A 56780-nucleotide genomic window follows, 5' to 3' on the forward strand; every position below is an offset into this window, starting at 1 on the left:
CGACGTGCAGACCTACTGCATCGGGCAGGCCGCCTCCGCCGCCGCGGTCATCCTCGGCGCCGGCGCCCCGGGCAAGCGGTTCGCGCTGCCGAACGCCCGGGTGCTCATCCACCAGCCCGCCATCGAGGGCACCGGCGGCATGGCCTCCGACCTCGAGATCCACGCCAACGAGATCATCCGGATGCGGGAGTGGCTGGAGGAGACGATCGCCAAGCACTCCGGCCGCGACGTCGAGACCGTCCGCAAGGACATCGACCGCGACAAGATCCTCTCGGCCGAGGCCGCGAAGGAGTACGGCCTCGTCGACGAGGTGCTCGCCTCGCGCAAGGCCAACACCTGAGCCCAGCCGTCCGCCGCACGACGCCGCCCGGTCCCCCCGAGGGACCGGGCGGCGTCGTCGCACCGGAGAACGACCAGCCGGACCGTCGACCCGCCGACGTCAGGCGTCCTCCGCGCCCCGAACCCTCTCCGGCGTGCGAGACCTCTCCGACCCACGCGGTTCTCGCTGAGCACCGCAGATCTCGCCGCCCCATGGGGCTCCCGCCCCGACGTCTCGGCGAGATCGACATGGCTCGACGAGATCCGCCGGAGTCGGAGACTTCTCGCAGCGGGAGTCCGGGGCCGGGGCTGTGGATGACGTCGGCACCGATCCGCCGCGCGCTGCCAGGCTGGCCGGCATGCTCGGACCACCCGCTCCCGTTCCCTTCGACCCCGGCGTGCTGCGCACGGGGTCGGACCTGCGTCGTGCCGGGACCGAACCGAGTCGGGAGCCGGGGTGGCACCACGTGGGGCACGGGGCGTGGCTTCCGGACGCGACCTGGGGCCGTCTGACCGCCGTGCAACGTCACGCCGCCGTCGTCCACGCAGCCGACCTGCGTGGGTCCCGGCGCGCACAGCGGACCTACGCCCTCACCTCGGCGGCTGCCGTGTGGGGCCTGCCGCGCATCGGGCCCTGGCCGGGGACCGTGACGATCCTCGTCGCGGACCCCGCGGTGCGTGGGACCAGGGTGGTCCGCCCTCATCTCGGCCCACCCGCCGAGACCGTGTCGCTCCAGGGGCTGCGGGTGACCTCCGCCGCTCGGACCGTCGTGGACCTCGCGCGCACCGGGTCCCTCGACTCCGCGCTGGCCGCCGCCGACCACGCCCTCCGCCACGGGCTCTGCACACCCCAGCAGCTGGCCGAGGAAGTGGCCGCGGTCCCGCGCTCCTCGCGTGGACGTCGCGTCGCCGCACTCGTGCGAGACCTCGCCGATCCCCTCAGCATGTCGGCGGGCGAGAGCCTGTCGCGCCTCCAGATGTACCGGCTCAACGTGCCGAGGCCCGTGCTGCAGGGGAAGCGGGAGGACTCCGCAGGGCTGATCGGGTACGTCGACTTCGACTGGGAGAACGCGGTCGGGGAGTTCGACGGCAAGGTGAAGTACCGGGTCCCCGACGGTGCCGATCCCGCGACGGCGGGCGAGATCGTGTGGCGCGAGAAGAAGCGAGAGGACCGGATCCGACGGCAGGCGCCGGTCGGGCGCTGGGTCTGGGCGGACGCACTCGACGCCGAGCGACTCCGTCCGATCCTCGCGGCGATCGGTGTCCGGTCGGCGCCACGGAACACCTGGTTCGACCTCGGGGCGCACCACGCCGGCTGACACCCGAGCCTCAGCTGGCTCGCCCTGGTGCGAGACGTCTCCGACAGGCGTCGGTGTCGCCGACCCGTGCTGATCTCGCCGAGCCATGGCGCGAGAGCCCCGACGTCCCGGCGGGTCCGACGTGGCCGGGCGAGAACCACACGGGTGGGAGACATCTCGCACTGGGGGGCGTCCGGAGGGGGCGGGTTGCGCTGACAGCGAACCGAGGCGACGCGCCGACCGGCGCGGCGGTTCAATGGGTGCGACAGGACACCTCGGCGGGTAGCGTCGGGGCCGTTGTCGCCGCCGAGGGAAGGACCGCATCCGTGGCACGCGTCGGAGAGACCAGTGACCTGCTGAAGTGCTCCTTCTGCGGCAAGTCGCAGAAGCAGGTCAAGAAGCTCATCGCCGGTCCCGGCGTGTACATCTGCGACGAGTGCATCGACCTGTGCAACGAGATCATCGAGGAGGAGCTCGCGGAGTCCAGCGAGCTCGGGCTCGACGAGCTGCCCAAGCCGCGCGAGATCTTCGACTTCCTCCAGAACTACGTCGTCGGCCAGGACGTCGCGAAGAAGGCGCTCGCCGTCGCGGTCTACAACCACTACAAGCGGATCCAGGCGGGGGAGGCCGGCCCGAGCAAGAAGGATGTCGAGCACGTCGACATCGCGAAGTCGAACATCCTCCTCATCGGTCCCACGGGCTGCGGCAAGACCTACCTCGCGCAGACGCTCGCGAAGATGCTCAACGTGCCCTTCGCCATCGCCGACGCCACCGCGCTCACCGAGGCCGGCTACGTCGGCGAGGACGTGGAGAACATCCTCCTCAAGCTCATCCAGGCCGCCGACTACGACGTCAAGAAGGCCGAGACCGGGATCATCTACATCGACGAGGTCGACAAGATCGCCCGCAAGTCCGAGAACCCCTCGATCACGCGCGACGTCTCCGGCGAGGGCGTGCAGCAGGCGCTGCTGAAGATCCTCGAGGGGACGACGGCCTCGGTGCCGCCGCAGGGCGGGCGCAAGCACCCGCACCAGGAGTTCATCCAGATCGACACCACGAACGTCCTCTTCATCGTCGGCGGGGCGTTCGCCGGGCTCGAGAAGCTCATCGAGTCGCGCAACGGCAAGAAGGGCCTCGGCTTCGGCTCCGAGCTGCACACCCCGAAGGACCTGGCCGAGAGCATCGGCGAGGTCATGCCCGAGGACCTCATGAAGTTCGGGCTCATCCCCGAGTTCATCGGCCGCCTGCCGGTCATCACGACGGTCTCGCCGCTCGACGTGTCGGCGCTCGTGCGCATCCTCACCGAGCCCCGCAACGCGCTCGTCAAGCAGTACCAGAAGATGTTCGAGATCGACGGCGTCGTCCTCGAGTTCAGCGAGGACGCGATCGAGGCCGTGGCCGAGCAGGCCCTGGCCCGCGGCACCGGCGCCCGCGGCCTGCGGGCGATCATGGAGGAGGTCCTCCTCCCCGTGATGTTCGACGTGCCGAGCGACGAGGAGATCGCCAAGGTCGTCGTCACCCGCGACGTCGTCCTGAAGAACGTCAACCCGACGATCGTGCGGCACGACGCCGAGGGCGGCCGCAAGCGCACCCAGCGCAAGCGCTCGGCCTGACCCGGCCGCCGGCCGCGCCGGTGCTCACCGGGCGCTGACCGACCGCCCGACGAGGGCGGTCGTCGTGGCCAGCAGGGCCAGCGCCGCGGCCGCAGTCCAGGCCCACCAGCCCTGCGGCGTCGCCGTGGCCAGGGCGCCGACCGCCGCCACCGCCCCACCGAGGGCCGCGAGCACCCCGGCCTGCCCCGACCAGCGCCGCAGCGTCGCGCGCGGCAGCCCCGCCCCCGGGGCCCACGCCGCGAGCAGCGACAGGCAGGTGTGCGCCAGGAGCACCGCCGTGCCGCTGAGGGCCGCCAGCGCCCAGTCGGTGACCGTGACCGGCGCCGAGCGGGCGACGACGAGGGTGAGGGCCTGCAGGGCGAGCAGCGCGAGACCGGCCGAGCCGCCCGGGCGACGCAGCGCCCAGAAGGTCGCGGCGGCGAGCAGGGGGGCGGAGAAGGGGAGCAGGCCGGGCAGCTCGGCCGCGGCGACGAGCAGCACGAGCACGTCCGCGAGGACGACGAGGCCGCCGGCGGCGCGTCGCCAGGTGCGGGCGGGCGTCATCGCAGGGCCACCCGGGGGGTGCGGCGCCGCCGGCCGACACCGCGCAGCACCGCGTCCAGCGAGCCCGGTCCGGCCCAGGCGAGCACCGGCACCCCGGCCGCGGCGCAGCGGCGCACCTCGCGCTCGCGGTCGAGCAGCCGCAGCCGCCAGACGAGCCGCGCCAGGCGGGGGTCGTCGATGCCCGTCGCCGCGACGGCGTCCGCCGCCGGGAGGTCGGGGGCGGTGAGCCCCGGCGGCAGGGTGTCGACGACGAGGACGACGTGCCCGCTGCGCGAGAGCCGGACGGCGTGGGCCAGGGCCTCGCCGGAGACCAGCGCCGACAGCAGCACGACGACCGCGCCCGGCGCCACCGGTCGGCGTAGCTGGGCCCGCAGCCGCCGGTCCTCGCCGACCGTGCCGCGCGCGGGCTCGGCCCGGCCGAGGCCGAGCAGGATCCGGGCCAGCTGGTGATGGCCGCCGACCGCCGGCACCTCGACGAGGCCGGCGCCGCCGAGCACGCTGAGCCCCACCCGGTCGCCGGTCGTCAGGTAGTGCGCCGCGACGGCCCCGGCGGCCTCGACGGCGACGTCGAGGCTGCTGCGCCGGCCCGCGTCGGGCTCGTGGCTGCCGAGGTCGCGCAGGGCGTCGACGACGACACGCACCTCGGCGTCCTCGTCGCCGTGGGTCGTCGTCACGTGGAGGCTGCCGGTGCGCAGCGACACCGGCCAGTGCACGCGCCGGAGCCGGTCGCCGGTGCGGAAGGGACGGACGTCGGCGAGCTCGGTGCCGCTGCCGGGCCGGGAGGAGCGGTGCTGGCCCACGAGGCCCACGGGGTGCGGCAGCCCGGCCCGGGAGGTGAACGCGCCGGGGGAGGGCAGGACGGCGATGCCGGCCGTCTCCTGCTCCGGCCGGACCCAGGCGAAGCCGCCGAGGTCGCCGAAGGCCGCCAGCTGCGCCGGCCCGAGACGGCGCACGCCCCAGCGCTGCACGGTCACCTCGACGCCCACGGGCACGGCGAGCGCGGGGTCGGCCACCGCGGCGGCGACGTGGCCGTGGGTGGGGGTCGTGCGGGCCCAGCGGTCGCCCGGCAGGTGGGCGACGACGTCGCGCAGCCCCGGCACCGGGTCGACGTCCATCCGCCAGGTGGTCGCCTCGCCCTCGCGGAGCAACGGCTCGGCGAGGGCGCCGCGGACGGCGGGTGCGCGCCGGGGCCTGGTGACCACCGACCACAGCGCCGCGCCGACGAGCGGCGCGCCGAGGACGACGAGGTCCCCGCGGCCCAGCACCGCCCCGAAGGCGAGGAGCAGCAGCCCGACGAGCAGCGCCCGGCCGAGGGCGCGGGTGGGGCGCCAGCGCCCGCTCACGCGGTGCGGACCGGGACCCGCGGGGTCGCGGTGGTGCGCAGGACGTCGGCGACGACGCTGCGCGGGCCGATCTCGCTCATCCACAGCTCGGGCCGGACGACGACCCGGTGCTCGAGGACGGCCGGCGCGACCGCCTTGACGTCGTCCGGGGTCACGTAGTCGCGTCCGCGGATGACGGCGTAGGCGCGCCCGACGAGCAGGAGCGCGAGCGACCCGCGCGGCGAGGAGCCCATGAGGGTGTGCTCGTGCTCGCGGGTGGCGCGGGCCAGGGCGACGCAGTACCGGCCCACCTCCGGCGAGACGGTGACGTCCTCGAGCGCCTCCTGCAGCCCGAGCAGCTCGGCGGCGTCGACGACCTGGCGCGCCTGCTGGTCCTCCTGGCGGCGCTCGACCCGGCGCGCCAGCACCTGCCACTCCTCGTCGGCGTCGGGGTAGCCGAACGCCACCCGGACGAGGAAGCGGTCGAGCTGGGCCTCGGGCAGCGGGTAGGTGCCCTCGTACTCGACCGGGTTCGCGGTGGCGAGGACGTGGAAGGGCCGGGGCAGCGGGAAGGTCTGGCCCTCGACCGTCACCTGACGCTCCTGCATGGCCTCGAGCAGCGCGGCCTGCGTCTTCGGCGGGGTGCGGTTGATCTCGTCGGCGAGCAGCAGCCCGGTGAAGACCGGCCCCTGGCGGAACTCGAAGGCGCCGCGGCCCTGGTCGTAGACGTAGGCGCCGGTGAGGTCCGAGGGCAGCAGGTCCGGGGTGAACTGGGCGCGGGTGAAGTCCAGCCCGAGCGCCGCCGCGAAGGTACGGGCCGCGAGGGTCTTGCCGAGCCCCGGGAAGTCCTCCATGAGCACGTGGCCGCCGGCGAGGACCGCGGCGAGCACGATCTCGGTGGCCTCGCGCTTGCCGACGACGACGGTGTCGACCTCGTCGAGGACGTCGCGGGCGCGGCGGTGCGCGGTGGGGATGTCGGTCACTCAGGTCTCCTCGGTCGGTGCGGGCAGGGCCTCGAGGTCGGCGACGACGCGCTCGACCTCCGGCAGGCCGAGCGGGCGCGGCGGGGCCGCGAGGTAGGTGGCGAGGGGCCCGTCGCCGCCGACCCCGTGCGGCGAGCGGTCGGCGGCCAGGACCGTGACGAGCGCGTGCAGCCGGGCCGGCGCGCCGGTGTCCCGCGGGGTCGGGGCCAGGGTGCGGTGCAGCTCGGCGATGCCGGGCTCGGGGGGCAGGTCGTGCTCGAGGTCGGGGCGCCAGTCCCAGTCGACCGGGTCGGCGCGCAGCAGGGGGAGCAGGACGAGCACCGCGCCGACGACGATCCCGACCGTGCCGGCGGCGAGGAGGATGACCGGGCCGCGCAGGACGGTGAGCACGACGACGAGCGCGACCGCCCCGGCCAGGGCGAGCGTGCGGCGCGGGCGCAGGTCAGCCACGCCCGGACCCGGCCGTCGCCGCGAGCTGGGCGTCGAGGGACCGCAGCGCGGCCTCGGCCCGGCCACGGTGCTCCTCGGTCATCGGGTGCCGGGACCACAGCGCCTCCCGGTAGAGACCCGCGAGCTCGTGGAGGGCGCCGGCGTCGAGCACGAACCGCCCGAGCGTCGCCACCGTCGTCTCGCTCGAGGTCCGCGACACCGGGAGCGCGACGCCGGCCCCCCGCAGCGTCTCCTCCAGCCGGGTCCAGGCGGCGACGATGCCCTCGGCCGGGGTACCGCCGGAGAGCGCGGTGAGGCGCTCGTCGGCGTCCGTGCCGACGGCGGCGGCCACCCGCTCCAGGTCGGGGCCGCGCGCGTCGTCCGGCGGCAGCCGCCGGTCGCGCAGGACCCGCAGCAGCGCCCGGACGGCGAGGGCCACGAGGACGAGCAGCGCGAGGCTCACGAGCACGAGGGCGGTCCAGCCGAGCAGTCGTTCGAGCAGCGACGAGGGGTCACGGGGGCCGACGTACCGTCCCGCGTCGATCTCGGACTGCGGGGCGAGCGGGGGGTCGTTGTACCCGCGGACGACCACACTGCGCTCCGGGTCCGGCCGGCCGAAGTCCTGCGCCGGGCGCGGCGCGGCCGCGGCCCAGACGGCGACGAGGGAGGCGAGGACCCCGGTGGCGGCGAGGACCGGGCCGGTGCGGAGGGCGCCGGGGAGGTCGCGTCGGGGTGACACGGCTCCCACTGAAGCACACCGGTGCTGGCGCCCGGGGCGTCGGGCGGTAACGATTGGTCCGTGGCGATGACCTACCGGCTGCGGGCCGGGGACACCGGACCGGTGCAGCAGTCCCCGGTGACGTGCGGATCGGCGTGCCTCACGGTCGCGCGGATGCTCGTCGACCCCGTCTTCGCCTCGTGGGTGCACACGGGCGAGCCGCACCCGCCGGGCGCCCCGGAGGGCGCCACCGAGGCGGAGCGCTTCGCCGCCTACGAGCGGGTCGTCATGCGCCGCACCAACGGCGTCGTCGCCGCCGGGGGCGGGCCGTCGCTGCCGTGGCCGCGGGCGCTCGGCACCCCGCCGTGGGGCGCCAAACACGAGCTCGAGTACGGCGCGGCCAAGCTGGGGACGCGCTACACCGTCGACGCGCTGCGCGGTCAGGACGAGTACGCCCTCGTCGCCGCCTTCGACCGGCTCGTCGACGTCGTCGCGGACGGCGAGCCGGGCCTGCTCTACATCGGCAACCGGCTGCTGCCGCGGCACGTCGTCCTCGTCCTGCCCGGCGACGGCGACCGGATGCTCGACGTCTACGACCCCGCAACCGGACGCGTAGACCACCTGCGCCGCGACACCGTCGTGCACCACCGGCTGCGCCTCGCCGGCTGGGACGTGCCCTGGCTCGCGGTGCGCCCGACCGGCCTGCGCACGGTCGAGAGCCGCCAGCCCGCCACCGCCCCCCGTCCGATGCCCGCCTGAGGGGTCACCGTGAGAGGGCGTGCCGATCGGCGGATCAGGAGGTCCGGGGACGGCGCATGACCAGGAGGAACGAATGACCGAACCTGCCGGGTTGTCGACGGTGTGGCGTTGTGTGGCCGGGGCAGCGGCCCTGGCTGTGGCCGGCGCGATGCTCGTGGCCTTCTGGTCCGTGAAGATCTGTGACGGGGAGCTGGCGAACACCGGCGACGTCGTCAGCGTCTGCCGTCACCTCTCGGTCACCGACCCACCGGTCGTGATCGGTGGAGTGGCGGTCGTCCTCCTCCTGGCCGTCGCGCTGCCCGTGTCCGAGCTCTCCGCGTTCGGGGTCTCGCTCAAACGCGAGGTCCTGGCAGCCAAGCAGACAGCGGACGAGGCCCGCGAGCTGGCACACGGTGCGGAGACCGTGTCCGTCGAGGGGCGACGCGTCGCCGACCGAGCAGCGGACACTGCGATCGAGGCGCGGGCGGCTGCGAACAGTGCCGACCGGAGCGCGGGGTTGGCCGAGCGGCTCGCCCTGAGCAGGGCTCGGGAGGGTGTCGACGAGGCCGCGGAGCACGTCGACGACCTCGTCGACGAGTACCGGCGCATCCGGAGCAGCGAGCCCAGCAGCTCGGAACGAACGGCCAAGCTCGAAGCCCTCGTCGGTCAGATGATTGGTCGCTTCACGAACGCGCATGTCGACGACTTCGACCCGAGGCGCGCCCTGTCGAGCCCGAACGAGGGAAGCCGAGTCGCGGCGTACGCCTGGGCGTACGCGCACCCCGACGTCTCCGACGTCGACGCCATCATCCGGGCCGCGGTCGCGGAGCCGCAGAACCACCGTTTCGGCCAGTACTGGGGCTTCCGGGCGGTACGCCGCGCGTTGGCCGAACGACCGGGCACGTTGAGTGTCGAGGGCCGACGGCTGCTCGAAGCGTGGAAGCGCGAGCACCTGGCGGCAGGGTCCGATCGTGAGGTCACGAGCGGACGGTCGTTCGAGGTGTCACGCGCACTGGCTTTCGGCTGACCGGCGACCGCGCGCGGTCCGGTCCTCTCCAGTCTGACAGGGCGACCTTTCTGGTCGGCGCGGTCAGCGGGCGGGCTTGGCCACCGGCACGAGCTCGACGTCGCGGGTGGCGACGGTCTCGCCCTCGGCGTAGTCGAGGGTCCCGGTGAGCCGGCCGGCGGCCCGCAGGTCCGCCTCGCCGGTGTGCAGGTGGGCGATGAGGTCGGCCGGGGCGACGATGGTCGCCGTGGGCACCTCGGCCCGCATGCCGACCTTGGCCTCGGACTTGGCCTTGCGGACGACCGCGAGGGCGGCGCCGACCGCCTGGAGGACGGCGGGGTCGCCGCCCGCGGGGAGCTCGTCGACCGTCGGCCAGGAGGCCAGATGAACCGAGTCCTCGCGGGTCCAGCGCCAGACCTCCTCGGTGACGTAGGGCAGCACCGGGGCGAAGAGCCGCAGGACGACGTCGAGGGCGAGCCGCAGCGTCGCCCGGGCCGAGGCCGCGCCGGCGTCGCCGCGCCCGCCGTAGGCGCGGTCCTTGACGAGCTCGAGGTAGTCGTCGCAGAAGGTCCAGAAGAAGGACTCCGTGGCCTCGAGGCTGCGGGTGTAGTCCCAGGACTCGAACCCGGCCGTGGCGCGCTCGACGACGTCGCGGAGCATCGCGAGCACCGAGAGGTCCAGCGGGTCGGTGACGAGGTCCGGCAGGACGTCGCCGTCGTGGCCCTCGGGCAGGCGCGCCCCGTCGCCCGCCACCTCCAGCGGGTCGCCGAAGGACAGCGCGAACTTCGAGGCGTTGAGGATCTTGATGGCCAGGCGCCGGCCGACCTTCATCTGCCCGACGTCGTACGCGGCGTCGGTGCCGAGCCGGCCGCTGGCCGCCCAGTAGCGCACGGCGTCGGCGCTGTGCTCCTTGACGACGTCCTCGGGCGTCACGACGTTGCCCTTGGACTTGCTCATCTTCTTGCGGTCCGGGTCGAGGATCCAGCCCGAGATCGCGGCGTCGGTCCACGGCACGGTCCCGTGCTCGTAGAACGAGCGGACGACGGTCGCGAAGAGCCAGGTGCGGATGATGTCGTGGGCCTGGGGGCGGACGTCCATCGGGAAGACCGCGGCGAAGAGGGGGTCCGGGTCGGCCGAGCCGGGCACCCGCCAGCCCCCCGCGATCTGCGGGGTCAGGGAGGAGGTGGCCCAGGTGTCGAGGACGTCGGGGTCGCCGACGAAGCCGCCGGGCGTCCCGCGCCGGTCCTCGGTGTACCCGGGCGGGGCCTGGGCCGCGGGGTCGACGGGCAGGTCGGCCTCGGCGGGCAGGATCGGGTGGTCGTGGTCGGGCTCGCCGTCGGCGTCCAGCGGGTACCAGACGGGGATGGGGACGCCGAAGAACCGCTGCCGCGACACGAGCCAGTCGCCGTTCAGCCCCTCGACCCAGTTGGCGTAGCGCGAGCGCATGAACGCCGGGTGGAACTCGATGGCCCGACCCTGCGCCACGAGCCTGTCGTTGAGCTCGCGCTCGCGGCCGCCGTTGCGGATGTACCACTGGCGGGTCGTGACGATCTCCAGGGGCTTCTCGCCGCGCTCGTAGAAGTTCGCCTTGCGCTGGGTCGGCACGGGCTCGCCGTCGAGGTCGCCGGACTCGCGCAGCGCACCGACGATGGCCTCCCGGGCGGAGAACGCGGTCTTCCCGCCGACCTGCTCGGTGTAGAGGTCCGCGCCGGGGGACCCGGCGAGCCACTCGGGCAGCTCGGTCTGGAGGCGGCCGGTGCGGGTGACCACCGAGCGGGTGGGCAGGCGCAGCTCGCGCCACCACAGGACGTCGGTGAGGTCGCCGAAGGTGCAGCACATGGCGATGCCGGCGCCCTTGTCCATCTCGGCCGCGGGGTGGGCCACGACGGGGACCTCGACGTCGAACAGCGGCGTGCGGACGGTGCTGCCGAACAGCGGCCGGTACCGCTCGTCGTCGGGGTGCGCGACGAGCGCCACGCACGAGGGGATGAGCTCGGGGCGGGTCGTCTCGATGTGCACCGGGCCGTCGGCGCCGTGGAAGGCGACCCGGTGGTAGGCACCGGGGTAGTCGCGGGCCTCGAGCTCGGCCTGGGCCACGGCGGTCTGGAAGGTGACGTCCCACAGGCCCGGGGCCTCGGCCTGGTAGGCCTCCCCGCGCTGCACGTTGCGCAGGAACGCCTGCTGCGAGGTGGCCCGCGAGTGGTCGTCGATCGTCCGGTAGGAGATCGACCAGTCCAGGCTGAAACCGAGCCGCCGGAAGAGGGACTCGAACGCCTTCTCGTCCTCGACGGTGAGCTCGTCGCACAGCTCGATGAAGTTCTGCCGCGAGATGGGCAACTCGTCGGCGGCCCGGGAGCTCTTGGCGTCGCCGCGGAAGGGCGGCTGGAAGTCGGGGTCGTAGGGCAGGCTCGCGTCACCGCGCACGCCGTAGTAGTTCTGCACCCGCTTCTCGGTGGGCAGGCCGTTGTCGTCCCACCCGATGGGGTAGAAGACGTGCAGGCCGGCCATCCGCTTGTAGCGCGCCATGCAGTCGGTGTGGGTGTAGCTGAAGACGTGCCCCATGTGCAGCGACCCGCTGGCCGTCGGCGGCGGGGTGTCGATGGAGAACACGCTGTCCCGGCCGGCGGCCAGCGCGGCGTCGCGCGGGAAGGCGAAGGTCCCGTCCTGCTCCCATACCTGCCCCCACGCGTCCTCGAGACCGTCCAGGGACGGCCGGTCCGGGATGCGGGCAGCGCGAGGCGAGGAGGGGTGCTCGGTCATGGCCGTCATTGTCCCAGACCACGGGCCGGCGGCTCACCTCGGTTCCGCTCGGTAGGGTTCCGGCATGGAGCCCGTGTACCGCCCGGTCATCGCCGCCGCGAAGTCGATGTTCTTCCTCCAGGGCACCCGGTTCCGCATCACCGGCGAGGAGCACGTGCCGCGCTCCGGCGGGGCGGTCATGGCGATCAACCACACCTCGTACTTCGACTTCATGTACGCCGGGCTCGCGGCCTGGCCGCACCGCCGCTACGTGCGGTTCATGGCCAAGCAGTCGATCTTCGCCCACCGGGTCTCCGGCCCGCTCATGCGTGCGATGTCGCACATCCCCGTCGACCGCTCCAGCGGCGGCAAGGCCTTCCGCGACGCCGTCCGCGCCCTCATGGACGGCGAGATCGTCGGGGTGTTCCCCGAGGCGACGATGTCCCGCTCCTTCGAGCTCAAGGACTTCAAGCCGGGCGCGGTGAAGATGGCGCAGGTCGCGGGGGTGCCGGTGCTGCCGGTGACGATCTGGGGCGGGCACCGGCTGTGGACCAAGGAGCTGCCGAAGAACCGCGGGTTCGGGCGCATCCCGGTCTTCATCGCCGTCGGCGAGCCCATCGCCGTCGAGCGGCGCGAGGACGTCGTGGCCGCCACGGCCCGGCTCAAGGAGGCCATGCAGGCGTTGCTCGACGAGCAGCAGGCGGTCTACCCGCCGCTCAGCGGCGACGACCTGCGCTGGGTGCCCGCACGGCTCGGGGGCACCGCGCCCACACCGGCGGAGGCGCACGAGCGGGACGAGGCCGACATGCGCCGCACCCGCGACAAGTTCACCGGCTGACGGCCTCCCCGGCGCGCGCCCGGTCCCGGTCCGGGCGGGTCAGACGGGGTGGCCGAGGTGGGCCAGGGCCTGCCGGAGCAGGACGCCGTGGCCGCGGTCCATCTCGGCCTGCACCCCCGGGTCGAGGGCCTGGTCGGGGGTGAGCCAGGTGAGGTCGAGGGCGTCGTTCTGCGGGGCGCAGTCCCCGGCGACGGGCACGACGAACGCCAGCGACACCGCGTGCTGGCGCGGGTCGTGGAACGGGGTGACGCCGGGGGTGGGGAAGTACTCGGCGACGGTGAAGGGCTGCGGGGCGACGGGCACGCGGGGGAGCGCCACCGGCCCGAGGTCCTTCTCGATGTGCCGCAGCAGCGCGTCGCGCACCCGCTCGTGGTGCAGCACCCGCCCGGAGACGAGCTCGCGGCACACCTGGCCCTCGCCGTCGAGGCGGAGCAGGACGCCGAGGGCGAGGACCTCGCCGCGGTCGTCGACCCGCACCGGGACGGCGTCGACGTAGAGGATCGGGAGCTTCTCGCGGGCCGAGTCCAGCTCCTCGCGGCTCAGCCAGGCGGGGTCGCGGTCGAGGTCCAAGGGGCTCATGGGGGCGATGGTGCCATGCCCCGTCCGGCTATCGTGCGGGGCGTGCCGCAGCGCCCCGCCCGACCCCGTGTCCTCGTCGTCGGGGGGACCGCGGAGGCCCGTGACCTGGCCGCACGGCTCGTCGCCCTCGGCCTCGACGTCACCTCCTCGCTCGCCGGCCGGGTGTCCCGGCCGCGGCTGCCGGCGGGGCGGGTCCGGGTCGGCGGGTTCGGCGGGGTCGACGGGCTGCGCGCCGCCCTGCGGGACGAGGGCTGGACCCACGTCGTCGACGCCACGCACCCGTTCGCGGCGACGATGACGGCGCACGCCCTGGCCGCCGCCGGGGCCGAGGGCGTCCCGCTGCTGCGCCTGGCCCGCCCCGGCTGGTCGGACCACCCCGACGCCGGGTCGTGGACCTGGGTCGACGGGCACGACGCGGCCCGGGACGCCGCCACGGGCCTGGGCGAGCGGCCGGCGCTGACGACCGGCCGGCAGACCCTGCCGCACTACCGGGGGCCCTGGGCCGACCGCGCGGTGCTCGTCCGCCTCGTCGAGCCCGACCCCGAGCCGCTGCCGACCGCGTGGACCGTCGTCCTGGACCGCGGCCCCTACGACGTCGCCGGCGAGACCGGCCTGCTGCGCCGGCACCGCGCCGACGTGCTGCTGACCAAGGACTCGGGCGGGGCCTACACGGCGGCGAAGCTCGACGCCTGCCGGGCGCTGGGCGTCCCGGTCGTCGTCGTCCGGCGGCCCGCCGTCCCGGACGGGGTGGCGACGGTCGACGACGTCGACGGCGCGGTGCGCTGGGTCACCGGCGGGGCCTGACCGCCAGCCGCAGCGCGACCCCGAGGGCGAGCGCGCCCCAGGTCACCCGCCTCAGGACGCCCGCCGCCCGGGGGACGTCGCGCGTCGTCGGCGGCGGCCCGTGACCGAGCACGCCGCGGTCCTCGACGACCTCGCCGTAGGTGTTCGTGCCGCCGAGCCGGACGCCGAGCGCCGCCGCCCACGAGGCCTCGACCGGGCCGGCGTTGGGGCTGGGGTGGCGCGGGCCGTCGGCGCGGGCGGTCCGCAGCACCTCGGCCCCGCGGCCGTCCCGGACCTGCGCGTCGAGCGCGGTGAGCGCGACGGTGACCCGGGCGGGCACCCAGGCCGCGACGTCGTCGAGCCGGGCTGCGGCCCAGCCGTAGTGGAGGTAGCGCGGCGAGCGGTGGCCGACCATGGCGTCGAGGGTGTTGACCGCCCGGTGCCCGAGCAGCCCGGGCAGCCCGAGGAGCCCGCCCCACAGCAGCGGCGCGACGACGGCGTCGACGGTGTTCTCGGCGAGGCTCTCGACGCAGGCCCGGGCCAGGCCGTCGGCGTCGAGGGTGCTGGGGTCGCGCCCGACGAGGGAGCGGACGCGCCGCCGGGCGGCGGGGAGGTCGCCGGCGTCGGCGTGGGCGGCGACGGCCAGCGCCTCGCGCTCCAGGGACCGGCCGCCGAGGACGGTCCAGGTGGCCGCGGTGACGAGCATCGTCCGCGGGCCCCGGGGCAGTCGCGACCCGGCGAGGCCGGCGAGGACCGGCCCGCCGACGAGCACCGCCTCGGCCAGCACGCCCCGGGCCCGGGTCGGCCCGTAGAGGGCCCGTTCGACGCGGGTGGCGAGGGTGCCGAAGCCCGCGACGGGGTGGAACCGGCGCGGGTCGCCGAGCAGCCGGTCGAGGACGACCCCGGCGACGAGGCCGGTGGCGACCGGGTCGGGGAGGCGGCGGGTCACGACGGGGGGAGGGGCAGGACGCGGCCGGCGACGACGAGGAGGACGGCGTCGGCCGCCGCGGCGAGGTCCTGGTTGAGCCGGCCGAGCTCGTCGGCGAACACCCGGCCGGAGCGGTGCGCCGGCACGACCCCCCAGCCGACCTCGTTCGTCACGAGGACGACGTCGTGCGGGCAGGCCGCCCAGGCGTCGACGACGTCCGCCGTCCGGGTCCGCACGGCGTCCAGCCACTGCTCCTGCGGGGCCTCCCAGGCGCCGGCGTCGTCGAGGACGGCGGTGACCCAGGTCCCGGCGCAGTCGACGAGGGCCGGCCCGGCCAGCCCGCGCAGCGCCCCGGCGAGGTCGGTCGTCTCGAGGGTCGACCAGCCCGCCGGACGGCGCTCGCGGTGCAGCGCGACGCGGCGGGCCCAGTCGGGGTCGTCGGACGTCGGGCCGGTGGCGACGTAGGTGACGTCGGGGCGGCCGGCGAGCAGGCGCTCGGCGACCCCGGACTTGCCCGAGCGCACGCCGCCGGTGACGAGGGTCCTCACGACGTCGCCCCGGTGGCCAGGGCGACGAGCAGCACGGTGGTGGCGACCTCGACGGCGGCGCCCATCGTGTCGCCGGTGACCCCGCCGACGACGCGCAGTACGCGGCGCAGCAGCCAGCCGACGGCGAGCACCCCCAGCAGCACCCCGGCCGGACCGGCCAGGGGACCCGGGCCGCCGGGCAGGTCGCCGACGAGCGCGAGCAGCAGCGCGGCGCCCACGACCCATCCCGCCACGACCGCGGGCGGGACGGAGGACGCGACGAGGGCGCCGAGGCCGTCGGGGCGGGCCGCGGGCAGGCCGCGCACGCTCGCGCCCGCGCAGGCGGCCCGGCCGAGGACTACGGCCAGCCCCGCGAGCAGGCACCCGCCGACCGACGTCGACAGCGCGCCGACCGACACGGCCTGGGCCAGGAGCACGACGACGAGGGCGGTGACGCCCATCGGCCCGACGTCGCCGGTCCGCATGACGGCCAGCGCGCGCTCGCGGTCCCAGCCGGCCCCGAGGCCGTCGACGGTGTCGGCGAGGCCGTCGAGGTGCATGGCCCGGGTGGCGAGGGCGGCGGCGCCGACGGCGAGCGTCCCGGTGACGAGCGCGGGGGCGATGAACAGGTGGCCGGCCACCGCCACGGCCCCGACGACGAGACCGACCGGCAGCGCGGCCACCGGCGCCAGGGCCATGGCCCAGCCGGCGCGGGCGCGGGTGACCGGCGTGACGTCGCCGGAGGGGACGACGGTGAGGGTGCCGACGGCGAGCCGCAGCCCGCCCGCGGCGTCGGCGAGGGTCACGCCGGGTCCTCCAGGGCGTCGACGACCCGGCCGACGACGGTCACCGCCGGCGGCCCGATCCCGGCGTCGCGGGCGGCGTCGGCGATGGCGGTCACCGGCGCCCGGACGGTCCGCTGCCCGGGCAGGGAGCCCTCGGCGACGACGGCGGCCGGGGTGTCGGGATCGAGCCCGTGCGCGACGAGCTCGTCGGCGATCTCGCCGAGGGTGGCCTGCCCCATGAGGACGACGAGGGTGAGCCCGCAGCGGGCCAGCGCGCCCCAGTCGACGTCGCTGCGGGGGTCGTGCGGCCCGACGTGGCCGGAGACGACGACGAAGCCCTGGGTCAGCGAGCGGTGCGTCACCGGGATGCCCGCGAGGGCCGGCGCGGACACCGCCGACGTCACGCCCGGGACGACCGTGACGGGGATGCCGGCGGCGACGCAGGCGTTCCACTCCTCGCCGCCGCGGCCGAAGACGAACCCGTCGCCGCCCTTGAGGCGTACGACGTCCAGGCCCTGCGCCGCGCGGTCGACGAGCAGCGCGTCGATGGCCTCCTGCGGGGTGAAGGCGCCGCGCGGGATCTTGCCGACGTGGACGATCTCGGCGTCCGGACGGGCCCGGGAGAGGACGGACAGGGGGGCCAGCCGGTCGCAGACGACGACGTCGGCGGCCTCGACCGCGGCGAGCCCGGCGGTGGTGAGGAGGCCGGGGTCGCCCGGGCCGCCCCCGACGAGGATGACCCGGCCGGTCCGGGCGGGCGCGCCGGAGGGGGCCGGCGCGTCCGCCGGGCGGCCGTGCGGGTCGCGGACGACGAGGTCGGCGGCGTCGGGGTCGGCCTCGGGGTCGACGGTGAGCAGTCCGCGTCCGGCGAGGTCGTGGAGCTGGGCGAGGACGTCGTCGGGGGTGAGCGCGTCGGGCCGCACGACGGGGTGGACGCCCTGGGCGGCGAGGCCGTGGACGGTCTCGGCGACGCGGGGCCCGGGCCGGGTGACGAGCACCGTCGCGCCGGCCGCCGCGGGGACGGACAGGCTCACGCCGAGCGCTCCCGTCGCGAGGCGAGGACGCGGCCGAGCTCGCGGAGCAGGCCGTCGCTGGTCAGCGGGTCGCGCACGGCGATGCGCACCCACTGCGGACCGAGCCCGGGGAAGGTGTCGCCCCGGCGGACGGCGTAGCCGCGCTCGCGCAGGGCCTCGCGGACGCCGTCGCCGACCTCGACGAGGACGAAGCTCGTGGCCGACGGGACGGGCCGCAGGCCGAGGTCGCGCAGCCCGCGGAGCAGGTGGTGGCGCCAGCCGGCGGTCTCCTCGGCGGCGCGGGCGGCCTCGGCCCGGGCCAGGGGGCTCGCCGTCTCGACCATGACCCGGGCGGCGAGGGTGCCGACCGACCAGGGCGGCTGCTGCTCGGCGAGCCGGGCGAGCAGGACCGGGTCGCCGACGACGTACCCCGCCCGCAGCCCGGCCAGGGCCCACGTCTTGGTCAGTGAGCGCAGGACGAGCAGCCCGGCGAGGTCGGGGCCGACGACGGAGGCGGACTCCCGGGCGTCGGTGTCGGCGAAGGCCTCGTCGACGACGAGGACCCGGCCGGGGGCGCGCAGGGCCTCGACCGCCTCGCGCGGGTGCAGCACGCCGGTGGGGTTCGTCGGGTTGCCGAGGACGACGAGGTCGGCGTCGGCCGGGACGGCGGCGGGGTCGAGAGCGAAGTCGTCCTCGGCCCGCAGGACGACGTGCTCCGGAACCGTCCCCGCGAGGCGCAGCGCGGCCTCGGGCTCGGTGAACTGGGGGTGGACGACGACGGCGCGCCGTGGGTGCAGGGCCCGGGCGAGGAGGGTGAACGCCTCGGCGGCCCCGGCGGTGGGGAGGACGGCGGCCTCGGGCACCCCGTGGCGCCGGGCCAGGGCGGCGCGGGCGGCGTCGGCGCTGGGGTAGGCGGCCAGGTCGCCGACGGCACGGCGCAGGTGCTCGGCCAGCCAGGGCGGGGGAGCGCTGCCGCGGACGTTGACGGCGAGGTCGACGAGCCCGGGGGTCGCCTCGGCGTCGCCGTGGTGGCGCAGCGGGTCGGCGACGGCGTCCTGGCCGGCCGGGACGCCGGTGCCCAGCCGGACGGGGGTCTCCGGGACCGGCAGCGGCACCCGGCTCGGGGCGGCGTGGACGGCGTCGGCGAAGCGCGCCGCGAGGTCCGGGTGCCCGGCCCAGTGCACGTGCAGGTAGGAGGCGTGCAGCGTCGGCGACCCGGTGCCGGCGGGGTCCAGCGACCAGCCCTCGGCCTCGCCGTCGAGCAGCCACCCGGGCGCGTCCCCGGCCCCGGGCGTGGTCCGGGTGCGGTGGAACTCGTGGCCGTGGACGGTGGCGCCGGCGGCGCCGAGCAGGGTGTCGGCGGCGGCCGTCGCCGTGCGGTAGCGCAGGGTGAGCCGCGGGTGCATCGCGGCGGTCGTGGGGACGGCGCCGACGAGGGCGTGCCCCTCGACGGCCTCGGCGAGGTAGAGCAGCCCGGCGCACTCGGCGACGGTGGGGATGCCCGCGCGCACCGCGTCGCCGATGTCGGCCAGCAGCGAGGTGTTGCCGGCCAGGGTCGCGGCGTGGACCTCGGGGAAGCCGCCGCCGAGGTAGATGCCGCTCGTGCCGTCGGGCAGGGCCGGGTCGAGCGCGGGGTCGAAGACGACGGGCTCGCAGCCCTGGGCCCGCAGCAGCTCGTCGATCTCGGCGTACCGGAACGTGAACGCGCGACCGCCGGCGACCGCCACCCGGCGGGGGGCGCGGACCGGGCCCGCGGGCGGCGCCCAGGGCTCGGCGTCGAGACCGGGCGCGCTGCGGGCCAGCGCGAGGACGGCGTCGAGGTCGACGAGGCGCGCGGTCTGCTCGGCCAGCCGGTCCAGGGCGGTGACGGCGTCGTCGCGCTCGGCGACGGGGACCAGGCCCAGGTGCCGCGAGGGCGCGGACACCCCGGCGTCCCGGGGCAGCACACCGAGGACGGGCACGCCGAGCGCCTCGACCGCGCGCCGGACCTCGGCGGCGTGCCGGTCCGACCCGGCCTTGTTGAGGACGACCCCGCCGACGTGGACGTCGGGGTCGAAGGTCCGCAGCCCGTGGACCGTGGCGGCGACCGTGCGGGCGGCCGAGGAGATGTCGAGGACGAGGAGCACCGGCGAGGCCGTCAGCGCGGCGACGTGGGCGGTGGAGGACCAGCCGTCGGTGCCGAGCCGCCCGTCGAAGAGGCCCATGACGCCCTCGACGACGGTGACGTCGGCGGGCGCCGGGGTCATCGCGGCGTGCGCGAGCAGCGGCAGCACCCGCTCCTCGCCCTGGAGCCAGGGGTCGAGGTTGCGGCCGGGCCGGCCGGTCGCGAGCGCGTGGTAGCCGGGGTCGATGTAGTCGGGCCCGACCTTGGCGGCGGCGACGTCGTGCCCGGCCCGGCTCAGGGCGGCCATGAGCCCGACGGCGACCGTCGTCTTGCCCTGCCCGGACGCGGCCGCCGCGACGACGACGCGCGGGACGGTCACCACTCGATGCCCTTCTGGCCCTTCTGCCCCTGGTCGAAGGGGTGGCGGACCTTGGTCATCTCGGTGTGGACGTCGGCGATCTCGAGCAGCCGCGGGTCGGGGTCGCGGCCGGTGATGACGACGTGCTGGTAGCCGGGCCGCTCGGAGAGGACGCGGACGACCTCCTCGGCGTCGACCCAGCCCCACTTCATGACGTAGGTGAACTCGTCGAGGACGTAGAGGGTGTGGGTCTCGTCGGCGAGCCGGCGGACGATCTCGGCCCAGCCCTCGCGGGCGTCGGCGGCGTGGTCCTCCTCGGACCCGGCCTTGCGCGACCAGGACCAGCCCGAGCCCATCTTGTGCCACTCGACCGGGCCGCCCTCGCCGGTCTGCTCGTGCAGCCGGCCCAGCGCCTCGAGCGCCGCCTGCTCGCCGATGCGCCACTTGGCGCTCTTGACGAACTGGAACACCCCGATCGACCAGCCCTGGTTCCAGCCGCGCAGCGCGAGCCCGAAGGCCGCGGTCGACTTGCCCTTGCCGGCGCCGCCGTGGACGACGACGAGGGGGCGGTTGCGGCGCTGGCGGGTGGTGAGCCCGTCCTTGGCGGTCTGCGGGACCTGTCCCTGCGGCATCAGGCGATCCTCTCGTGGGGGGCGGAGCGGGGGTCGGCGGCGGCCCGCGCGGAGGAGACGGTGGCGACGAGCGCGTCGGCCGCGACCTCGCCGAGGGGCACGTGGGTGGCGCCCATCCGGCCGGCGAGGTCGGCGGCGAGGCCGAGCCGGAAGCGGCCGGTCTCGCAGTCGACGACGACGGTCTGGACACCGGTGGCGGGCCAGGCGTCGGCGATCCGGGTGGCCCGGTCCAGGGCGTCGGAGCCGGCGGTGGCGCGCCCGTCGGTGACGAGGACGAGCAGCGGGCGGCGGCGGGGGTCGCGGATGCGCTCGAGGTCGAGGGTGCGGGCGGCGAGGACGAGGCCCTCGGCCAGCGGCGTCCGGCCGCCGTGCCGGACGGTCTCGAGGCAGCGGGCGGCGGCCTCGACCGACGACGTCGGCGGCAGGTCCAGGGTCGCGCCGGTCCCGCGGAAGGTGACGAGGCCGACCCGGTCGCGGCGCTGGTAGGCGTCAAGCAGTAGCGACAGGACGGCGGTCTTCACCTCGGACATCCGGCGCCGTGCGCCCATCGAGCCGGAGGCGTCGACGGCGAGCAGCACGAGGTTGGACTCCTGGCCCTGGAGGACGGCCGAGCGCAGGTGACCGGCGCCGACCCGCAGGCGCCCGGTGTCACCGGCCGCCCGGTCTCGGGCCGCGGCGGCGACGGTGGCGGGCAGGTGCAGGCGGCCGCTCGCGCCGGGGCGCCAGCCGACGGCGCGGCCGTTGGTCGTCAGGGCGCGGCTGCGCCTGCCGGGGTCGCCGAGGCCGACGCCGGTGAGGCGCAGGACCTTCGGGCGGAAGGCCGGGCCGCTGCCGGCCAGGCCGGCGGGGGCGACACCGGGAGCGTCGGGGGCCGGCGGGCGCTCGTCGGCGTCGGCGTCCGCGGGGTCGCCGTCCGGGCCGGCGGGGTCGGGCGGGGTGCGGGCGTCCTGGGGCGCCTGCCCGTCGCCGGTGCCGTCCGGCGGGGGAGGGGTGCCGTCCTGCGGTGCGGCGTCCTCGGGCCCGTCGTCGGGGGCCGGGCCGCCGCCGTCGGGTCCCTCGCCGGGGTCCTCGGAGCCGTCGGTGCCATCCGGGGGCGGGTCGTCGTCGAGGTCGTCGAGCAGCCGGTCGAGGAGGTCCTCGTCGAGGCCGGGGGCGTCGAACGGGTTGCGGCGGCGGCGGTGCGGCAGCGAGAGCCGGGCCGCGGCGCGGACGTCGGCCCGGGTGACCCGGGTCCGCCCGTGCCAGGCGGCGTGGGCCTTGGCGGCCCGGGCGGTGACGATGTCGGCGCGCAGGCCGTCGACGTCGAAGCCGGCGCAGACGCGGGCGACGGCGGCGAGGGCCGCGTCGGTGAGCTCGACGTCGTCGACGCCGGCGCGGGCGGTGGCGATGCGCTGTGCCAGCGCCTCCTGGTCCGCCGCGAACCGGGCGGCGAAGCCCTCGGGGTCGGCGTCGAAGGCCAGCCGGCGGCGGACGACCTCGGCCCGCTCGGCGGGCTCGCGGCTCGCGGCGACCTCGACGGTGAGCCCGAACCGGTCGAGCAGCTGCGGGCGCAGCTCGCCCTCCTCGGGGTTCATCGTCCCGACGAGGACGAGCTCGGCGGCGTGGCTCACCGAGACACCGTCGCGCTCGACGCTGGCGCGGCCCATCGCCGCGGCGTCGAGGAGGAGGTCGACGAGGTGGTCGTGGAGCAGGTTGACCTCGTCGACGTAGAGGATCCCGCGGTGGGCGGCGGCGAGCAGGCCGGGCTGGAAGGTCGCCCGGCCCTCGCCGAGCGCGCGGCCGAGGTCGAGGGAGCCGATGACGCGGTCCTCGGTGGCGCCGACCGGCAGCTCGACGAGGCGGGCCGGGCGGACGTCGGCGGCGGGGTCGGCCGGGTGCGGGCCGTCGGGGCAGGTGGGGTCCGGGTGCTCGGGGTCGCACGAGAAGCGGCAGCCGCGCACGACGCGCTCGTCGGGCATGAGGTCGACGAGGGCCCGGACGATCGTCGACTTGGCCGTGCCCTTCTCCCCGCGGACGAGGACGCCGCCCACCGACGGCGAGACCGTGGTGAGGACGAGGGCGAGGGCGAGGTCGTCGGACCCCACGACGGCCGAGAACGGGAAGTGGACCACGGGTTGGGGCTGCTCCTCCTGCGGCGAGTGACCACGCTCGCCCGAGTGACCGGCACCGCCGGTGGCGGACCGGCGGCGGGCCTCCGGGACGTCCTGGCTCTCCCGTGACGGGATGACAGTGGCGGGACCGCTCCGGACTCTCACCGGATTCCTCGCGAAGGCCGGGGCCATCATGGCACGTCGTCCCGCCGGGTGCTCCGGCCGTCACGCGATCGGGGCCCCGGGTGACGGGTGACCGCCCGGGTGGTCCGGGCGACGACACCTGCGCCGTACGCCGCGCGAGAGGGTCCCGCCTACGCTGAGCGCCGTGATCGACGTCATCGGGGTGCCCGCCGAGGGGCCGCAGGCCCTGCCCCCGGCGACCCGGGCGGTGCTGCGGGGGGCGCGGACGGTCCTCGGCTCGCCGCGGCTGCTCGGGCTGCTCGGCCCGGAGGACCCCGCCGACCGACGCCCCTGGCCGGCGCCGCTGTCGGCCGGTCTCCCCGGCCTGCTCGAGGACCTCCCCACCATCGCCGGGGGTGCGGACGGCCCGGGGGGCGTCGTCGCCCTGGCCAGTGGCGACCCGCTCGTCTCCGGCATCGGGACGACGCTGGTGCGAGTGCTCGGGGCGGACGCCGTGCGGGTGCACCCGGCCGTGTCGTCGGTGGCGCTGGCCCGGGCCCGGATGCGCTGGTCGGCCGAGGAGTCGCAGGTCGTCGGGCTCGTGTCCGCCGCGGCCGGGGCGATCCGGCCGTGGCTCGCCCCCGGCGCCCGCCTGCTCGTCCTCTCCGCCACCGAGGCGACGCCCCGCGAGGTCGCCGCGGTCCTCGTCGCCGACGGCTGCGGGGCCGCCCGGCTCACCGTGCTCGGCGACCTCGGCGCCGCCGGCGAGAGCCGGGTCGGGACGACCGCCGACGCGCTGCTCGCCGACCCCACGGCCCCGCTGCCGCGCCTGCACGTCCTCGCCGTCGAGGTACCGTCCGACGCCGTCCTGCCGGGGCGCGCACCCGGCCTCCCCGACGACGCCTTCGCCCACGACGGCCAGCTGACCAAGGCCGAGCTGCGGGCCCTCGCCGTCGCCGCCCTGCGCCCCCTGCCCGGGCAGGTGCTGTGGGACCTCGGCGCCGGCGCCGGGTCGGTGTCGGTCGAGTGGTGCCGCCTGGCCCCCGGGGCCCGCGCCGTCGCCGTCGAGCGCGACCCGACGCGCGCCGAGCGGGTCGCCGCCAACGCCGCCGCCCACGGCGTCCCGGTGCGGGTGGTGCGGGCCGACGTCGCCGACGCCGTGGCCGACGCCGGCGCCCTGCCGGCGCCCGACGCCGTGTTCGTCGGCGGGGGCGCCACCGACGCCGTGGTCGAGGCCGCCTGGGCCGCGCTGCCGCCCGGCGGACGTCTCGTCGTCCCGGCGGTGACGCTCGGGACCGAGGCGCTGGTCGTCGCCGCGCACGCCCGGCACGGGGGGACGCTGCGTCGGTTCACCGTCGAGCGGGCCGAGCCGCTCGGCCGCCACCTGTCCTGGACCCCGGCGCGACCCGTCGTCCAGTGGGCGGCGACCAGGCCCGCGGACGTCCCGCCCACCCCCGCCGCGGAGGAGACCCCATGACCGTCCACTTCGTCGGCGCCGGCCCCGGGGCCGCGGACCTGCTCACGGTGCGGGCGGTGCGGCTGCTGGAGCGGGCGCAGGTCTGCCTCTACGCCGGGACCTACCTCGACGCCGCCGTCCTCGAGCACTGCCCCGAGGGCGCGGAGCTCGTCGACACCCAGCACCTCGACCTCGACACCATCACCCGGCACCTCGTCGGGGCCCACGCGCGCGGCCTCGACGTCGTCCGGCTGTGCTCCGGCGACCCGTCGGTCTACTCCGCCGTCGCCGAGCAGGCCCGCCGCCTCGACGCCGCCGGTGTCCCCTGGGACGTGACGCCCGGGGTGCCCGCCTACGCCGCCACCGCCGCCCTCGCCGGGCGCGAGCTCACCGTGCCCGAGGTCGCCCAGACCGTCGTCCTCACCCGGGCCCAGCAGGACTCGACGGCGATGCCGCCCGGGGAGGACCTCGCGACGTACGCGGCCACCGGCGCGACGCTCGTCCTGCACCTCGCGATCCGCCACACCCGACGGCTCGCCGACCTCCTGGCCGGGCACTACGGGGCGGACTGCCCGGTCGTCGTCGGCGCCGCCGTGAGCACCCCGCGCGAGCTCGTCATCCGCTCGACGCTGGCCCACGTCGCCGACCGCGTCGAGGAGGCGGGGCTGCGGCAGTCGTCGGTCATCCTCGTGGGGCGGGCGCTGGCCGCCGAGGGGTTCGTCGAGAGCCACCTGTACGGGTCGCGGGAGCGCCCGGGAGCGGGTCCCGCGGCCCCGACGGTGTTGTAGCCTCCCCTCACGTCGTCTGCGTCGAGGAACCCGGTGCGACTCCGGGGCGGTCGCGCCACTGTGAGCGGGTCTTCCGCGAGCCAGGAACTCGGGACGGCGGACCGTCCGGGACGCGTCATCCCGGGGAAGGACGTGCCAGTGCACATCGCCGAGGGCTTCCTGCCCCCACTCCACGCGGCCGGCTGGACCGTCGTCGCCGCGCCCTTCGTCGTCCACGGCGCCCGCGAGGTGCGCCGGGTCGTCACGGAGCGGCCCGACGCGCGGCTCCTGCTCGGCGCCGCCGGGGCCTTCACCTTCGTGCTCTCCGCGCTCAAGCTGCCGTCGGTGACCGGCTCGTCCTCGCACCCGACCGGCACCGGCGTCGGGGCCATCGTCTTCCGGCCGCCGGTCATGGCGCTCCTCGGCACCGTCGTCCTGCTCTTCCAGGCGCTGCTGCTCGCGCACGGCGGCCTCACCACTCTCGGCGCCAACGTCTTCTCGATGGCCGTCGTCGGGCCCTGGGCGGGCTACGGCTGCTACCGGCTGCTGGCCCGGGCGCCGCTCGGGGTCGCCGTCTTCGTCGGGGTCGCCGTCGCCGACCTCGCCACCTACGTCACCACCTCCCTCCAGCTGGCGCTCGCCTTCCCGGACCCCACCTCCGGCCTGCTCGGCGCCCTGCTGCGCTTCCTCGGCATCTTCGCCGTGACTCAGGTGCCGCTGGCGGTCGTCGAGGGCATCCTCGGCGTCCTCCTCGTCCGCGCGCTGCGCTCCTGGGCCGGTCCCGAGCTCGCCGGCTTCGGCCGGGTGGGCGAGCCCGGCCCGCGGGAGGAGACCGTCGATGCGTGAGCGCCGCAGCACCGTGCTGCTCGTCCTCGTCGCGCTGTTCGTCGTCGTCGGCTGCTTCCTCGTCGCCGGCAACGTCGACTACGGCGGCACCGACTCGGCCGCGACCGACGCCATCGCCGCGTCCGACCCGGGCTACGAGCCGTGGTTCACCCACCTGTGGGCGCCGCGGTCCAAGGAGGTCGAGTCGGGGCTGTTCGCGCTCCAGGCCGCCCTCGGCGGCGGGGTCGTCGGGTTCGCGCTCGGCACGCTGCGCGAGCGGCGTCGCGCGCGCACGACCCCGCCGGCCGACGTCCCGGCGGAGCGCTGACGTGGCCCGGCTGGCCATCGACGACGCCGCCTGGGGCAACCGCTGGCGGCAGCGGAGCACCGCCGAGAAGGCGCTTCTCGCCCTCGGGCTGCTGGTCCTCGCCGTCACCTCGCGCGAGGTCGTCACCGGCGCCGCCGTCCTCGTGCTCGCCGTCGGCTGCGCGCTGGTCGGGGCACGGGTGCCGTGGCGCACCTACCTCAGGGTCGTCCTCGCCCCGCTGTCCTTCGTCGTCCTCGGCGCCGCCAGCGTGGCGGTCACCGTCGGCGCCCGGCCCGACGGCGCGCTGCTGGCGCTCGGCCCGGTCGCCGTCACCGACGGGACGCTGACCACGGCGGGCCAGGTGCTGGCCCGGGCGCTGGCCGCGACGAGCGCCATGGCCCTGCTCGCGACGACGACGCCGGTCAGCGACCTGCTCACGGGGATGCGCCGGCTGCGGGTGCCCGAGGTCGTCGTCGACGTCGCCGAGGTCATGTACCGCTTCGTCTTCCTCCTCCTCGACACCGTGGCGACCGTCCGCGAGGCGCAGACCGCCCGGCTCGGCTACGCCACCGGCCCCGCCGCCCGGCGCTCGCTGGGGATGCTCGGCTCGGCCGTCCTGCGGCAGGCCTGGACCCGTGCGCAGCGCCTCGACGCCGGGCTGGCCGGGCGCGGCGGCAGCGGTCCGCTGCGGACCCTTCCGGCGCTGCGCCCGGTGTCGGTACCGTTCGTCGCCGTGACGTGCACCGGTCTGGTCGCCCTGACGGCGGCGTCGGTGGTGCTGGCGTGACCCACCGCCTCAGCCGCCGCGAGCCGTCGGCGTCGGTCCCGCTCCTGGCCGCCGAGGGCGTGCACGCCGGCTATCCCGGGGGGCCGGACGTCCTGGACTGCGTCTCCGTCGAGCTCCGGCGCGGCACGAGGGTCGCCCTGCTCGGCGCCAACGGCTCCGGCAAGACGACGCTGCTGCGCTGCCTGTCCGGGGCGCACCGGCCGCGCACCGGCGACGTGCTCGTCGACGGCGTCGCCCTCACCCACCGGTCCGGCCCGCTGCGCGCGCACCGCCAGCGCGTCCAGCTCGTGCTCCAGGACCCCGACGACCAGCTGTTCTCGGCCGACGTCCGCCAGGACGTCTCCTTCGGGCCGGTGAACCTCGGCCTGCCCGACGACGAGGTCCGCGAGCGCGTGGCGTCGGCGCTGTCGGCGCTCGGGCTGGCCCACGTCGCGGACCGCGCCGTGCACCAGCTCTCCTACGGCCAGCGCAAGCGGGTCGCCGTCGCCGGCGCCGTCGCCATGCAGCCGGAGGTGCTGCTGCTCGACGAGCCGACCGCCGGGCTGGACCCGCGTGGCGTCGCCGCCATGCTGGCCGCGCTGGAGCGGCTCGAGCGGTCCGGCACGACGGTCGTCATGGCCACCCACGACGTCGACCTCGCCTGGTCCTGGGCCGACGAGGTCGCCGTCGTGCTCGACCGGGTCGTCCACCAGGACGTCCTCGTCAAGGTGCTCACCGACGAGGCGCTGCTCGAGGCCGCCGGGCTCGCCGTCCCCTGGCCCGTCGCGCTGCTGCGCCGGCTCGGCCGCGAGGTCGACGTCGCCTTCCCGCCGCGCACCGCCACCGACGTCGCCGCCCTCCTCGGGTAAGTAGTGGTCCGCTACGGAGTTTGTTGAGCAGGTCAGCGACGCCGCCTCGTCGTGCGCGTTGACGGCGCAAATCCGACGTTGTGACGTCCTGTGGATGTCATAGGAAGTGGGGTAAGGCAAGGATGGACGCGACGGTCCTCTCCGCTCTCGTGGCCGGTAGCAGTGCAGTTCTAGGCGCAATGGTTGGTGGTGCCACGCTCCTGCTCGGGCAGCGGTTGCAAGAAGAGCGAGAATCGAGGATGGAACAGCAGCGAGAGCTGCGTCGTGTCTGTTCCAACCTGACCACAGGCGTAGCGCGGATCAGGTCACTGAGCTTTAGGATCAACGAGGCGGGGGCCCGAGAAGGCGCGCAAGCTGCTCTCGATGTCGCACGGGAGAGTTGTGAGCAGCTACGACTTATCGCCTCTACAGTCGCGACACAGGAGCATGCGCGCCTTGTGCTGCGGCACTCGTGGGCCGTCCTGCAACTGGCGGAGACCGGGGTCGATCCACGTGACGGTCAGTTCGCAGAACCGCCCGACGCCCGCTTGCGAGCCGAACTGACTAACCTCTACAGGAGCGTTCGCCGAGAGCTCGCGGTGGAGAACCCCGACGCTGTCTTCGAAGAGCTCCCCGACTAGCGACGTTGGCCACCGAGCTGACGCCGCCCAGGCCCGGGTCGGGGACATCGCTCGCGGTCGCGGACGTCTCCGCGACTCCGGACGACAACCGCGACCCGTCCCGGGATCGGCCCGGACCGTCAGTCGACGGAGCGGGGCGTCCAGACCCGGCCGGACGCCGTCACGCGGGTGCGCGAGGCGCCGACGACGACGAGGCAGCGCATGTCGACCGACTCGGGGTCGAGCTCGCCGAGGGTCGTGACGCGCAGCTCCTCACCCGGGCGGCCGACGTCCCGGGCGACGACGACGACGCGCTCGGGCCCGGCGACCTCGCACACGGCCCGCAGGGCCTCGCCGAGCTGTTCGGGACGCGAGCGGGACCGGGGGTTGTAGAGGGCGACCGCCAGGTCGGCCCGGACGGCGGCGAGCAGCCGCTCCAGCAGCACCGGCCAGGGCTTCAGCCGGTCCGACAGGGAGATGAGGGCGTGGTCGGCGCCGAGCAGCGCCCCGGCCAGCGCGGCTGCGGCGTGGGCGGCCGTCACGCCGGGCACGACGTGCACGGGCACCGCCGCGTACCGCTCGTCCTCGGCGGCCTCGAACACGGCGGCGGCCATCCCGAAGACGCCGGCGTCGCCGCCCGATACGACGGCGACCGGCTCCCCGGCCAGCGCGAGGTCGAGGGCGTCCCGGGCCCGGTCGACCTCGACGGTGTTGCCGCTCGCGTGCCGGGTGAGGCCCTCGCGCTGCGGCACCCGGTCGACGTACGGCGCGTAGCCGACGACGTGGCGGACCGAGGCCAGGACCTCCGACGCCTCCGGGGTGAGCCAGCGCTCGGGGCCGGGTCCGAGCCCGACGACGTGGACAGGTGCCGGGGCGGCGTCGGACGCACCGGGGGCCGGGGCGTCCGGCCGAGGACGTGGGGCCTCGCCCGTCCGGGCCCGTCCCGCCGCGTCCGCGCGCACGTCCGCTCCGGGTACGACGACGACCGACATGTACGGCACGGTGTCGGCGTCGACCTCGCTCACGGGCAGCACCCGCTGCCCGCCGCGGCTCGCCTCCTGGACGTAGAGCGCCCGGTCGAGCAGACCGGCCTGCCGCAGCGCCTCGCGGACGTCGGCGAAGGTGCGGCCGAGCTTCATGACGACCGCCGCGTCGGTGTCGGCCAGCCGCCGCGCGAGCTCGGGCACCGGCAGTGTCCCCGGCAGCACCGTGAGCACGTCCTCGTGCCGCGAGAGCCCCGCCCCGACGGCCGCGCTCGCTGCCGACACCGACGTCACACCGGCCACGACCTCGGTCGGGAACTCCTCGCGCAGCACGTCGTGGACGTACATGAACGAGCCGTAGAAGAGCGGGTCCCCCTCGGCGAGGACGACGACCGAGCGCCCGGCGGCCAGGTGGGCCCGCAGCCGCTCGACGCACTCCGCGTAGAAGTCGGCGAGCGCGCCGTAGTAGCCGCCCGGGTGCTCCGTCGCCCCCGTCGTCACGGGGTAGACCAGGGCCTCCTCGACGACGCCCTCCGGCAGGACCGCCGACGCGATGGCGCGGGCCGTCGACTCCCGGTGCGCCGCGCGGTGGTAGGCGACGACGTCCGCGGACCCGATGAGGGCGACGGCCCGCACGGTCATGAGGTCGGGGTCGCCGGGCCCCACCCCGACCCCGTACAGGTGGCCGGGCTCCGCGGGACGGCTCATGCCAGCTCGTCCTCGTCGGCGATGGCGTTGAGGGCCGCCGCGGCCATCGCCGAGCCGCCGCGCCGCCCGTGCACGACGACCCAGGGCACCTGTCCGCCGCCCGGCAGCTCGTGCTCGGCGAGGGCGACCTTGGACTCGGCCGACCCGATGAAGCCGACCGGCATCCCGACGACGGCCGCGGGCCGCGGGCCGCCGTCGAGCAGCAGCTCGAGCAGGTGGAACAGGGCGGTCGGGGCGTTGCCGACGGCGACGACGGCGCCCTCCAGGCGGTCGGCCCACAGCGACACGGCGGCCGCGGCCCGGGTCGTGCCCCAGGCGAGAGCGAGCCCCGGCACCTCCGGCTCGCGCAGGGTGCAGACGACCTCGTTGTCGGCGGGCAGCCGGCGCCGGGTCACCCCGGAGGCGAGCATCTGCGAGTCGGTGAGGATCGGCGCGCCGGACAGCAGCGCGGTCCGGGCGTCGCGGACGACGTCCGGGTGCGCCGCGAGGTCCTCGACGACGCCGACGTCCCCGGCGGCGTGGACGACCCGGGTCGCGACGCCGTGCAGGTCCGCCGGGAGGCCGGAGAGGTCGGTCTCCTCCCGGATGGTCGCGAAGGAGCGCCGGTAGATCTCGAGGCCGTCGGTGACGTACTCGAACCGGCGGCTCGGCGGGGCGAGGGTCATGCGCGGTCTCCGGGGAGCAGGGACAGGACGGCGTCGGCGTCGGGCGCGCCGACGGCCACGAGGTCGCCGTCGCGGGCGCCGCAGCGCCGCTCGCAGCCGACGACGTGCAGCGGGGGCGTCGCGGTGCCCCGGGCGTCGAGCGCCGCGACGACGTCCGCCGCCACGGGCAGGGTGGCGCTGCGGGCCTTCGCGCAGTGCGGGGCGCCGACGCAGGCGCTGACCCGGGAGGCGGCCGACGCCGGGTCGACGACGAGCCCGGCCCGCTCCAGCGCGGTGGCGGCCGCGGCGCCGCCGCGCACGACGAGCGAGCGCCACGGGGTGACGACGACGCGCCCGGCGACCTCGGCCAGGGCGGCCACGTGCCCGGGCCGCAGCATGGCCAGCGGGACGCCGGCGACGAGGTCCTCGCCCACGGGTCCGGGCTCGAGGGGAGGGGCGACCGCGGGCGGGACCGGGTCCAGGCCGCCCAGCACCGGCGAGCCGGCGGGCAGGTCCCGGACGTTCCAGACGCCATGCGGGGCGTGGGCGAGGAAGGCGCGGGCCACGTCGAGCACGGCCGCGACGGCGTCCGTGCTGGAGACCGGCCGGCCACGGCCCCCGGCCAGGAGCAGGCCCTCGGTCAAGGACCGGGCCCGGTAGGCGACGTCGTACGGCTCCGAGAGCGGCGACCCGGAGGCGTCGGCGACGGCGAACAGGAAGCGTCCCGGTAGGTCGGCCAGCGCCGGGTCGGCGCACAGCGCGGCGTCGAGGTCGCGCACGAGCGGCTGCAGCCCCGGGGCCAGCGGCGCGGCGAGGACGTTGCGGACCCGCTCGTGCGTCGCGGACGGCAGGAGCCCGGTGGCCTCGACCCCGCGCACGAAGGCGTCCGGCAGCGGGTCGGGCAGGCCGCGCAGCTGGAGGTTGCCCCGGCTCGTCAGCTGCAGCACGGGGGCGCCGTGCCGGCCGGCCAGGGCGAGCAGGTCCATGAGGACGTCGACCCCGACCTCCCCGCCCGGCAGCCGCAGCCGCACGAGCGCCCCGTCCTGCGCGACGTGGGGCCGCAGCAGCCCCGGGCAGCGGTCGGCGACCGGCCGCTGCGGGGGGTGGGTGGGGGTGACGGACATCGCGGGCCAGCGTACGCGGGGGCGCAGGTAGGCTGCGCACGTCCGACGACGACGGAACCCGGTGCGAGTCCGGGACGGTCCCGCCACTGTGAGCCCTCCGGGCGAGTCAGGAACGTCGCGCCGGACGCCCGCGGCGGCGTCGCGGGCCCCGCACCGAGCGCGGGGGCGCGGACCCCCGGAGGAGAACCAGTGCCCCGCATCGCGTTGCTCTCGACGTCCGACACCGACCTGCTGTCCGCCCGGGCCAGCGGTGCCGACTACGTCGTCGCGAACCCGGCCCGCCCGGGCCACACCGACCTCGCCGCCGCCTTCGAGCAGGCCGACGTCGTCGTCGCCCGCATCCTCGGCACCCCCGACGACCTGTGCTCCGGCTTCGCCCGCATCCGCGACACCGGCGTACCCATGGTCGTCGTCGGCGGCGAACAGGCCCCGAGCGCCCAGCTCATGGAGACCTCGACCGCCCCGCAGGGCGTCGTCCGCGAGGCCCACGAGTACCTGCGCCACGGCGGCTCCTCGAACCTCGCCCAGCTGCACGCGTTCCTCTCCGACACCCTGCTCCTCACCGGCGAGGGCTTCGAGCCGCCGGAGGAGCTGCCCGCCTGGGGCCTGCTCGAGCGCGCGCCCCTCGAGGCGGCGGCCGACGGCGCCCCCCGCCCGCGCGTCGGCATCCTCTTCTACCGGGCGCAGTACGCCGCGGGGAACACCGACTACGTCCACGCCCTGGCCGACGCGGTCGACGCCGCGGGGGGCGTCGGCGAGCCGATCTACGCCACCTCCCTGCGCGACGCCACCCCGAGCCTGCTCGAGCAGCTCGGCACCTACGACGCGATCGTCACGACCGTGCTCGCCGCCGGCGGCGCCGGGACCAGGGCGGCCGACGCCTCGGCCGGCGGTGACGACGAGTCGTGGGACGTCGCGCAGCTGGCCGCCCTCGACGTGCCGCTGCTCCAGGGCCTGTGCCTCACCTGGAGCCGCGCCGACTGGGAGGAGGCCGACGACGGCATGTCGCCGCTCGACGTCGCCACCCAGGTCGCCATCCCCGAGTTCGACGGCCGCCTGGTCACCGTCCCGTTCTCCTTCAAGGAGACCGACGAGGACGGCCTGGCCCACTACGTCGCCGACCCCGAGCGCTGCGCCCGCGTCGCCGGCATCGCCGTCGGCCACGCCCGGCTCCGGCACGTCCCGCCGGCCGAGCGCAAGGTCGCCCTCGTCCTCTCGGCGTACCCCACCAAGCACAGCCGGATCGGCAACGCCGTCGGCCTCGACACCCCGGTCTCGACCGTCCGCCTGCTGCGGATGATGCGCGAGGCCGGCTACGACGTCGGCGGGCCCGGCGAGATCCCCGGCATCGACCCGCTGCCGGAGGTCGAGGGCGAGGCCGCGGACACGACGGCCGGGAACGCCCTGGTCCACGCCCTCATCGCCGCCGGCGGCCAGGACCCGGAGTGGCTCAGCGAGACGCAGCTGACCGAGCACCACGTCCGCATCCCCGCGAGCCGCTACCGCACGTGGTTCGACCGCTTCCCGCCGGACCTGCGCTCGGCCGTCACCGACGCCTGGGGCGAGGCGCCGGGCGAGCTGTTCGTCGACCGCGCCACCGGCGGCGAGCCCGAGATCGTCACCGCCGCCCTGCGCGCCGGCAACGTCGTCCTCCTCGTCCAGCCGCCGCGCGGCTTCGGGGAGAACCCCATCGCGATCTACCACGACCCCGACCTCGCGCCGAGCCACCACTACCTCGCGACCTACCGGTGGGTCGAGGAGGAGTTCGGGGCGCACGCCGTCGTCCACATGGGCAAGCACGGCAACCTCGAGTGGCTGCCCGGCAAGAACCTCGGGATGTCCGCGTCCTGCGGCACCGACGCCGCGCTCGGCAGCGTGCCGCTCGTCTACCCCTTCCTCGTCAACGACCCGGGCGAGGGCACCCAGGCCAAGCGCCGCGCCCACGCCACCGTCGTCGACCACCTCGTCCCGCCGATGGCCCGCGCCGAGTCCTACGGCGACATCGCCCGCCTCGAGCAGCTGCTCGACGAGTACGGCAACGTCTCGGTCATGGACCCGGCCAAGGCGCCGGCCCTGCGCGGGGAGATCTGGACCCTCATCCGCTCCGCCGAGCTGCACCGCGACCTCGGCATCGACGAGCGGCCCGACGACGACACCTTCGACGACTTCGTCATGCACGTCGACGGCTGGCTCTGCGAAGTCAAGGACGTGCAGATCCGCGACGGCCTGCACGTCCTCGGCCAGGCCCCGGAGGGCCCGCAGCTCGTGGACCTCACCCTCGCCGTCCTGCGCGCCACCCAGGTCTTCGGCGGGCAGCGCGGCGCCGTCCCCGGCCTGCGCGCCGCCCTCGGCCTCAGCGAGGGCCAGGAGGGCACCGCCCGCACCGACGAGGTCGAGGCGCAGGCCCGCCGCCTCGTCGAGGCGGTCGCGGCCGCCGGGTGGGACGCCGGCGCCGTGCCCGGCGTCGTCGCCGCCGAGCTCGGCGAGCCGAACGCCGGCGTCGAGACCTCGCTGCGGTTCGCCTGCGACGAGGTCGTGCCGCGGCTGCGGGCGACGACGGACGAGCTGTCCATGGTGCTGCACGCCCTGGACGGCGGGTACGTCCCGGCCGGGCCGTCGGGCTCGCCGCTGCGCGGGCTCGTCAACGTCCTGCCGACCGGCCGCAACTTCTACTCCGTCGACCCCAAGGCCATCCCCTCCCGCCTGGCCTACGAGACCGGCGCAGCCATGGCGACCTCGCTGCTCGAGCGCTACCGGGCCGACAGCGGCGTCCTGCCCACCTCGGTCGGCCTGTCGGCCTGGGGGACCTCCGCGATGCGCACCTCGGGCGACGACATCGGCGAGGTCCTCGCGCTGCTCGGCGTGACGCCGGTGTGGGACGAGCAGTCCCGCCGCGTCGTGGGGCTGGAGGCGATCCCGCTGGCCGAGCTCGGCCGGCCGCGCATCGACGTCACCGTCCGCATCTCCGGCTTCTTCCGCGACGCCTTCCCGCACGTCATCGACCTGCTCGACGACGCCGTCGCCCTCGTCGTCGGGCTGGACGAGCCGCTGGAGGAGAACTTCCCCAAGGCGCACGCCGCCGCGGACCTCGACGCCCACGGCGACGAGCGCCGGGCGAGGACGCGGATCTTCGGGTCCAAGCCCGGCTCGTACGGCGCCGGCATCCTCGAGGTCGTCGAGCAGGGCTCGTGGCGCGACGACGCCGACCTCGCCGAGGTCTACACGGCCTGGGGCGGCTTCGCCTACGGCCGCGACCTCGACGGCGCCCCGGCCCGCGAGGACATGGAGCGCAGCTACCGGCGCATCCAGGTCGCGGCGAAGAACGTCGACAACCGCGAGTCCGACATCCTCGACTCCGACGACTACTTCCAGTACCACGGCGGCATGGTGGCGACGGTGCGCGCGCTCACCGGCGAGGCGCCCAAGGCGTACGTCGGCGACTCCACCAGCCCGGACCTCGTGCGCACCCGGTCCCTCCACGAGGAGACGAGCCGGGTCTTCCGCTCCCGCGTGGTGAACCCGCGGTGGGTGGCCGCGATGCGGCGGCACGGGTACAAGGGCGCCTTCGAGCTCGCCGCCACCGTCGACTACATGTTCGGCTTCGACGCGACGGCCGGCGTCGTCGACGACTGGATGTACGACCGGGTCGCCCGCGAGTACGTCCTCGACGACGAGACCCAGGCGTTCCTGCGGCACGCCAACCCGTGGGCCCTGCGCGGCATCGTCGAGAAGCTGTCCGAGGCCGCCGACCGCGGCCTGTGGGAGCAGCCGGACCCGGAGCTGTTCGCGCAGATGCGCCAGGTGTACCTCGAGGTCGAGGGCGACATCGAGGCGGGCCAGGAGGTCTGAGGTGGACCCGGTCCAGCCCGTGCGCGCGCCCGACCGGCCGGACGGCGCGTCCGCGGCCGGACGGACGTACGCGCGCCCGGTGCCGCTCGTCGGGGACAGGACGAGCGCCGCGGAGCGGGCGGCCGACCCGGCCGGCTGGGCGATGGGCCCGGAGGTCGTGGCGGCGCTGGCCGACGTCGTCGCCGGGCGCCGCGACATCCGCCGCTACCGGCCCGACCCCGTTCCCGAGGACCTGCTGACGGCGGTGCTGGAGTCCGGGCACCGGGCGCCGAGCGTGGGGCACTCCCAGCCCTGGCGGTTCGTCGTCGTCCGCGACCCCGCCGTCCGGGACCGGGCCGCGGCCCTCGCCGACGCCGCCCGGCTGCGCCAGGCCGAGGTGCTCACCGAGGACCGGGCGGCCCGGCTGCTCGACCTCAAGCTCGAGGGGCTGCGCGAGGCGCCGGTGGGCGTCGTCGTCGCCTGCGACCGGCGGACCCCGGCGGCCGGCGTGCTCGGCCGGGCGACCTTCCCCGACACCGACCTGTGGTCCTGCGCGACCGCGGTGCAGAACATGTGGCTGACGGCCCGCGCGCACGGTCTCGGGATGGGCTGGGTGACGCTGTTCGACCCCGCCGACCTCGCCGAGCTGCTCGGGCTGCCGGACGGCGTCGAGACGCTCGGGTGGATGTGCCTCGGCTGGCCCGACGAGCGCCCGCCCGAGCCCGGGCTGGAGCGCGCGGCCTGGTCCCGTCGGGCGCCGCTCGCCGACGTCGTGCTGCACGAGCGCTGGCCCGCGGCCGAGGGCGGGTCGGCGCCGGCCGCGCCCACCTCGCACCTGCGCGGGCCCGAGTCCGGCCGGCTGGTCGGCGCCACCGACTCCGCCGACGCCCAGCTGGCCGCACCCGAGGCGCTCGGCGTCCTGGACCGGGTCGTCGCGCGGGTCCGCTCCCTGGGGACGGGTGCGGTGACGGGCGGGACGCTCGTCCTCGCCGCCGCCGACCACCCGGTGACGGCGCTCGGGGTCAGCGCCTTCCCGCCCTCGGTGACCCGTGAGGTCGTCCTCGGCGCGCTCGCGGGGGAGTCGGCCGGGGCGCTGGCCGCGCGCGAGGCGGGCCTGGGGCTCGTCGTCGTCGACGCCGGGGTCGCCGGGGGGCCGGTGCCGGGTGCGGTCGACGTGCGGCCGGTGGGCGAGCGCGGTGACCTGGCGTCGGGCGACGCGCTGACCGCGGCCGACGTCGACCGGCTGGTCGAGGCCGGCCGGGCGGTCGGGCGGTCCGCCGCGACGTCCGGGCTGGTCGTCCTCGGCGAGGTGGGCATCGGCAACACGACGGTGGCCGCCGCGCTCACCGCCGCCCTGCTCGGACTGCCGGCGGCGGAGGTGTGCGGGCTCGGGGTCGGGTCGGACGCGGCGACCCTGGAGCGCAAGCGCGCCGTCGTCGCGGCGGCGCTGGAGCGGGTCGGCGACGTGTCGTCGGCGCCGTCGCGGCGGGTGCTCGCGGGGCTCGGCGGGGGAGAGGTGGCGGTGCTCACCGGGGTCGTCCTCGGCGCGGCGCAGGCCGGCGCGGCGGTCGTCCTCGACGGCCTGGCCGCGTCCGTCCCCGCCCTGCTCGCCGTCCGCGAGGAGCCGGCCGTCCAGGCCCACCTCGTCGCCGGGCAGCGCAGCCGCGAGACCGCCCACGCCGCCGTCCTGCGCGACCTCGGCCTCGAGCCCCTGCTCGGCCTGCGCCTGCGCGCCGGGGAGGGCGTCGGCGGCTGCCTCGCCGCCTCCCTCGTCCTCCAGGGCCTGCGCATCCGCGAGTCCCTCGCCCGCACCCACCCCTGACCCCACCCTGCTCGACTTCCTCGCCTGATCCCGGAACCTTCGGGTTCGCACCCCCTCCGAACCGGCGCGAACCCGAAGGTTCCTCGGCGTGACCGGGGCCGGCCGTCGCCCTCGGGCCAGGAGCGGGCCCCGCGCCCGCGTCCGACCCGCCCGGCCGCGTGCCCTCCCCGGTGCGGTGCAGCGGGGTCCTGACCCCGCCTCAGCACCGCCGATCCCGGGCCCGTCGCGGCTAGGGTCGGGCACATGCGCTACCGACGGATGGGCCACAGCGGGTGCGTCGTCTCCGAGCTGTGCCTCGGGACGATGACCTTCGGGAACGAGACCGACGAGGCCGGCTCGCACGAGCAGCTCGACGTCTTCCTCGAGGCCGGCGGCACCTTCGTCGACACCGCCGACGTCTACTCCGCCGGGGTGTCCGAGGAGATCATCGGCCGCTGGCTGAAGGACCGCCCCACCGACGTCACCGACCGGGTGGTCCTGGCCACCAAGGGCCGGTTCGCCGCCACCGACCAGGGCCCGAACGGCAACGGCCTGTCCACCCGTCACCTCACCCGAGCCCTGGACGCCTCGCTCACCCGGCTCGGCGTCGACGCCGTCGACCTCTACCAGGTGCACGCCTGGGACGAGCACACGCCGCTGGAGGAGACGCTGCGCACCCTCGACGGCTTCGTCCAGGCCGGCAAGATCCGCTACTACGGCCTCTCGAACTTCACCGGCTGGCAGCTGACCAAGGCGGTGCTCACGGCCCGCGCGCTGGGGCTCCGCCAGCCCGTCACGCTCCAGCCGCAGTACAGCCTCATCGTCCGCGAGATCGAGTGGGAGATCGTCCCGGCCGCCCTCGACGCCGGCCTGGGCCTGCTCCCGTGGAGCCCGCTCGGCGGCGGGTGGCTCTCCGGCAAGTACCGCCGCGACGAGCGGCCCACCGGCGACACCCGCCTCGGGGACGACCCGGGCCGCGGCATGGAGGCCTACGACCGGCGGGGGGACGATCGCACCTGGCGCATCGTCGACGCCGTCGACCGGATCGCCGAGGACCGCGGACGCTCGATGGCCGAGGTCGCGCTCGCGTGGGTGACCGACCGGCCGGCCGTGACGTCGACGATCCTCGGCGCCCGCACGACCGAGCAGCTGCGGACCAACCTCGCGAGCGTCGACCTCGACCTGTCCGACGACGAGCGCCGGACGCTCGACGCGGCCAGCGACCTCGCGGCCACCGACTACCCCTACGGCGAGCTCGGCGTCGGCCAGCGCCACCGCGACCTCGCCGGCGGCTGACCCGCGAGGACCACGACCGGGCGGTCAGGCGTCGTCGTCGGGCAGGGTCAGGGCGTAGGTGTCCATGACCCAGCCGTCGCGCCCGCGGACGGCGGCCCGGGTGGTGACGAGGTCGTCGGCGACGTCGGCGAGCCGCCCGGCCCGCAGCACCTGTCCAGGCAGCCCGAGCTGGGCGCCCCAGTGGACGTGCAGGTCCGGGGCCCGGTCCAGGAGTTCGAGGCAGCGCAGCCCGGCGTCGAGCATGACGACGACCGTGCCGAGGTCCGGCCGCCACTCCTCGACGAGCCGGCGCCCGGTCGTCACGTGCACCGGACCGCCGATCCCGTTGAGGACGATGCCGTGCTCGGCGGCCAGCACCTGCACCGCCGAGATGCCCGGCACGACGCGCACGGTCACCGGCGTGAGCCGGCCGACGGCCTCGACGATGCGGATGGTGGAGTCGTAGAACGCCGGGTCGCCCCAGACGAGGAACCCGACGACGGCCCCGTCCGGCAGGCCGTCCATCACCTCGGCGTAGCGGCGGGCGCGCTCGGTGTGCCAGGCGTCGACCCCGGCCCGGTACTGCGCGGCGTCGCGCCGGGCGTCCGGCCCGCGCTCGGGGTCGCGGACGGTGACGAACCGGTACGACCCCGGCTCGAGCAGCGCCGCGCACAGGTCGCGGCGGACGGCGACGAGCGACTCCGTCGCCTCCCGCTTGTCGGCGACGAGGAAGACGTCGCACGCGCGCAGGGCGGCGACGGCCTGCGCCGTGACGTGGTCCGGGCTGCCGGTGCCGATGCCGACGACGTGGACGACCCGGCTCACGGCGCCACCGGCTCGGCGACGGGGGAGTGGGCGAGCTCGGTGAGGGCGTCGAGGTCCAGGTGCTCCTCGACGGCGTCGGCGAGCAGATCGACCATGGCCTCGCGCCGGTCGGCGAACCCGGGCGCGGAGGCGTCCGGCGCCCACGACGACCCGGCGGCGGCCGCGACCTCGGCGAGCCAGGCCCGGCGGAAGGCGTCGCCCTCGAGCGTGCCGTGCCAGATGGTGCCCCACACCGAGTCCTGCCGCATGCCGCCGGGGAACGAGCCGTCGTCGTCGACGACACCGTGGTGGATCTCGTACCCCTCGACCGGAACGCCCCGCCACGTCGTCGACGGCCGCGCCAGCACCTTGTCGGCGCCGAAGGCGACGTCGGCGTCGAGCAGCCCGAGCCCCTCGACCACCCCGTCGCCGGACTCCACCGGGTCGTCGATGGCGCGGCAGAGCATCTGGTAGCCGCCGCAGATCCCGAGCACCGGCCGTCCGGCCGCGGCCCGGCCGCGGACCACGTCGGCGATCCCCGTGCGGCGCAGCCACTCCAGGTCCGAGACGGTGGCGCGGCTGCCCGGCAGCACGACGAGGTCGGCCTCGCGGCAGGCGTCCTCGTCCGTCGTCACCCGCACGTCGACACCCGGCTCGCAGGCCAGGGCGTCGACGTCGGTGGCGTTGGAGGTCCGGGGCAGCCGGACGACGGCGACGGCCAACCGGTCCGGGCGTGCGTCCGTCGGCGGCCGCCACCGCCCGACCGACAGGGCGTCCTCGCTGTCGATCCACACGTCCTCGAGCCACGGCAGGACCCCGACCGACGGCATCCCGGTGCGCCCGGTGACGGTCGCCAGCCCGGGCTCGAGCACCGAGGGGTCGCCGCGGAACTTGTTGATCGCGTACGCCCGCAGGTGCGCCCGGTCGGCGTCGTCGACGAGCGCCCAGGTGCCGAAGAGCGAGGCCAGCACCCCGCCGCGGTCGATGTCGCCGACGAGCAGGACCGGCAGCCCGGCGTGCCGCGCCAGCCCGAGGTTGACGTAGTCGCCGGCGCGGAGGTTGACCTCGGCGGGGGAGCCGGCCCCCTCGGCGACGACGAGGTCGTGGGCGGCGGCCAGCTCGTCCCAGGCGGCGAAGGCGGCCCCGGCCAGGTGCCGGCGCCCGGTGGCGTACTCGCCGGCCCGCAGCCGCCCGGCGGGCTGCCCGCGCAGGACGACGAAGGCCTCGCGGTCGCTGCCGGGCTTGAGGAGGACGGGGTTGTGGACCGACGACGCCTCGACGCCGGCCGCCCGGCACTGCAGGTACTGGGCCCGCCCGATCTCCGAGCCGTCGCGGCAGACCATCGAGTGGTTCGACATGTTCTGGGCCTTGAACGGGGCGACGTCCACCCCGCGGCGGCGCCACGCCCGCGCCAGCCCGGTGACGACGAGCGACTTCCCGGCGTCCGAGCTCGTCCCCGCCACCAGCAGTCCGGCCACGACGCGCAGTCTAGGCACCCCGCTACCGTGGGCCGCGTGCCGGTCGACCGCCTCCACCTCGTCCGCCACGGTGAGTCGACGTGGAACGTCGAGCGGCGCCTCCAGGGGGCCACCGCCCACCCCCCGCTGACGGCCCGCGGCCGGCAGCAGGCGGCGGCCGCGGCGGACGTCCTGCGCCACCGGGTGACCGGCCCGGTCCGGGTCCTCTCCAGCGACCTCGTCCGGGCCCGCGAGACCGCCGACGTCGTCGCCGCCGCCCTCGGCGTCCCCGTCGTCAGCGAGCCCGGACTGCGCGAGCAGGCCCTCGGCGACCTGGAGGGGCGCCTCACCGCCGACCTGCGCGAGCAGCCGGTGCCCGACGGCCTCGACGTCACCGAGGTCCGCTGGGGCGGGGGGGAGAGCATCGCCGACGTCCACGTGCGGCTGCGCGCCCTGCTCGCCCGGCTGCTCGGCCCGGACGGCGCCGACGACGTCCCCGACCTCGTCCTCGTCACCCACGGCGACACCCTGCGGGTGGCGCTGGCGGTCCTCGACGGCCGCGACCACCGCGACGTCGACTGGCGGGTCGTCGGCAACGGGGAGGTCGTCACCCGCGACGTCGGCGCGAGCCGGGCAACCGGGCCGGGCTAGACTCGGGCCCGCAGGCGTTCGAGCCGTCATCAGCGGCGAGCCTTCCGGAAGAACGGGCCGGACCCGCGCGGGACGGCCTCACTAGACCCGGACGTCGGGGTCACGTCACGACCCGGTGCAAGAGCGGCCGTCCCCCGGGGCGGCAAGCGAGGTGGTACCGCGGTGGTGCCCGGCCGAGTGGCCGGAACCCGTCGTCCTCGTGGTTCACGAGTCGACGACCCGCAGGAGCACCTCCGATGACCTACCCCAAGGTGTCCACCACCGGCGAGCACCGGGGCGCCGCGTTCGGCGTGCCCGCGAGCCCCCGGCTGCCCGAGGTCGAGGAGGCCGTCCTCGCGTACTGGGCGGCCGACGGCACCTTCCAGGCCTCGATCGACGCCCGCGACCCCGGCGAGCGCGGCGAGAACGAGTTCGTCTTCTACGACGGCCCGCCGTTCGCCAACGGCCTGCCGCACTACGGCCACCTGCTCACCGGCTACGTCAAGGACGTCGTCCCGCGCTACCGGACGATGCGCGGCAACCGCGTCGAGCGCCGCTTCGGCTGGGACACCCACGGCCTGCCCGCCGAGCTCGAGGCCATGCGCCTCAACGGCATCAAGACCACCGACGAGATCCTCGAGCTGGGGATCGAGAGGTTCAACGAGGCCTGCCGGCAGTCGGTGATGAAGTACACCGGGGAGTGGCGCGACTACGTGACCCGCCAGGCCCGCTGGGTCGACTTCGACCACGACTACCGGACGATGAACGCCGACTACATGGAGTCGGTCATCTGGGCCTTCAAGTCCTTACACGACAAGGGGTACGTCTACAAGGGCTTCCGCGTCCTGCCCTACTGCTGGAACGACGAGACGCCGCTGTCCAACCACGAGCTGCGGATGGACGAGGAGTCCTACCGGATGCGCCAGGACCCGGCGGTCACCGTCGGGTACCGGCTGGACGACACCGGCACCGACCCCGTGCTCGACGGTGCGCACCTGCTGATCTGGACGACGACGCCGTGGACGCTGCCGTCGAACCTCGCCGCCATGGTCGGCTCCGAGATCGACTACGTCGTGGTCGAGGCGCCGGTGCCGGGGACGGACGGCACGACCCGCTACGTCCTGGCCGAGGCCCGCCTGCCGCAGTACGCCCGCGAGCTGGCCGACGCCGACGGGGGCTTCGCCGTGCTCGGGCGCTACCGGGGCGCCGACCTCGTGGGGCGCCGCTACACCCCGCCGTTCTCGTACTTCGAGGGCCACGAGGGCGCCTTCCGGGTGGTCGCCGCCGACGACGCCGTGACGACGACCGACGGCACCGGGGTCGTCCACACCGCCGGTGCGTTCGGTGAGGTCGACAAGGAGGTCGTCGACCGCGAGGGGATCGAGGCCGTCATGCCGGTCGGCAAGGACGGGCGCTTCACGGCGCCGGTGGCCGACTACGAGGGCGTGCTCGTCTTCGACGCCAACCTGCTCATCATCGACCACCTCAAGGCGGCGACCCGGGGCCAGGGCCCGACCGGGTCGGTGACGCCGGGGACGGTGCTGCTGCGCCGCGAGACCTACGACCACAGCTACCCGCACTGCTGGCGCTGCCGCGAGCCCATCATCTACAAGGGTGTCGAGTCCTGGTTCGTCGAGGTCACGGCCGTCAAGGAGCGGATGCTCGAGCTCAACCAGCAGATCACCTGGGTGCCCGAGCACGTCAAGGACGGCCAGTTCGGCAAGTGGCTCGAGAACGCCCGTGACTGGTCGATCACCCGGAACCGGTTCTGGGGCAGCCCGGTCCCGGTGTGGAAGTCCGACGACCCGGCGTACCCGCGGCTCGACGTCTACGGCTCGTTCGCGGAGCTGGAGCGCGACTTCGGCGACCTGCCGCGCGACCGGGACGGCAACCCCGACCTGCACCGGCCGTTCGTCGACGAGCTGACCCGGCCGAACCCCGACGACCCCACCGGCCGCTCGACGATGCGCCGGGTGGCCGACGTCCTCGACGTGTGGTTCGACTCCGGCTCGATGTCCTACGCCCAGGTGCACTACCCGTTCGAGAACGCCGACTGGTTCGCCGGCACCGCGTCCTCGGACGCGCACTTCCCGGCCGACTTCATCGTCGAGTACATCGGGCAGACCCGCGGCTGGTTCTACACGCTGCACATCCTCGCGACGGCGCTGTTCGACCGGCCCGCGTTCGAGACGTGCATCAGCCACGGCATCGTCCTCGGCCACGACGGCCAGAAGATGAGCAAGTCGCTGCGCAACTACCCCGACGTCACCGAGGTCTTCGACCGCGACGGCGCCGACGCGATGCGCTGGTTCCTCATGTCCAGCCCGATCCTGCGCGGCGGCAACCTCGTCGTCACCGAGGAGGGCATCCGCGACGGCGTGCGCCAGGTCGTCCTGCCGCTGTGGTCCTCCTGGTACTTCTTCTCGCTCTACGCCAACGCCGCGGACGGCGGGGCGGGGCACGACGCGCGGTGGTCGACGGAGAGCACCGACCCGCTCGACCGGTACCTGCTGGCCACGCTGCGGCGGCTCGTCGAGACCGTCACCGCGCAGATGGACGTCTACGACGTGCCGGGCGCCTGCGAGTCGGTGCGCGGCTTCGTCGACGTGCTCACCAACTGGTACATCCGCCGCTCCCGGGAGCGGTTCTGGGACACCGGCGCCGGTGACGCGCGCCGCTCCGGCGAGGCCTTCGACACGCTGTACACGACGCTCGAGGTCGTGAGCCGGCTCGCCGCCCCGCTGCTGCCGCTGGTCACCGAGGAGGTCTGGCGCGGCCTCACCGGTGAGCGGTCGGTGCACCTGGCGGACTGGCCGTCGGCCGTCGACCTGCCCGAGGACGACGCACTCGTCGCGGCCATGGACCAGGTGCGGGCGGTGTGCTCCACCGGCTCCTCGCTGCGCAAGGCCGAGGGGCTGCGGGTGCGCCTGCCGCTGCGCTCGCTCACCGTCGTCACGTCCGACCCGGACGGGCTCCAGCCTTTCGCGGGCATCGTGCGCGACGAGCTCAACGTCAAGGCGGTCGAGCTCGTCGACGTCGCGGACGCGTCGGCGGCGGACTTCGGCATCACCCGGCGGCTGACCGTCAACGCTCGGGCCGCCGGTCCGCGGCTGGGGAGGGAGGTGCAGACGGCGATCAAGGGGTCGAAGTCCGGCGACTGGTCGGTGGGCGAGGACGGCACGGTCCTCGCCGGCGGCCTGGCGCTCGTCGAGGGGGAGTACACCCTGGAGACGGTCGTCGACGCCGCGGCCGGCGGGTCCCGGGCCACGGCCATGCTGCCTGGCGGCGGGTTCGTCGTCCTCGACACCGAGGTCGGGGAGGACCTGCTGCGCGAGGGCGTCGCCCGCGACCTCGTCCGGGCCGTCCAGCAGGCCCGCCGCGAGGCCGGCTTCGAGGTCTCGGACCGGATCCTGCTCGAGGTCGGCGGGGACGAGGAGGTGCTCGCCGCGGTCGAGGCGCACCGCACCCTGCTCGCGGGGGAGACCCTGGCCGAGGAGGTCGCGGCGCTGGAGTCCGCGGACGGGTCCGGCGTCGCCGTGGTCGTCGTCGGCGACGGTCACAAGGCCCACGTGCGGGTCACCCGCCGCTGACCTCCCGGCCCACCCGTCGCGGCCGAGTCGGCCTCCGCCCGGAGCGTGCCGTCAGGGGGCGACGTCGGTCGGCGGCGTGGCCGGCAGCCCCGCGTCCCGCCAGGCGGCGAACCCGCCGACGACGTCGGTGGCGCGGTGGACGCCGACGTCGCGGAGGGCGGCGGCGGCCAGGCTCGAGGTGTAGCCCTCCTGGCAGAGGACGACGACGCGCAGGTCGTCGTGGGCGACCGGCAGGGCGGCGTCGCTCGTGGCGTCGAAGCGCCACTCCAGGACGTTGCGCTCGACGACGAGGGCGCCAGGCACCTCGCCCTCGGCGGCGCGCTGGGAGGCGGGCCGGATGTCGACGAGGACGGCGCCGGCGGCCCACTCGTCCCGGGCCTGGGCGGGGGTCAGCCGGTCGATGCGCGCGCGGGCCGCCGCGAGCATCCGGTCGACCCGGCTCGCGGTGGCGTCGTCGCGGCTCATCGGGCCACCGTAGGCGTCGTTGCACCCCGGGAGTGCGGGAGGATGGGCCCGTGAGTCCCGCACCCGACGCCGCCCAGCGCGAGGCCGCGCACCAGCTCGAGGTCCGCAAGCGGCTGCGCGAGGTCGAGGAGTCGATCCTCGCCCGCGCGCCCGAGCACGACCTGCAGCCCTCGCTGGACCGGATCCGCGCCGTCATGGAGATGCTCGGCGACCCGCAGCGCACCTTCCCCGTCGTCCACGTCACCGGCACCAACGGCAAGACGAGCACCTCGCGGATCGTCGAGGCCGTCCTGCGCGAGATGGGCCTGAAGACCGGCCGCTTCACGAGCCCGCACCTGCACTCGATGCTGGAGCGGATCGCCGTCGGCGGGCGGCCGATCGACGCCGAGCGCTTCCTCGCCGCGTGGGACGACGTCGCGCCCTTCGTCGAGATCGTCGACGCCCGCTCGAGCGCCGAGGGCGGCCCGCGGATGACGTACTTCGAGGTGCTCGTCGCCGTGGCCTACGCCGCCTTCGCGGACCTGCCGGTCGACGTCGCCGTCGTCGAGGTCGGGATGGGCGGGGCCTGGGACGCGACGAACGTCGTCGACGCGCCGGTGTCCGTCGTCCTGCCCATCGACGTCGACCACCGCGACTTCCTCGGCGACACCCCGGAGGAGATCGCGCAGGAGAAGGCCGGGATCATCAAGGCCGACGCCATCACCGTCTCGGCGGTGCAGCCGGACCGGGACGCCGCCGAGGTGCTGCTGGAGCGCGCCACCGAGGTCGGCGCCCGGATCGTCTTCGAGAGCAACGACTTCGGCGTCACCGCCCAGGACGTCGCGCTCGGCGGCCAGCAGATCTCCCTGCGGGGCCTGGCCGGCGACTACCCGGACCTCTTCCTCCCGCTCCACGGGTCGCACCAGGCGTCGAACGCCGCCGTCGCCGTCGCCGCCGTCGAGGCGTTCGTCGGCGGTGGGGAGCAGCCGCTGGACATCGAGGTGCTGCGGGCCGGGCTCGCCACCGTCGACTCGCCCGGGCGCCTCGAGATCGTCCGCCGCAGCCCGACCGTCGTCGTCGACGCCGCGCACAACCCGGCCGGGGCGCGGGCGCTGCGGGACGCGCTCGGCGAGTCGTTCACGTTCGTCAAGCTCGTCGGGGTCCTCGCCGTCATGAAGGACAAGGACGCCGCCGAGATGCTCGAGATCCTCGAGCCCGCGTTCGACGAGGTCGTCGTCACCCGCAACAGCTCGCCGCGCTCCATGCGCCCCGCCGAGCTGGGCGAGATCGCGAACGACGTCTTCGGCGAGCACCGCGTCACCGTCGTCCAGGACCTGCCCGACGCCCTGGACCGGGCCGCGGGGCTGGCCGACGAGGGCGGCGTCGGCGGCGGGGTTCTCGCCACCGGGTCGGTCGTCACCGCCGCCGAGGTCCGCCTGCTCCTGGGCACCACCGACGTCTGACGCCCGCCCGCCCCCGCGACACCCCGGAACGTCACCGAGACCCCCCTTACGAACCCGGGGTCTCGGTGACATTTCGGGGTCACCCCGAAATGTCCGCCGGCGGTCGGGGACGGCGCCCCCGCGACACCCCGGAACGTCACCGAGACCCCCCTTACGAACCCGGGGTCTCGATGACATTTCGGGGTCACCCCGAAATGTCCGCCGGGGGTGGGGGAGTTGGGGGTGGGGGTCAGAGCCAGCCGGCGTCGCGGGCGACGCGGACGGCGTCGGCGCGGTTGCGGGCGGTCGTCTTGCCGATGATCGAGCTGAGGTGGTTGCGCACCGTCCCCTCGGACAGGTACAGCGACTTCGCCATCTGCGCGATCGTCGCGCCGGTGGCGGCGGCGCGCAGCACCTCGGTCTCGCGCGGGGTGAGCGGGCTGTCCCCGAGCGCCAGCGAGTCCGCGGCCAGGGCCGGGTCGACGACCCGCAGCCCGGCGTGCGCCCGCCGGACGGCGTCGGCCAGCCCCGCCGCCGGGGTGTCCTTGACGACGAACCCGGACGCGCCGGCCTGCATCGCCCGGCGCAGGTAGCCCGGTCGCCCGAAGGTCGTGACGACGAGGACGTGCACCGACGGGTGGCGCTCGCGGATCCGGGTCGTCGCCTCGATGCCGTCGCCGCCGGGCATCTCGACGTCCATGAGGACGACGTCGGGCGCGGTCTCCTCGACGACGGTGAGCACCTCCTCCCCGTTCTCGGCCTGCCCGACGACCTCGAGGTCGGGCTCGAGGTCGAGCAGCGCCGCGAGGGCGCCCCGCACGAGCGCCTGGTCGTCGGCCAGGACGAGTCGGATGGTCACGCGTCACCTCCGGTGCTGCCGTTCGCGCTGACGACGAGCTCGAAGCCGCGCGGGTCGACGCGGCGCGCGCTCAGCGTCGCCCCGACCGCGCGGGCGCGCTCGGCGAGCCCGCCGAGCCCGTGCCCCTGCCGCCGACCGGCCGGCCCCGGCATCGTCACCTGGCCGTCGTCGGACAGCCGCAGCCCGTCGTCGTCGATGTGCACCCGGCAGACCCGGGCGCCGCTGTGCCGGATGACGTTCGTGACGCCCTCGCGCACCGTCCACGCGTAGAGCTCGCGCAGGGCGGGGTCGATGCCGTCGACCCGGCGCGGCAGGTCGGCCTCGATGCCGGCCGACTCCAGCGCGGCCCGGGCCCGGGCGATCTCCCCGGCGAGCGAGATCTCGCGGAAGCCCTCGACGGCGCCGCGGACGTCGGCCAGCGCCTCGCGAGAGAGCGACTCGACGGCGGCCATCTCCGCCTTGGCCTTCCCGGGGTCGAGGTCGACGAGCCGCGTCGCGAGCTCGGCCTTGACCCGGATGACGGTGAGCGAGTGCCCGAGGATGTCGTGCAGGTCGCGCGCCACCCGGTTGCGCTCCTCCTCGACGGCTAGGCGGGCGTTCTCGCGCCGGGCCTCGGCCAGGTCGCGCTGGCGGCGCATCGCGAGCATGGTCCCGGTGACCGCGAGCACGGCGAGGGCGATGGCGACGCTCTGGCTGTTGTCCCGTTCCCACGCGTCGAGCCGGTAGGCGAGCACCTCGTACAGGACGACGAGCCCGGCGGCGACGGCGTAGGGGAGCCAGCCGCGGAAGGTGAGCAGCCCGATGACGGCGAGGAACACCCAGGTCGCCGTCGCGACCTGGCCCAGGGAGACCGTCGCCACCACGACGAGGACGCACAGGACGCCGTAGCGCACGAGCACCGGCCACGGGGTCCCGGCGGGCGAGGCACCCTCGACCCAGGCCGGCCGCAGGGGGCGGACCTGCGCGAACTGCCACACCCACACGGCCGCGAACGCGACGACGGCCGCGAGCCCGACGAGGCCGTCCGCGGTGTCCCGGAGCCGCCACCCGGCGAGCAGGGGGTCCGCGAGGTAGACGAGCCCGACCAGGCCCACGAACCGCTGCCAGGGGAGCGACGCGCCGGGGTCCCGCGGGGTCAGGTCGTCGTCCTCGCGACGACGGTCGAGCCACGACGGGGCGTTCACCGACACAGCGTCTCAGAACCCCGCGGCCGGCGGGCTCGCACCCGCCCGGAGCCCGCGGGGCCGGCGGCGCCTCGCGCGGTCCGCAGGTCGGTCCATGCCAGTGAGGGTGCCGGTCGAAATCGGCCGGGACACCGGACGGCGGTCACCCGCCGGTCGTGACGTCCGTCAGGGGGCCGGCGGCCCGAGCGCGGAGAGTCGCTCGCGGCCCGCGAGCCGCCAGACCTCGAGCGCGGCCGTGGCGTTGAGCAGGACGATGCCGGCGCCGAGGACGATGTCCGGCCAGCCCGAACGGGTCCACGCCGTCACCCCCGCCATGACGACGACCGCGAGGTTGACGCCGACGTCGTTGCGGGCCGAGAGCCAGGCCGCGCGGCCGATCGACCCGCCGTGGCGGCGGACCCGGACGAGGAGCAGCGCGCAGGTGCCGTTGACCGCCGCCGCGCCGAGCGCCGTGAGCACGAGGGCGGTGACGTCCGGCGGGACGGGGTCGCCCGCCTTGGCCACGGCCTGCCAGGCCGCCGCCAGGGCCGGCACGAGGATGATGACGGCCATCGCGCGCCCGGCCAGCGCCCGGCGCGCCAGGGGCCAGCCCAGTGCCACGGCGATGAGCAGGTTCACCGCGGCGTCCTCGAGGAAGTCGACGGAGTCGGCCACCAGCGCCACCGACCCGATGAGCAGCGCGACGACGGCCTCGACCGCGAACCCCGCGAGGTTGAGCCCGGCGACGACACCGACGACGCGCCGGACCCCGCGCTGGTCGTCGACGGCCCGTGAGTCGGTCATGTCCGGCATCATCGCCGCTCCGGGCGTCCGCTCGCGTCGGGCGACGCGCCCGGACTCGCCTACCCTGGTGCCATGTGGCTGTTCCGGCTCCTGCTCATCGTCGCCGTCGTCGTCGCCGTCTGGTACGTCGTGCGCGCGCTGCGGTCCGGCGGTGTGCCCTCGCTGTCCACCCACGTCCGCTTCACCCCGGTCGAGGAGCTGCCCGCCCAGGCCCGCCAGGCCATCGACGTCCAGCTGGCGCAGGACAACCTCATCGCGGCCATCAAGCTCTACCGCGAGGCCACCGGGGTAGGGCTCAAGGAGTCCAAGACCGCGGTCGAGACCTACAAGTGGAAGCAGGGCGGCCAGGCGTGAGGCCGTTGCCGCTCGTCGGCCGTCAGGGGCGCCTGACCTTCCGGCTCCTCGCCGTCGTGCTCGTCGGGCAGGCGATCGTCCTCGTCTTCTTCGCCCTCGTGGCGCGGGGGTTCGCCGTCGCCGAGGGCCGGGACGCCGAGGCCACCCGGCTGCTGTGGCTCGGGCTCGGTCTCGCGGCGCTGTCCGTCGTCGGGGCCGGCCTCATGCGCTCGCCCGTGGGCGTCACCGTGGGCTGGGTCGTCCAGGCCCTCACCTGGGCCAGCGCGGTGCTCGTGCACTCGATGGTCGCGGTGGCGCTGATCTTCTCGGCCCTGTGGGTGTTCCTCTTCGTCAAGGGGCGCCAGGCCGACGCCCTCGTGGCCCGCCACGCCGCGGAGGCGGCCGCCGGTGACGCCGCTCCGGGCAGCGGCGCGCCCGGCCACTAGGGTGGACGCGTGACCACCGAACGCTCCCTCGTCCTCGTCAAGCCCGACGGCCACGCCCGCGGCCTCACCGGCGAGGTGCTGCGCCGCATCGAGGCCAAGGGGTACACCCTCGTCGCCCTCGAGGTGCGCGTCCCCGAGGTGGAGATGCTGCACCGGCACTACGCCGAGCACGAGGGCAAGCCGTTCTTCGAGCCGCTCGTCGAGTTCATGTCCTCCGGGCCGGTCACCGCCGCCGTCATCGAGGGCGAGCGCTGCATCGAGGGCTTCCGCGCGCTGGCCGGCGCCACCGACCCCACCGCCGCCGCCCCGGGCTCGATCCGCGGCGACCTCGGCCGTGACTGGGGCGAGAAGGTCCAGAAGAACATCGTCCACGGCTCCGACTCCCCGGAGTCCGCCGCGCGCGAGATCGACATCTGGTTCCCCGGGCTCTGAGCCACCGGCCCCGCCGGGCGGCCACCGCCGCGGGGGCCCCGCGTCAGGAGGCCCGGAGCCGCGCGTCGACCCCCTCGGCGATCGTCGACAGCGCGTCGAACGGGGGCAGCCCCGCCTGGTCGAACCCGACGAGCGCGACGAGCGCGTCGCCCCGCCGGAAGACGGTGACCTGCGAGGTCGCGCCGGCGTCGGCAACGAAGGCGACGGAGACCGACTCTGCTCCGACGGTGGGCTCCCGCCGCGCGGCGAAGACCCGCCCGTCGGCGTCCCGTCCCTTCTCGACGCAGGCGGCGACGGCCGGGGCGAGGTCGGCCATGACGTCCCCGGCCACCCCCCGCGGCAGCACGAAGGTGTACTGCAGCACGTAGGGGCCGGAGTCGCCCGCCTGGTACAGGTGCAGCGCCGCCCCGGGGGCGGTCCCGCGCTCCAGCCGCACGCCGCAGTACTCGGGGTCGCCGGGGTAGGCCGGCAGGGCCTTCGTCGGGTCGACCTGGGCCCAGCCGTCCGGCAGCCGGTCCTTGGGCGGGTAGGCCGCCGTCGCGCGCCGCTGGGCCTCGAGGTCGAAGGGCGGCGGCGGGCTCGGCACGGTGGACTCCGAGGGGCTGGGGGAGGGGGACGCTGGGGGCGACGCGGCAGGCGTGGCGGACCCGGGGGACGTGGTCGACCCGGTGCGCTCGGCAGCGCCGTCGCCGGCCCCGCACCCGACAAGGGCGAGGGTGAGAAGGGCCACTGTGGCGGCCGCCCGGACGGGGGACACGGCGCTCACCGTCCGTTCCTGATCTGCTCGGCCACCAACGCGGCGATCCTACGGTGGCCCTCGTCGTTGGGGTGGAAGCTGCCGTTGCTCACCGGCTTGCCGCTGTCGAAGTTGCCCCCGAAGCCGACCCGCAGGCCGTTCATGCACGAGGTCGCGGTCCCGATCTCGCACCCCTCGAACGCGTCGCGGGGGTCGACGAACTCGAACCCGGCGTCGGCGCCGCCGGCGTCGAGCACGGCCTGGCGCAGGGCGTCGTCGAGCACCCCGACCTGCTCGTTGATCCACCGCTGGTCCCCGGGCTGGATCATCGAGGTGGTCGAGGACGGGTCCGCGGGGAAGAACCGGGGGTAGCCGACGACGACGACGCGGGCGTTCGGAGCCCGCTCCCGGATGTCCTGGAGGAGCTGGGTGAGCCGGGCCTGGGTCAGGGGGATGCGGCCCGCGGCGTCACGGGCGGCCTGCGAGCCGCGGCAGGACGTCGGGGGAGCGCCGCTGACGCCGTCGTAGAAGGAGACGGCCGTCGCCGTGACGCACTCGGTGAGCACCTCGGCGAACCCGACGTCGTTGCCGCCGACGGAGAAGGTCACGAGGCTCGTGTGCTCGTCGAGGGCGTCCAGCTGCGGCGCCTCGCCCTCGTTCTGCCGGTTCGGGTGCTCGACGTGGTGCACCCGGTCGTTGGGCTCGTAGAAGTCGTCGATGACGGCGCCGCTGCAGGCGTGGAACCCGAAGCCGCCCTTGAAGGTGAAGGTGCCGCTGACCTGCTGCGAGTAGGCGCCGGTGGAGCGGTGGCACATGTTCTGGTGCACGTCCCCGGGCCACAGGCCGTGCTGGTCCCACCACTTCTTCCACTGGTTGTCGTCGTCGGTGCCGGGCTCGTACTCGCTCCCGCCCTCGCCCGAGGAGTACGAGTCGCCGAGGCCGACGTACCTCCCCTTCGTCGCACGCTGCTCGGGGGTGAGGGTGTCGTCGGCGTACCACGGACCGGACGGCAGGTCGGGCACGGCGTCGGGGAGGGCGGCGGGAACGGCCCGGCCGCAGGAGTCGGCGCTCCCCTGGCCGGTGACCATGCACCACGCGGTGGCCGTCGTCGGCGTGATGCGGGGGGCGAGGACGTACCCGACGGCGGCGACGACGCCCGCGACGGCGAGGAGGATGCCGATGTAGTCGAGCGCGGAGGACCCCCGTTCGGACCGCCGCCGAGTCTCCATGGGCGCAGTCAACCGGCGGTGCACCGCCCTGCCATGGGCCCGCGGGCCCGACCTCGGGCCCCGATCCGCCGGCTCCCGGCTGGGCCCGGCGCCCGCCTCGAGGCCCCCGCGAGGGGTCAGCCGGTGGCGAGGAAGAGGCCCCAGCCGAGCGCGAGGACGGCGAGCCGCACGACCGCACTGGCGGTCGGCGCCCGGCGCAGCAGGAGCCAGACCCCGACGGCGACGAGCACGGCCGGGGCGAGGGTGAGGAAGAGGCGCTCGCCGGTGCCGCTGCCGGCCTCGGGGTCGAGGAAGCCGGTGGCCCAGTAGGCGAGCAGGCCGGCGAGGCACGCGAGCGCGCTGAGCACCGTGAGTGCCGCCGCGGTGCGGGTCAGCGGTGTCGCCTCGATGCTCGCCATCGTCGTCCCCCTGGGTTCTTCGACGCCCACGCTAGCGCCCACCCGACCGGTCGAGACCGCCTCGTGCGTCACGTCCGTCACATCCGTCACACGGGGAGGGGACGGGCCTCCGGGGCACGGCGTTGCCTCCCGGGCGGGGCCCTCCTCCCGACCTAGCCTGCTGGCCATGAGCGGCTGGGCAGCGGGCTGGGCCTACGGCAGGGACCTCGCGATCGACCTCGGCACCGCGAACACCGTCGTCTACGAGCGCGGCCGCGGCGTCGTCCTCGACGAGCCGTCCGTCGTCGCCGTCGCCACCGGCACCAGCCGGCTCGTCGCCGCCGGCAGCCGGGCCAAGGAGATGCTCGGCCGCACGCCCGAGACCGTGACCGCGGTCCGGCCGCTGCGCGACGGAGTCATCTCCGACGCCGACGTCACCGAGCGGATGATCCGCTGGTTCGTCGACCGGGTGGCGCCCTCGCGCCTCGTGCGGCCCCGGGTCGTCGTCTGCGTCCCGAGCGACATCACGAGCGTCGAGCGCCGGGCGCTCGAGGACGCGACCCTGCGCTCGGGCGCCCGCCGGGTGTACGTCATCGAGGAGACGATGGCCGCCGCGATCGGCGCCGGGCTGCCGGTCGAGGGTACCGAGGCCTCGATGGTCGTCGACATCGGCGGCGGGACGACGGACGTCGGTGTCATCAGCCTCGGCGGCATCGTCACCTCGCGCACCGTGCGCACCGGCGGCGACGAGATCGACGAGGCCGTCGTCGCGCACGTCAAGAGCGAGTACTCGCTGCTGCTCGGGGAGTCCAGCGCCGAGCGCCTGAAGATCGCCGCGGGGTCGGCCTTCCCGCTCACCGAGGAGATCGCCGAGCGGGTGCGCGGGCGCGACCTCGTCACCGGGTTGCCCAAGACGGTGACCATCGGGTCGGCCGAGGTGCGCCGCGCCATCGAGACGCCGGTCGCGCAGATCGTCGACCTCGTCCGGTCGGTGCTCGACGTCTGCCCGCCCGAGCTCGCCGGCGACGTCGTCGACCGGGGCATCGCGCTCACCGGCGGTGGCGCGCTGCTGCGCGGCCTCGACGAGCGGCTCTCGCACGAGCTCGGGGTCCCGGTGCGCGCTGCCGAGGAGCCGCTGCGCGCCGTCGCCCGCGGCGCCGGCCGGTGCGTCGAGGAGTTCGGCACCCTCGAGCGGCTCCTCGTCGACACCCGCCGCTCATGAGGCGCCGGCTCGTCCTCGTCGCGGTGGTCCTCACCGCCCTCGTCCTCGCGCTCGACGCCACCGGGCTCACGAGCCTCGGGCCGCTGCGGGCGGGGGCCGCCACCGCGCTCGGTCCGCTGGAACGGCTCGTCGCCCCGCGCGCCGACCCCGCGGCGCAGGAGCGGCTGCGCGGCTCCGTGCAGGCCGCCGTGGCGGGCCCGGCCGCCGACGACCGGCTGGCCGGGCTGCTCGCCGCGCCCGGGGTGGACGGCACCCCCGTCGTGCTCGCCCGGGTCGTCGGCGTCGGGCCGTCCGGCCCCGCCGGCCCGGAGCGGGTGACCATCGACGCCGGCTCGCGCGACGGGGTCGAGGTGGACCGCACGGTCGTGTCGGCCGACGGGCTCGTCGGCCGGGTCGTCGCCGTCGCCCCGTGGACGAGCGACGTGCTGCTCGTCGGTGCGCCCGAGCTGTCCGTGGGGGTGCGGGTGGGGGCGCGCGGCGTCCTCGGCGAGGCCTCCGGGACCGCCGCGCCCGGTGCCGCCGCGCCCGCCCCCGGCACCCTCTCGCTGGCCCTCGTCGAGCGCGGCACCATGCGCGACGGCGACCCGGTCGTCACCCTCGGCAGCATCGACGGTCGGCCGTTCGTCCCCGGTGTGCGGGTCGGGACGGTCCGCGAGGTCGAGCGGCCGGCCGGTCGGCTGGCGGCGACCGGTGTCGTCGTGCCCGCCGTCGACGTCACCGCGCTCGACCTCGTCGCCGTCGTCGTCCCGGCGCCGCGGCGCACCCCGCGCCCGGTCGTCACGCCGTCACCGCGCCGGGCGGCGGGCTGATGCCGGCCCTCGCGGCGCTGGGGCGCGGCCTGGCCCTCGTCGCGGCCGTCGTGCTGGCCGTCGCCCTCGGGGCCCGGCACGTGGCGCCCGTCCCGGACCTCGTCCTCGTCCTCGTCGTCGGGTGGGCCCTGTTCCGCGGCCCGTGGGCGGGGGCCGTGGCCGGGCTGGCCGGCGGCTGGGTGCTCGACCTCGTGCCGCCCGGCGCCGAGCCCCTCGGGGCCCACGCCCTGGCCTACGCCGCCGCGGGGCTGCTCGCCGGCCGGTTCCGGCACGCGGGGCCGGTCGCCGCGCCCCGCGTCGCCCTCGTCACGCTCGCCGCGGCCTGCGTCGTCGCGGGGGTCGACGTCGTCCGGGCGCTTGCGGTGTCCGCGCCCGTGGACCTCACCGGCACGGCGCTGCGGGTCCTGCTCACCGCCACCGCGGGCGCGCTCGTCGTGCCCGTCGTCGTCGGCGCCGAGCGCGCCCTGCTGCGGCGGCGGTTCGGATGAGGCCCGGGCGCCGGGCGGTCTCGCACCACGGCCGGCTCGTCGCCGTGCTCGTCGCGGTCCTGCTCGCCTTCGGCGGTCTCGTCGGGCGGCTCGGCCAGGTGCAGCTCGCGGGCGCGGCCGGCTTCACCGACGTCGCCGGACGGGACACGGGCGCCCTCGACACCCGGACCGTCCTCGTCCCCGCCCTGCGCGGCCGCATCCTCGACCGGGCCGGCCGGCCGCTCGCCGACAACCGCATCCGCACCGTCGTCACTCTCGAGCGCCGGGTCATCGCCGACGACCGGGCCGCCGCCGAGGCCGAGGTGCGCGACGTCGCCCGCGTCCTCGGGCTGCGACCGGCCGCGCTGCTCGGCCGGACCTGGCTCTGCGGGGAGGAGGGCGCCCCGCCGGCCCCGGCCTGCTGGTCGGGCTCCCCGCAGGTGCCCGTGCCGCTGGCCGACGACGTCGACGCGCGCCGGGCGCTGAGCCTGGTCGAGCAGCCGGAGCGCTTCCCGGGTGTCGCCGTCGCCTCCCGCGCGGTCCGGGTCTACCCGCACCCGAAGGGCGCGAGCGCCGCCCAGGTCGTCGGCTACCTCGGCCCGGCGAGCGCCGAGGAGGTCGAGACGTCGCGCACGCTCGTCGCCGACGACCTCGTCGGGCGGGCCGGGCTGGAGGAGCAGTACGACGCGCAGCTGCGGGGCACGCCGGGACGCACCGTCGTCGCCGTCGACGCCCGGGGCCTGGTCACCGGGGTCGTGTCCCACACCGACCCCGTCCCCGGCCGGGACCTCGTCACCTCGCTCGACGCGCGGGTGCAGGCCGTCGCCGAGAGGGCGCTGGACAGGCAGATGCGGGCCGCCCGGACGCGCGGCTGGGCGGCGGACTCGGGCGGCGTCGTCGTCCTCGACCCGCGCACGGGGCGCGTCGCCGCGCTGGCCAGCCTGCCGACCTACGACCTCGACGTGTGGTCCGGCGGGATCTCCGCGGACGACTACGCGGACCTCGTCGACGAGCGGGGCGGCCGGCCGCTGCTCTCGCGGGCGACGGACGTCGCGTACGCCCCCGCGAGCACGATCAAGCCGGCGTCGGTGGCGGCCGCCGTCCGCGGCGGCAGCGA

The 56780-nt window shown here is 76.1% G+C and carries 52 protein-coding genes and 3 riboswitches (1 of these 55 running past the window's edge); of the genes, 26 read left to right on the plus strand and 26 right to left on the minus strand.

The features are described from left to right. From EPD83_RS04280 to clpX, 3 genes are all read left to right on the plus strand, one after another. The coding region (locus EPD83_RS04280; RefSeq protein WP_205859407.1) for an ATP-dependent Clp protease proteolytic subunit at positions 1-340 on the plus strand (340 nt) is incomplete at its 5' end. A gap of 496 nt (positions 341-836) precedes the next feature. Then, a complete protein-coding gene (locus tag EPD83_RS04285) occupies positions 837-1637 on the plus strand; it encodes a hypothetical protein (RefSeq protein ID WP_128368259.1) in 801 nt (266 codons plus the stop codon). Positions 1638-1942: 305 nt separating this feature from the next. Then, positions 1943-3229 (plus strand): ATP-dependent Clp protease ATP-binding subunit ClpX, encoded by a 1287-nt coding sequence (clpX, locus tag EPD83_RS04290; protein WP_165566251.1) that lies wholly within the window; start codon positions 1943-1945, stop codon positions 3227-3229. Positions 3230-3253: 24 nt separating this feature from the next. Here the strand turns inward: clpX and EPD83_RS04295 are convergent, their stop codons facing one another. The 5 genes from EPD83_RS04295 to EPD83_RS04315 are packed head-to-tail and all read right to left on the minus strand — an operon-like array spanning position 3254 to position 7245. Continuing rightward, a complete protein-coding gene (locus tag EPD83_RS04295) occupies positions 3254-3772 on the minus strand; it encodes a hypothetical protein (RefSeq protein ID WP_128367557.1) in 519 nt (172 codons plus the stop codon). Beyond that, positions 3769-5115: a DUF58 domain-containing protein gene (locus EPD83_RS04300; protein ID WP_128367558.1), complete on the minus strand. Its 1347-nt coding sequence runs from the start codon at positions 5113-5115 to the stop codon at positions 3769-3771. Before EPD83_RS04300 ends, EPD83_RS04295 begins: the two co-directional genes overlap by 4 nt. After that, positions 5112-6077 (minus strand): AAA family ATPase, encoded by a 966-nt coding sequence (locus EPD83_RS04305; RefSeq protein ID WP_128367559.1) that lies wholly within the window; start codon positions 6075-6077, stop codon positions 5112-5114. Before EPD83_RS04305 ends, EPD83_RS04300 begins: the two co-directional genes overlap by 4 nt. After that, complete coding sequence (locus EPD83_RS04310) at positions 6078-6527, minus strand: hypothetical protein (protein WP_164896580.1); 450 nt, start codon at positions 6525-6527, stop codon at positions 6078-6080. Further along, complete coding sequence (locus tag EPD83_RS04315; protein WP_165566252.1) at positions 6520-7245, minus strand: DUF4129 domain-containing protein; 726 nt, start codon at positions 7243-7245, stop codon at positions 6520-6522. Before EPD83_RS04315 ends, EPD83_RS04310 begins: the two co-directional genes overlap by 8 nt. A gap of 66 nt (positions 7246-7311) precedes the next feature. Here EPD83_RS04315 and EPD83_RS04320 point away from each other — a divergent pair, with 66 nt between their 5' ends. Both EPD83_RS04320 and EPD83_RS04325 read left to right on the plus strand, forming a co-directional pair. Beyond that, positions 7312-7983, plus strand: coding sequence for a hypothetical protein (locus tag EPD83_RS04320; RefSeq protein WP_128367923.1), 672 nt, complete (start codon positions 7312-7314; stop codon positions 7981-7983). A 19-nt stretch (positions 7984-8002) separates the two neighbouring features. Continuing rightward, positions 8003-8989, plus strand: a complete 987-nt coding sequence (locus tag EPD83_RS04325) for a hypothetical protein (protein WP_165566253.1) — start codon at positions 8003-8005, stop codon at positions 8987-8989. Between the two features lie 63 nt (positions 8990-9052). Here the strand turns inward: EPD83_RS04325 and valS are convergent, their stop codons facing one another. Next, positions 9053-11728, minus strand: a complete 2676-nt coding sequence (valS, locus tag EPD83_RS04330; protein WP_165566254.1) for a valine--tRNA ligase — start codon at positions 11726-11728, stop codon at positions 9053-9055. Positions 11729-11792: 64 nt separating this feature from the next. Here valS and EPD83_RS04335 point away from each other — a divergent pair, with 64 nt between their 5' ends. Further along, positions 11793-12545 (plus strand): lysophospholipid acyltransferase family protein, encoded by a 753-nt coding sequence (locus tag EPD83_RS04335; protein ID WP_128368427.1) that lies wholly within the window; start codon positions 11793-11795, stop codon positions 12543-12545. A gap of 39 nt (positions 12546-12584) precedes the next feature. Here the strand turns inward: EPD83_RS04335 and EPD83_RS04340 are convergent, their stop codons facing one another. Beyond that, on the minus strand, positions 12585-13124 hold the full coding sequence (locus EPD83_RS04340; RefSeq protein ID WP_128368426.1) for an NUDIX hydrolase family protein: 540 nt from the start codon (positions 13122-13124) through the stop codon (positions 12585-12587). Positions 13125-13166: 42 nt separating this feature from the next. Between EPD83_RS04340 and EPD83_RS04345 the strand changes: the two genes are divergently transcribed. After that, positions 13167-13928: a cobalt-precorrin-6A reductase gene (locus tag EPD83_RS04345; RefSeq protein WP_235950340.1), complete on the plus strand. Its 762-nt coding sequence runs from the start codon at positions 13167-13169 to the stop codon at positions 13926-13928. Here EPD83_RS04345 and cbiB read toward each other — a convergent pair. From cbiB to EPD83_RS04380, 7 genes are read right to left on the minus strand one after another with little or no spacing between them, the layout of a single operon-like run. Next, positions 13912-14856 (minus strand): adenosylcobinamide-phosphate synthase CbiB, encoded by a 945-nt coding sequence (gene cbiB / locus EPD83_RS04350; RefSeq protein ID WP_128367061.1) that lies wholly within the window; start codon positions 14854-14856, stop codon positions 13912-13914. The genes EPD83_RS04345 and cbiB overlap by 17 nt on opposite strands. After that, positions 14853-15383: a bifunctional adenosylcobinamide kinase/adenosylcobinamide-phosphate guanylyltransferase gene (locus tag EPD83_RS04355; protein ID WP_164896488.1), complete on the minus strand. Its 531-nt coding sequence runs from the start codon at positions 15381-15383 to the stop codon at positions 14853-14855. Before EPD83_RS04355 ends, cbiB begins: the two co-directional genes overlap by 4 nt. Beyond that, entirely contained in the window at positions 15380-16168 is a 789-nt protein-coding gene (locus EPD83_RS04360) for an adenosylcobinamide-GDP ribazoletransferase (RefSeq protein ID WP_205859408.1), read from the minus strand. The genes EPD83_RS04355 and EPD83_RS04360 overlap by 4 nt, the downstream gene beginning before the upstream one ends. Further along, on the minus strand, positions 16165-17181 hold the full coding sequence (gene cobA / locus EPD83_RS04365; RefSeq protein ID WP_128367063.1) for a uroporphyrinogen-III C-methyltransferase: 1017 nt from the start codon (positions 17179-17181) through the stop codon (positions 16165-16167). Before cobA ends, EPD83_RS04360 begins: the two co-directional genes overlap by 4 nt. After that, positions 17178-19643, minus strand: coding sequence for a cobyrinate a,c-diamide synthase (locus EPD83_RS04370; RefSeq protein ID WP_165566256.1), 2466 nt, complete (start codon positions 19641-19643; stop codon positions 17178-17180). Before EPD83_RS04370 ends, cobA begins: the two co-directional genes overlap by 4 nt. Further along, complete coding sequence (cobO, locus tag EPD83_RS04375; protein ID WP_128367905.1) at positions 19640-20254, minus strand: cob(I)yrinic acid a,c-diamide adenosyltransferase; 615 nt, start codon at positions 20252-20254, stop codon at positions 19640-19642. The genes EPD83_RS04370 and cobO overlap by 4 nt, the downstream gene beginning before the upstream one ends. Continuing rightward, on the minus strand, positions 20254-22365 hold the full coding sequence (locus tag EPD83_RS04380) for a VWA domain-containing protein (RefSeq protein ID WP_165566257.1): 2112 nt from the start codon (positions 22363-22365) through the stop codon (positions 20254-20256). The genes cobO and EPD83_RS04380 overlap by 1 nt, the downstream gene beginning before the upstream one ends. Before the next feature lie 90 nt (positions 22366-22455). Then, positions 22456-22517: riboswitch (cobalamin riboswitch) on the minus strand. 155 nt (positions 22518-22672) lie between these two features. Here EPD83_RS04380 and cbiT point away from each other — a divergent pair. The 6 genes from cbiT (at position 22673) to EPD83_RS04410 (ending at position 27457) form a co-directional block, all read left to right on the plus strand. Further along, positions 22673-23944, plus strand: a complete 1272-nt coding sequence (gene cbiT, locus EPD83_RS04385) for a precorrin-6Y C5,15-methyltransferase (decarboxylating) subunit CbiT (RefSeq protein WP_165566258.1) — start codon at positions 22673-22675, stop codon at positions 23942-23944. Further along, positions 23941-24711, plus strand: coding sequence for a cobalt-precorrin-4/precorrin-4 C(11)-methyltransferase (locus EPD83_RS04390; protein WP_128367172.1), 771 nt, complete (start codon positions 23941-23943; stop codon positions 24709-24711). The genes cbiT and EPD83_RS04390 overlap by 4 nt, the downstream gene beginning before the upstream one ends. 23 nt (positions 24712-24734) lie before the next feature. Continuing rightward, a riboswitch (cobalamin riboswitch) is annotated at positions 24735-24801 on the plus strand. 48 nt (positions 24802-24849) lie between these two features. Then, positions 24850-25536, plus strand: a complete 687-nt coding sequence (locus EPD83_RS04395) for an energy-coupling factor ABC transporter permease (protein WP_128367171.1) — start codon at positions 24850-24852, stop codon at positions 25534-25536. Then, positions 25529-25843 carry an energy-coupling factor ABC transporter substrate-binding protein gene (locus tag EPD83_RS04400; RefSeq protein ID WP_165566259.1) on the plus strand — a complete coding sequence of 105 codons (315 nt, stop codon included), beginning with the start codon at positions 25529-25531 and terminating at the stop codon, positions 25841-25843. Before EPD83_RS04395 ends, EPD83_RS04400 begins: the two co-directional genes overlap by 8 nt. A 1-nt stretch (position 25844) precedes the next feature. Continuing rightward, on the plus strand, positions 25845-26609 hold the full coding sequence (gene cbiQ, locus EPD83_RS04405; RefSeq protein ID WP_165566260.1) for a cobalt ECF transporter T component CbiQ: 765 nt from the start codon (positions 25845-25847) through the stop codon (positions 26607-26609). Continuing rightward, entirely contained in the window at positions 26606-27457 is an 852-nt protein-coding gene (locus tag EPD83_RS04410) for an energy-coupling factor ABC transporter ATP-binding protein (RefSeq protein ID WP_165566261.1), read from the plus strand. The genes cbiQ and EPD83_RS04410 overlap by 4 nt, the downstream gene beginning before the upstream one ends. 739 nt (positions 27458-28196) lie before the next feature. Here the strand turns inward: EPD83_RS04410 and cobJ are convergent. Genes cobJ through EPD83_RS04425 form a run of 3 tightly spaced genes read right to left on the minus strand, consistent with a single transcriptional unit; the run spans position 28197 to position 31515 of the window. Beyond that, on the minus strand, positions 28197-29747 hold the full coding sequence (gene cobJ, locus EPD83_RS04415; protein WP_128367417.1) for a precorrin-3B C(17)-methyltransferase: 1551 nt from the start codon (positions 29745-29747) through the stop codon (positions 28197-28199). After that, complete coding sequence (locus tag EPD83_RS04420; protein ID WP_128367416.1) at positions 29744-30412, minus strand: precorrin-8X methylmutase; 669 nt, start codon at positions 30410-30412, stop codon at positions 29744-29746. The genes cobJ and EPD83_RS04420 overlap by 4 nt, the downstream gene beginning before the upstream one ends. Continuing rightward, a complete protein-coding gene (locus EPD83_RS04425) occupies positions 30409-31515 on the minus strand; it encodes a cobalamin biosynthesis protein CobG (RefSeq protein ID WP_165566262.1) in 1107 nt (368 codons plus the stop codon). The genes EPD83_RS04420 and EPD83_RS04425 overlap by 4 nt, the downstream gene beginning before the upstream one ends. 53 nt (positions 31516-31568) lie before the next feature. Next, positions 31569-31629, plus strand: a riboswitch (cobalamin riboswitch). A 75-nt stretch (positions 31630-31704) separates the two neighbouring features. Between EPD83_RS04425 and cobN the strand changes: the two genes are divergently transcribed. The 3 genes from cobN to EPD83_RS04440 all read left to right on the plus strand — a co-directional run bounded on the left by cobN (position 31705) and on the right by EPD83_RS04440 (position 38440). Further along, positions 31705-35364, plus strand: coding sequence for a cobaltochelatase subunit CobN (cobN, locus tag EPD83_RS04430; protein WP_128367499.1), 3660 nt, complete (start codon positions 31705-31707; stop codon positions 35362-35364). A 1-nt stretch (position 35365) separates the two neighbouring features. Then, positions 35366-37165, plus strand: a complete 1800-nt coding sequence (gene bluB, locus EPD83_RS04435) for a 5,6-dimethylbenzimidazole synthase (RefSeq protein ID WP_235950341.1) — start codon at positions 35366-35368, stop codon at positions 37163-37165. Positions 37166-37408: 243 nt separating this feature from the next. Beyond that, positions 37409-38440, plus strand: a complete 1032-nt coding sequence (locus EPD83_RS04440; protein ID WP_165566263.1) for an aldo/keto reductase — start codon at positions 37409-37411, stop codon at positions 38438-38440. 24 nt (positions 38441-38464) lie between these two features. Here the strand turns inward: EPD83_RS04440 and cobF are convergent, their stop codons facing one another. Both cobF and EPD83_RS04450 read right to left on the minus strand, forming a co-directional pair. Then, on the minus strand, positions 38465-39244 hold the full coding sequence (gene cobF, locus EPD83_RS04445) for a precorrin-6A synthase (deacetylating) (RefSeq protein ID WP_165566264.1): 780 nt from the start codon (positions 39242-39244) through the stop codon (positions 38465-38467). Further along, complete coding sequence (locus tag EPD83_RS04450; RefSeq protein ID WP_165566265.1) at positions 39241-40701, minus strand: cobyric acid synthase; 1461 nt, start codon at positions 40699-40701, stop codon at positions 39241-39243. Before EPD83_RS04450 ends, cobF begins: the two co-directional genes overlap by 4 nt. A 36-nt stretch (positions 40702-40737) precedes the next feature. On the opposite strand from EPD83_RS04450, the gene EPD83_RS04455 reads away from it, so the two are divergent. Both EPD83_RS04455 and ileS read left to right on the plus strand, forming a co-directional pair. Then, a complete protein-coding gene (locus EPD83_RS04455; RefSeq protein ID WP_128367824.1) occupies positions 40738-41331 on the plus strand; it encodes a histidine phosphatase family protein in 594 nt (197 codons plus the stop codon). Between the two features lie 236 nt (positions 41332-41567). Next, on the plus strand, positions 41568-44900 hold the full coding sequence (ileS, locus tag EPD83_RS04460; RefSeq protein ID WP_165566266.1) for an isoleucine--tRNA ligase: 3333 nt from the start codon (positions 41568-41570) through the stop codon (positions 44898-44900). A 51-nt stretch (positions 44901-44951) separates the two neighbouring features. Here the strand turns inward: ileS and EPD83_RS04465 are convergent, their stop codons facing one another. Next, a complete protein-coding gene (locus EPD83_RS04465; protein ID WP_128368155.1) occupies positions 44952-45365 on the minus strand; it encodes a rhodanese-like domain-containing protein in 414 nt (137 codons plus the stop codon). A 50-nt stretch (positions 45366-45415) separates the two neighbouring features. Between EPD83_RS04465 and EPD83_RS04470 the strand changes: the two genes are divergently transcribed. Then, positions 45416-46807, plus strand: a complete 1392-nt coding sequence (locus EPD83_RS04470) for a bifunctional folylpolyglutamate synthase/dihydrofolate synthase (protein WP_128368156.1) — start codon at positions 45416-45418, stop codon at positions 46805-46807. Between the two features lie 229 nt (positions 46808-47036). Here the strand turns inward: EPD83_RS04470 and EPD83_RS04475 are convergent, their stop codons facing one another. The 3 genes from EPD83_RS04475 to EPD83_RS04485 all read right to left on the minus strand — a co-directional run bounded on the left by EPD83_RS04475 (position 47037) and on the right by EPD83_RS04485 (position 49612). Beyond that, positions 47037-47645 (minus strand): response regulator transcription factor, encoded by a 609-nt coding sequence (locus EPD83_RS04475; protein ID WP_128368157.1) that lies wholly within the window; start codon positions 47643-47645, stop codon positions 47037-47039. Next, positions 47642-48829 (minus strand): sensor histidine kinase, encoded by a 1188-nt coding sequence (locus EPD83_RS20550; protein ID WP_128368072.1) that lies wholly within the window; start codon positions 48827-48829, stop codon positions 47642-47644. Before EPD83_RS20550 ends, EPD83_RS04475 begins: the two co-directional genes overlap by 4 nt. A gap of 165 nt (positions 48830-48994) precedes the next feature. Then, positions 48995-49612, minus strand: coding sequence for a cation transporter (locus EPD83_RS04485; RefSeq protein ID WP_128368073.1), 618 nt, complete (start codon positions 49610-49612; stop codon positions 48995-48997). Between the two features lie 72 nt (positions 49613-49684). Between EPD83_RS04485 and EPD83_RS04490 the strand changes: the two genes are divergently transcribed. Genes EPD83_RS04490 through ndk form a run of 3 tightly spaced genes read left to right on the plus strand, consistent with a single transcriptional unit; the run spans position 49685 to position 50823 of the window. Next, positions 49685-49966, plus strand: a complete 282-nt coding sequence (locus EPD83_RS04490) for a hypothetical protein (RefSeq protein WP_128368074.1) — start codon at positions 49685-49687, stop codon at positions 49964-49966. Continuing rightward, positions 49963-50391 (plus strand): DUF4233 domain-containing protein, encoded by a 429-nt coding sequence (locus EPD83_RS04495; protein WP_235950342.1) that lies wholly within the window; start codon positions 49963-49965, stop codon positions 50389-50391. The genes EPD83_RS04490 and EPD83_RS04495 overlap by 4 nt, the downstream gene beginning before the upstream one ends. A 9-nt stretch (positions 50392-50400) precedes the next feature. Continuing rightward, positions 50401-50823 (plus strand): nucleoside-diphosphate kinase, encoded by a 423-nt coding sequence (gene ndk / locus EPD83_RS04500; protein ID WP_165566267.1) that lies wholly within the window; start codon positions 50401-50403, stop codon positions 50821-50823. A gap of 43 nt (positions 50824-50866) precedes the next feature. Here the strand turns inward: ndk and EPD83_RS04505 are convergent, their stop codons facing one another. The 3 genes from EPD83_RS04505 to EPD83_RS04515 all read right to left on the minus strand — a co-directional run bounded on the left by EPD83_RS04505 (position 50867) and on the right by EPD83_RS04515 (position 53186). After that, entirely contained in the window at positions 50867-51409 is a 543-nt protein-coding gene (locus EPD83_RS04505) for a hypothetical protein (RefSeq protein ID WP_165566268.1), read from the minus strand. 176 nt (positions 51410-51585) lie between these two features. Continuing rightward, entirely contained in the window at positions 51586-52788 is a 1203-nt protein-coding gene (locus tag EPD83_RS04510; protein ID WP_128367847.1) for an SGNH/GDSL hydrolase family protein, read from the minus strand. Positions 52789-52904: 116 nt separating this feature from the next. Further along, complete coding sequence (locus tag EPD83_RS04515) at positions 52905-53186, minus strand: hypothetical protein (protein ID WP_128367848.1); 282 nt, start codon at positions 53184-53186, stop codon at positions 52905-52907. A gap of 166 nt (positions 53187-53352) precedes the next feature. Here EPD83_RS04515 and mreB point away from each other — a divergent pair, with 166 nt between their 5' ends. The 4 genes in view from mreB to mrdA are tightly spaced (each overlapping or abutting the next) and all read left to right on the plus strand, a layout consistent with a single transcriptional unit that may run on beyond the window. Then, complete coding sequence (gene mreB, locus EPD83_RS04520) at positions 53353-54387, plus strand: rod shape-determining protein (protein ID WP_128365468.1); 1035 nt, start codon at positions 53353-53355, stop codon at positions 54385-54387. Beyond that, positions 54384-55196, plus strand: coding sequence for a rod shape-determining protein MreC (gene mreC / locus EPD83_RS04525; RefSeq protein ID WP_128365467.1), 813 nt, complete (start codon positions 54384-54386; stop codon positions 55194-55196). Before mreB ends, mreC begins: the two co-directional genes overlap by 4 nt. After that, a complete protein-coding gene (gene mreD, locus EPD83_RS04530) occupies positions 55196-55684 on the plus strand; it encodes a rod shape-determining protein MreD (RefSeq protein WP_128365466.1) in 489 nt (162 codons plus the stop codon). The genes mreC and mreD overlap by 1 nt, the downstream gene beginning before the upstream one ends. Further along, positions 55681-56780: the 5' portion of a penicillin-binding protein 2 gene (mrdA, locus tag EPD83_RS04535; RefSeq protein WP_128365465.1), read on the plus strand. It continues 910 nt past the right edge of the window; the window shows 1100 of its 2010 coding nt (coding positions 1-1100); it begins with the start codon at positions 55681-55683; its stop codon lies off the right edge, out of view. Before mreD ends, mrdA begins: the two co-directional genes overlap by 4 nt.

Origin of the sequence: Phycicoccus flavus, from assembly GCF_004025965.2 — a bacterium.
Taxonomy (GTDB): Bacteria; Actinomycetota; Actinomycetes; order Actinomycetales; family Dermatophilaceae; genus Phycicoccus; species Phycicoccus flavus.

Coding starts and splice junctions, on each gene's coding strand:
- EPD83_RS04335 (WP_128368427.1), top strand. CDS start 11,793: ATGGAGCCCGTGTACCGCCCGGTCATCGCCGCCGCGAAGTCGATGTTC.
- mreC (WP_128365467.1), top strand. CDS start 54,384: ATGAGGCGCCGGCTCGTCCTCGTCGCGGTGGTCCTCACCGCCCTCGTC.
- EPD83_RS04440 (WP_165566263.1), top strand. CDS start 37,409: ATGCGCTACCGACGGATGGGCCACAGCGGGTGCGTCGTCTCCGAGCTG.
- ileS (WP_165566266.1), top strand. CDS start 41,568: ATGACCTACCCCAAGGTGTCCACCACCGGCGAGCACCGGGGCGCCGCG.
- EPD83_RS04485 (WP_128368073.1), bottom strand. CDS start 49,612: ATGACCGACTCACGGGCCGTCGACGACCAGCGCGGGGTCCGGCGCGTC.
- EPD83_RS04295 (WP_128367557.1), bottom strand. CDS start 3,772: ATGACGCCCGCCCGCACCTGGCGACGCGCCGCCGGCGGCCTCGTCGTC.
- mreB (WP_128365468.1), top strand. CDS start 53,353: ATGAGCGGCTGGGCAGCGGGCTGGGCCTACGGCAGGGACCTCGCGATC.
- EPD83_RS04340 (WP_128368426.1), bottom strand. CDS start 13,124: ATGAGCCCCTTGGACCTCGACCGCGACCCCGCCTGGCTGAGCCGCGAG.
- EPD83_RS04465 (WP_128368155.1), bottom strand. CDS start 45,365: ATGAGCCGCGACGACGCCACCGCGAGCCGGGTCGACCGGATGCTCGCG.
- cobO (WP_128367905.1), bottom strand. CDS start 20,254: ATGCCGCAGGGACAGGTCCCGCAGACCGCCAAGGACGGGCTCACCACC.
- valS (WP_165566254.1), bottom strand. CDS start 11,728: ATGACCGAGCACCCCTCCTCGCCTCGCGCTGCCCGCATCCCGGACCGG.
- EPD83_RS04490 (WP_128368074.1), top strand. CDS start 49,685: ATGTGGCTGTTCCGGCTCCTGCTCATCGTCGCCGTCGTCGTCGCCGTC.
- cobJ (WP_128367417.1), bottom strand. CDS start 29,747: ATGAGCCGTCCCGCGGAGCCCGGCCACCTGTACGGGGTCGGGGTGGGG.
- EPD83_RS04400 (WP_165566259.1), top strand. CDS start 25,529: ATGCGTGAGCGCCGCAGCACCGTGCTGCTCGTCCTCGTCGCGCTGTTC.
- EPD83_RS04390 (WP_128367172.1), top strand. CDS start 23,941: ATGACCGTCCACTTCGTCGGCGCCGGCCCCGGGGCCGCGGACCTGCTC.
- EPD83_RS04420 (WP_128367416.1), bottom strand. CDS start 30,412: ATGACCCTCGCCCCGCCGAGCCGCCGGTTCGAGTACGTCACCGACGGC.
- EPD83_RS04510 (WP_128367847.1), bottom strand. CDS start 52,788: ATGGAGACTCGGCGGCGGTCCGAACGGGGGTCCTCCGCGCTCGACTAC.
- mreD (WP_128365466.1), top strand. CDS start 55,196: ATGCCGGCCCTCGCGGCGCTGGGGCGCGGCCTGGCCCTCGTCGCGGCC.
- EPD83_RS04320 (WP_128367923.1), top strand. CDS start 7,312: ATGACCTACCGGCTGCGGGCCGGGGACACCGGACCGGTGCAGCAGTCC.
- EPD83_RS04515 (WP_128367848.1), bottom strand. CDS start 53,186: ATGGCGAGCATCGAGGCGACACCGCTGACCCGCACCGCGGCGGCACTC.
- EPD83_RS04425 (WP_165566262.1), bottom strand. CDS start 31,515: ATGTCCGTCACCCCCACCCACCCCCCGCAGCGGCCGGTCGCCGACCGC.